This is a genomic window from Gammaproteobacteria bacterium (assembly GCA_016200485.1).
Classification (GTDB): Bacteria; Pseudomonadota; Gammaproteobacteria; order Tenderiales; family Tenderiaceae; genus JACQEP01.
Genome location: JACQEP010000010.1, coordinates 341,982 through 399,652, shown reverse-complemented (window position 1 = coordinate 399,652; position 57,671 = coordinate 341,982). Strand labels below are relative to the sequence as shown.

Genomic DNA, 57,671 nt, shown 5'->3' with positions numbered 1-57,671 from the left:
ATGGCTGGACAGCCTCCATCCTCGGTAACGATCACCTCAAAATGGGATTCCGTCTGGCGGGTTAGCGCCAGGAGGATGCAGTGAAGCGCCTCGACATCTTTATAGACAGCGATAATTACGCTCGCTTTAGGGGGGGTGTGATCTTGCATTTGAGACGGAAGCAGTGTGCAATGTTGATGCTGGTATTATACTTGTGCTGCGTTCGAAGGTCGAATCCAATAATTTTAATAATTGCTCAACAATATGATAGTTAAGGGGTTTTATAGTGTTTAGGGCGTGTGTTGTTTGTCAGAGCTGTGATCATGTACGTAGTTATTGTGACATGAAGGGCTATCATTATCTTAAGTGTGGTTTCTGTGGATTGGTGTATATCGACGAACTGGAGCGCACCGATAAAATCTACAAGGCTTATAGCGGCGGCTTGTTAAAGTCTCTGCGCCGTAAATTGATTTCGCCATTTCGGCGCTTTCATCATGATCGCAGTTTTACTCAGTCGATGGCACGGGCGGAGACGATTTTTGGTTTTGCTGCCCAGCAGGTGAATTCCGTTGGCAAGTATTTGGATATTGGCTGTAACAAATGTTACTTGTTAGCCCATGGCATCAAACAGGGCTGGGATGTATATGGCTGTGAGTTGGTGCCGGAGTTGTCGGCGCCATTTCGTAATTCCTACAAACAGTATCGTGAGCATATTTATTGCGGCCGTTTTGTTGATGTTCGTCCAAAATTTGAAAACAATACCTTCGAACTAATTACAGCAATCGATGTAATCGAACATTTTGAGGATGTGGTTGCTGATATGCGCGGGATTTTTGACATTCTCAAGCCGGGGGGTGCCTTTGTGATCCAAACGCCAGATGCGGCCTGCGAACAGGCCAAGCGTGGTGGTTGCCATTGGGGCGCATTAAAGCCTTTGGAGCATTTGCACCTGTTTAATCAAAAAAGTTTGGAGATGATGGCGCGGCGTGTTGGTTTTCGTGATGTCCAAGCCGTTCAGAAACCTTTTGAAGAGGCGGACGGGAATTTTGTTGCGGTGTTACGCAAGTAGAGGCGATTCACGAATCGCCCTTATATGGGTTTAACGCGGGGCGATTCGTGAATCGCCCCTACCGTAAACGATACTGCCGTTCCGTATACGCCGTCTGCGCAAAGGTCGGATAAGCGAGCGCTTTGTCGACCAGCTCGTTGAACTGTTCAGTCTCAGTCAATTTCCCATCTCGATAGAAGAAACTCTTCGGGGCCAGATCTTTCTGCAAGATCACGACACGGTCACTTTCCATATATGCCTGTAGCGTATTGAACAGCATAATAGCGCGGCCAGGCAGGGCGCGCGCCTCGGCGCGGGTCAGATCGCGGCCGGGCATCGGATTGATGGTGGAAACGCCGAGTAACGACAATATCGTCGGGTCTAGATCAATCTGGCTGGCGATATTGGTGTATTTTTCCGGCTTGATATCGGCCCCGAGAACCAGCGCAGGGATATGGAAACGCTCGATAGGCACCAGTGAGTTACCGTAGACGCGGGAGTTATGGTCGGCGACGATCAAAAATAGTGTGTTATTCCAGTAGGGCGCTTTGCGCGCCTGGGCGATGAACTGACCGAGCGCATAGTCGGCATATTTGACGGCGTTGTTGACGGTGTTTTTCTCTGGTTCGTAAAGCTCGATCCGGCCATCTGGAAACTGGAACGGCGAGTGATTGGATGAGGTGAATACCAAACTGAAGAATGGTTTATCGCCTTGTTGCAAGAACTGTTCGTGAGCTTTGTTGAATAAATCTTCATCAGACACGCCCCACGATCCCCTGAATACAGGGTTCGGATAGTCGTTCTGATCGGTGACATGTTTAAAGCCATTGCTCATGAAGAAACGGCGCATGTTGTCGAAGTTGGCGTCGCCGCCGTAGATGAAGCCGGTGTCGTAACCTTGTTCCTTTAATGCTTGGGCGATGGTAAAGAAATCTTTTTGCGAGTTGTTGAGTTTAACAACGCCGCCCGCCGGGAGGGGAGGAAAGCCGGCGCTGACGGCTTCGATGCCGCGAATGGAACGGGTACCGGTGGCATAGAGGTTTTCAAACCACAGGCCTTCATCGCCAAGCTTGTCGAGATTGGGCGTGAGTGGCAGGCCGCCGAGACGGCCGACGAATTCAGCGCCCAGACTTTCTTCCAGTACAATGACCAAATTCAGTGGCCGGGCGCGTGTTACCGTGGCCTGTTGTTTGTGCAGCATTGGTAGCGCCGGGTTGATGAATGCGCTTTCAGGGAAGCCGGTTTCTGCCTTGACGATTTTGATGGCCTGCTCGGCAGGCATATGGCCAAATTTGAAGCCGCCTTCGGCCTCGAAATTGGCCAAATAAATTGAATACAGCACAGTGTACGCAGAGTTCAGTGGTAGCTCGTTGACCATTGAATCCTGGGTGAGATAGACCGTGGCGGGTCCCGCGGCGCGATGGTCAAGGCTGGAGCGTCCGAGGGCGACGAAACTGAAAAACAGTGCTGGAACCAGCAGCAGCGACGGCAGAATCCGGGTCGGGTGCTCCAGGCGCCATTGTTTGTGCATGAAGCGGAAAAAATAACGGGTGCTAAGCGGTATCAGAATGGCGGCGATCAATAGTTGCAAAGGATATTGCGCCAACAGTGTCGAGGATACTTCTTTGTAGTGATTGAGGTATTCGACAAAAATGTGATTTGGGCGCGAGTCGTATTGATTGATGAACGATGGCGTGGAAAGCTCCATGAAGATGATGAAGGTGAACCATGCGGTGATATAAATTACGAAGAACTTTTTCCAGAAGTTGAACAGGCTGATGCGTGTTGTGAACAGCGGTGTCAGCGAGGCCGGAATGATCAGGATCATGGCCAGCATGATCAGATCAAAACGTAGCCCCTGAATGAAGATAAAGGAAAAATTACCGGTATCGTTCACCCGGCCAAATTGCCATAGCGTGAGACCGAGACGCGACAACGTCAGGACGGCGATGATGGCCAGCATCGGCGCCAGGATCAGGCGCAGGGATTTGAGACTATGAATGAGAGGCATGTTCTGATTTTGCTCTTGATAAATATTTGTTTACGGCCCGATCGATGGCGGCACATACATCTGCCACCTGAATGCGTTCCATAGTGCCCGGATCTCGAACCCGGATACCCCAGGGTAGTTCGGCCACCGGTTTGCCGTATTTTGCCTGAACCGCCTCCGGGTACCTGGAGACCACGAGATCGGGATTCAAGTAGGGACGGGCCCGGTCCGGATTGGTGGTGGCGTACAGACCGATCACCGGGGTGCCAACGGCAGTGGCCAGGTGGGCCGGGCCGGAGTCTGGGGCGATCACCAAATCGGCAGCCGCCAGTACGGCCAATAGCTCTTTGATCCCGGTTTGACCGATTAAGTTCACTACCGGCGCCTTGGTGGTGGCGCAAATCTGGGCACCATAATCGTGTTCAATGGCACTTGGGCCGCCGCACAGGACCACCTGCATGCCATAAACGCTGGCTGCATGGTCGGCGACGGCAGCGTAACCCTTGGCGGTCCAGTTGCGGTAACTCATGCTGGAACAGGGGCTGATGACCAGGGTTGGCCCGTTATCCGGCAGGCAGTGATGGGCAAACTCGCAGGCCACTGCCGGGATCGGGATCTTCCACTCCAAAACATGTTCTTCGATGCCGAGGGCCTCGGTGAAAGCGAAGAAACTGTCGATCACATGTTGCCGCGGCTTGGTCGCGATGCGTCGATTGGTGAATAGCCATTGCAAATCCTTGGCGCGACTGCGGTCGAACCCGAGTCGAATGTCAGCCGAAATCAAGAGACTGGCCAGGCTGGCGCGCAAAGACATTTGCATGTGCAGTAACACGTCAAAGCGGCGGCCACTCATTTGCTGGCGCAGTTGTGTGTAAGCGCAGAGTCCTGCATTCTTGTCAAAGACAATGAATTCAACGTCAGGAATATCAGAAACAAGTTGATGCTCCAGCTTGCCTATCACCCAGGTAATCTTGGTCTGTGGCCAGTGTTTTTGCAGCGTGCGGACGATGGGCAACGTATGGCTGATATCGCCAAGGGCAGAGAGACGCAGCAGGCAAATATTTTTTGGCGCTGCAGCCAACGGTAGTTTCATGATATGACGGGATTAACTCTTGCGCCGATAATCGGCATAGGATTTTTCTTCCACCAATGCCGAACCGACCTTGACGTTGATCGTACGCTTGACCGCCGCGCGCTCGTCATTGGTCACATACACGGCGCGTGCCAGCTCGATAAATTGCTGATCAAAGGTGCCATCACGCTCTTTATCGCGGATGTCATCTTCGATGATCCACAGTTTTTCATTGATGGCCTTAAGCTGAGCGATTTCGGCGGCGATGTTGTGTTTTGAAAATGGCGACTTGGCCCAGGTCTGGCGCAAGGTGTTGAGTTCGGTATGGATGTTTTTGAGTTTGGCGGGATCGCTGATGCGTTCGGCCTTGATTTCGAGGATGGTAATTTTGTCGAGGAATTCCCCAACCGAAATTTCAGTGGTTAGATTCATGGTGTCTTTATTTCGTAGATATATAGGTGATAATAGGGCGCAATGTTACTGGATGGTCGCTGAAAAGGCCACCAGCCGCCCCGAGAGGTGGAGGAGGGGCCCCTGCTCTGCGCCTCGGGTGAGCCACCCTCGGTGGGACGGTGCCGTCAGGGGCTAGGGCGTCGCCGATGACTGGCCGGACTTCAGAGAGGAAACTAATCGTTTGAAAATGCTGGTGATTCGAGTGGGCCGAGTGGGCGATATGCTGATGATCACGCCCGCTGTAAGGGCGCTGTTGGACCAATATCCCGAGGCTGAGCTGCACTTGTTGACCAGCGCCGATGGCCAGCGGGTGTTTAAGGGTTTTTCGCCGCGACTGACGACTTTCCTCCTCCATGATCGCAAGGCGCTGTTGGCCGGGTTACATCTGAAGCGGTTGTTGAAACAGGTGCAGGCGACGGGCTACGACAGTGCCTTTTGTTTTGAGCTTAATCCCAGTTTTGCACCGTTTTATCAGGCCGCTGATGACGGTGGCCATTGCATCGACATGAGCCAGCCCGAGGCTCACTATGCCCGTCGCTGTCTGGATGTCGTTGCCCATGCAGTTAATAAGCCGATGGATGGATATTGGCTGACTCTGCCGGTTACCGAGGAGGCGCGCGCCAAGGCACGAGGAATACTGGCTGACGCTGGGATTGACGACCAAACGTTTGTGATCGGAATGCATCCCACTTATAGCGGCCTGAAAAAGGTGGCATGGCGGCGAAACATGGATACCGGTCGCCGCTGGCCAGCAATCGCCTTTGCCGAGTTGGCCAAGTTGCTTGTTGCCCATGGGGAAGAACATAAGCTGAAATTGCGCATTATTATGGATCTGATGCCAGAAGAAGCAGCTGTTGGTGAAGAAATCGTGCAGTCGAGCGGAGGTAAAATCACCATGCTTACCCCACCGCTGGATTTTCAGCGTTATAAAGCTATCCTGCAGCGTATGAATCTGTTGATCACCACCGATACCGGGCCGATGCATATCGGCGGCGCAGTGGGGACACCACTGGTCGCCTTGTTCGGTGGCACTAATCCGGAAGACAGCGGTGCTTATGTGCCTGCTGAGCGTTATCAAATCGTGCAATCACCGACTAAACTGATTGCCGATATCACCCCAGCGCAGGTTTTTGACGCCTGTCAGAGGTTTCTACCCAATTCATGAATATCGACGCCCAAGAAATTAAGCAAGGTGACAGCTTCATCCTGTTCGATGCGGCGATGATTGCGGCTCCAGCGGCTGACTTCTTTGAGCTGGAATATTGGCGAAATTCGAACGCTATGGTGAGCAGCGCCCAAGGACGCGCTGCGGCATGCATCTTTCGCTACCAAGATCATGAGTATGTATTGCGTCGTTATCGGCGTGGCGGCTGGATGGCTAAACTCAGTGCCGATCGTTATCTTTGGACTGGTTTGGAACAAACCCGCGCCTGGTGCGAATGGCATCTGTTGGCAGAGATGTATCAGCAAGGTTTGCCGGTGCCGCGGCCAGTCGCGACGCGGGTGCGGCGTCATGGTCTGTGCTATAGCGCCGATCTGATTACCTTGCGGCTACCGAACGTTGAGACCTTGGCAGATCGATTGGCGCAAACCGCTTTGCCTGAATCGCAGTGGAAAATTGTTGGGCGCACGATTCGACGCTTTCATGACGCGGGTATCTTTCACGCCGATTTGAACGCGCGGAATATTTTGCTGGCTGAGGCCGGGCAAGTCTTCTTGATAGATTTTGATAAAGGCGAGCGGCGTGTGCCGGATTCAAGCTGGCAACGGGAAAATTTGCAACGCCTGCAACGTTCATTAAACAAGATTAAAGCGATTACAGCCGATTTTAACTTCGATGAAACGGCGATGCAGCGGCTGATGAAAGGATATCTGAAATAGGAGCGCCTCTGGCGCGATCATCGCGGCAAAGCCGCTCCTGTGGTTATGTTTGCAGGTCGTAGGGTGCGCCGCATGCACCATTAACTACGGCTATAGCCGGGTGCTTCACGATTTTGTAAAACTGTATTCACACAAGTGCATCAGTCTTGGCCGCCATAATAAAATCATTTTTATGCAGCCCCTTTATCTTGTGGCTCCACCATGAGACCGTCACCTTGCCCCATTCCGTCAATATCGCAGGGTGATGGTCTTCCTGGTCGGCGAGTTCTCCGAGTTTGTTGGTAAATGCCAGTGCTGTTTTGAAATCTTTAAAGGTGAATGTCCGGCGTAAACGCTTAACGCCGTCAATTTCAACAATTGTCCAATCAGGAATTTGTTGCATATATTCATCGATCTCCTTTGGCGTTGCCAAGGGAGCGCCGATCTGACAGGCCTCACATTTTAGTTTGCGTAGAGTATTCATGGTTGGCTCCTTAAGTTTTGTCTGTCCGCGCCAAACCCGGAGAGCTTAGGGCTCAGTCATCGACCACTTCAGCCACGGAGTCGCGAGGCAATTGTCGCTACATGCTTGCCCTGATATCTCGCGGCCGCTAATTCGTTATCGCTGGGCATGCGTTCGCCTTTACCTCCAGCAATGGTGGACGCGCCATACGGTGAACCGCCGGTAATTTCGTCAGTGCGCATCTGACCCTGAAAGCTGTAGGGCAGGCCAACGACAACCATGCCGAGATGTAAAAGTGTTGTATGAAAGCTCAGAATGGTGGATTCCTGTCCGCCGTGTTGTGTCGCCGAACTGGTAAAAACACTGCCTGCCTTGCCGACAAGGTCGCCGCTTAACCAAAGCTTGCCAGTGGCATCCAGGAGCTGACGCATTTGGCCGCACATGTTGCCAAAGCGAGTCGGAGTGCCGAATACCAACGCATCTGCCGCACCAAGTTCTTCAACTGTGCAGACAGGAATGTGTGCTTGTTGCTCAGCAGACTGTAAGGCGCCCATTTTATCTAGAACGTTATTAGGCAGGGTTTCGGGTACTCTGCGAAGTTCGGCATTTATACCTGAAATTTCTTTGGCACCTTCGGCAACAGCCTCTGCCATTTTTAAAATGTGTCCGTACATAGAATAATAAACGACAAGAATTTTCATGGCCGTCCTCCTTGGTAAGTGACCAATAATGGAGTTTGTTTACAGCGTTTGTGTCGAACGCTGTTTCATCATACGAAAAATGATGGATTACTTGCGTGGTGTGTCGTCCAGTGACTTTTCAATAATAGCAAATCTTCCCGATTATGATATGAGCCGGTGAGGATCATCTACTAATAATGTAGAAACTGCTTTTAATCTCTGCGGGTGTAATTCCCCGCGGCTCGTTGCGTTTATTTGGCTTGCTGCAAATTTACATATAACCCAATTCATTAGGTCAGTTCTTCATGCAAAGCACTTTTGACCTGTTGACGATTGCAAACCATTCTCTGTAAGTGGTTGCATCGGAACTATATAGGACTACAATTGTCCTATATAGCATATTGAGGTGTAGCATGTTGCGAATGAGCAAGCTGACGGACTATGGCATCGTCATTATGAGTTATCTGGCAAAAACCCCGCAGCAAATGCAGTCTGCCACCGAGATTGCAGTCAATGTCGGGGTTGCGCTGCCGACAGTGAGCAAGATCCTGAAAATCCTGACGCGGGAGGGATTTTTAACCTCCCAGCGTGGCTTGAAAGGCGGTTACTCGCTGGCGTTTTCGGCAGACGAGATTTCGATTGCTGATCTGGTTGATGCCCTGGAAGGTCCAATTGCGCTGACTGAATGTAGTTACGCCAAAGGTATGTGCCAACAGGAACGCAGCTGTTCAGTGCGCCAAAACTGGTTGCGGATCAATCAGGTGATACATGACACCCTGGACGGCATCCGTCTGGCACAAATGAACGGCACTATCAGCGCCAGCTCGCTGCGCTAGCGTGCAAGACACTAACCGAGGGAACCTCTGATTAATCTGGAGAACTTATGTCAAAAGAAGCGCTTAATATTAGTCAAATCATCGCCAAGGATTATCAGGCGGGATTTGTCACCGAGATTGAAAGCGATACGCTGCCGCGCGAATTGAATGAAGAGGTTATTCGCACCATTTCTGCCAAGAAGAATGAACCCGAGTTCATGCTGCAGTGGCGCCTTGATGCCTATCGTCACTGGCTGACCATGCGAGAGCCAAGCTGGGCGCATATCAAGCATCCGCTAATCGACTATCAGGCGATCAGCTATTATTCAGCGCCTAAGCAACAGGCTCGCCCCATGAGTCTGGATGAGGTTGACCCTGAATTACTTCGCACCTATGAAAAACTTGGTATCCCGCTAAGGGAGCAAGAGATGCTGGCTGGTGTGATAGCGGTCGATGCCGTTTTCGACAGCGTTTCGGTGGCGACTACCTTTAAGGAGACACTGGCCAAACAAGGTATCATTTTCTGCTCTTTTTCCGAGGCCGTGCAGAAACATCCTGAGCTGGTGCAGCGCTATCTCGGTACGGTTGTTCCGCCAGGTGACAATTTCTTTGCCGCGCTGAATTCAGCGGTTTTCAGCGACGGTTCGTTCTGCTACATCCCCAAAGGTGTGCACTGCCCGATGGAGCTGTCGACCTATTTTCGTATCAACGCCGCCACCACCGGTCAGTTTGAACGCACGCTGATTATCGCCGATGAAGGTAGTTATGTCAGCTATCTGGAAGGCTGCACGGCACCGATGCGCGACGAAAATCAGTTGCACGCCGCGGTAGTGGAGCTGATTGCGCTCGACAATGCACAGATCAAATATGCGACGGTTCAAAACTGGTATCCCGGTGATGAACAAGGAAAAGGCGGCATCTACAACTTTGTTACCAAGCGCGGTGATTGCCGTGGTGTAAACTCAAAGATCTCCTGGACTCAGGTAGAGACAGGCTCGGCCATCACCTGGAAATATCCCAGTTGCATCTTGCGCGGTGATAATTCGGTCGGCGAATTCTATTCCGTCGCGCTGACCAGCAAGTATCAGCAGGCGGATACCGGTACCAAGATGATTCACATCGGCAAAAATACGCGTAGCACTATTCTTGCCAAGGGTATCTCCGCCGGCCATGGCCAAAATGCTTATCGTGGACTGGTGAAAATTCACAAGGATGCCGAGCATGCGCGTAATTACACCCAATGCGATTCGCTGTTGCTGGGTGATCAATGCGGTGCCCACACCTTTCCCTATATTGAGGTCAAAAATGCCACGGCAAAGGTTGAGCATGAGGCTTCCACCTCGAAAATCGGCGAGGATCAGTTGTTCTACTGCAGACAGCGCGGCATGTCGCAGGAAGACGCGGTTTCGATGATCGTTAATGGTTTCTGTAAGCAGGTGTTTCGCGAGTTGCCGATGGAGTTTGCGGTCGAAGCGCAGAAACTGATGAATGTCAGTCTGGAAGGAGCAGTGGGATGAGCGTGATCAGCAAGCACGAAGTGATATTACAGATCGACAACCTGCATGTCAGTGTTGGTGGCAAGCCGATTTTGCGCGGCATCGACCTGACCGTCAGGACAGGTGAAGTGCATGCCATCATGGGGCCGAATGGCTCTGGCAAAAGTACGCTCGCGTACATTCTGGCCGGCCGTGAAGGTTATCAGATCACTGAAGGCACAATCCGCTATCGCGGCGAGGACTTAACTCAGCTGGTGCCGGAACAACGCGCAAGGCAAGGTATCTTTCTCGCTTTTCAGTATCCGGTGGAAATCCCCGGTGTGGCGAACGTCTATTTGCTGAAATCCGCGCTCAACGCGATCCGGCTGGAACGGGGGCTGGAGGCGTTGGATGCCGTGGAGTTTCTCGAGCGGGTACAGGAAAAGATGGCCAAAATCGATATGAAGCCGGATTTTCTACAGCGCAATGTGAACGAAGGTTTTTCGGGCGGCGAAAAAAAACGCAACGAGATATTGCAAATGGCGCTGCTGGAGCCAACGCTGGCGATCCTTGATGAAACCGATTCGGGACTCGATATCGATGCGCTCCGGACCATCGCCAATGGTGTCAATGCCATGCGCAGTCCTGAGCGGGCCATGATAATGGTGACGCACTACCAACGCCTGCTTGATTACATCGAGCCTGATTTTGTCCACGTCATGAGTGGCGGCCGTCTGGTTAAATCGGGTGGTAAGGAGCTGGCGTTGGAACTGGAAAAAAGGGGTTACGAGTGGATTGAGGTGCAAACGCCAAATGCGGTGGCACGGGCAGCGGCGGGAGTCTGAACGTTATGAATACCGCAAGTGCCATAGAGTTTTATCAGCAGGAGTTTAACGACGCCACGGCTAAATTACCGGCCCGTAATTCCACCCGCGTGCAACGCTTGCGCCTCGCCGCGCTGGCTCGCTTTACAACGTTGGGTTTTCCAGGCGTTCGTGACGAGGCATGGAAATATACCCGCCTTACTTCATTTGAAAAGCAGCAATTTAAAATCGTCGCTAAAAATGAAATCAAGCTTGGCGACGCTGTGTTGCAGGCATTGGCGAAAAGTCATGATTTGCCAGGGTACACACTGGTATTTATCGACGGCTATTATGCACCGCACGTTTCCGCAGGCGATCAGTTACCGGATGGGATTTCTATGATCTCGCTGGGCCGGGCATTGGAACAGGAAGATGACGTCGTCATGCAGGCTCTGGAGCAGGTGAACGAGAACCTAAGCAACGGTTTCACCGCCCTGAACATGGCCTATCTGTCCGATGGTGTCAGCCTGCGGATTGCCAAAAATACTGTGATACCGGCACCGGTCAATTTGGTATTCATTAACCAGGGACGCGAAAACAGTGGTACCTATCTGCGCCACTTGATAACTCTGGAGCCTGGCAGTCAGGCGAGTATTACTGAGACCTATATTGGCCTTGGTGACAACAGCTACTTCACTAACAGCCAAACTGAAGTCATGGTGGGCGAAAATGCTCGGCTCGATTATTACACGCTGCAGCAACAGGGAAATAAAGCGGTTCACGTTGCTGGATTGAACGTCGTACAGCAGGCCGATAGCCGCTTCGCCTATCACTGCTTTTTGCTGGGTGGCCAGCTGGCGCGACAAGATTTTAAAACTGTCCTGGCGGCCGAAGGCGCGGAATGTTTGGTCAACGCCTTGCTGCTGGGTCAGGGACGGCAACACATCGATCTCCATACTCATGTCGAGCACGCCGTGTCCCACTGCGCCAGCCGCGAGTACGTGCGTGCCATTCTCGACGAGCGGGCGCGCGGTGTGCTGGATGGTAAGGTGATCGTTCAGCCGCAGGCGCAAAAGACGGATGCGCGCCTGGTGAGCAACAATCTGTTGCTTTCGCACCATGCGGAAATGGACGTCAAGCCGCAGCTCGAAATTTATGCCGATGATGTCAAATGTGGCCACGCTGCTACGGTCGGACAATTGGATGATAACGCCCTGTTTTATTTGCGTTCACGTGGCCTGGACGAAACAACTGCCCGTACCTTGATGACCTATGCCTTTGCCGCCGATATTATCGGTCGCGTGCCTAAGGGGGTACTGCGTGACAGTTTTCAGCAGCGCGTCTTGACCCACATGCCACAGGCGCTGCATGTCAGGGGGCTGCTATGAATACGACCGCATGTGATGTCCGGCCAGCCGCCTCAGCCGAGACCGGCTTTGATGTCGAAAAAATCCGCCACGATTTTCCGATTCTGCAGCAAGAGGTGTATGGCAAGCCGCTGGTCTATCTCGACAATGGTGCCAGCAGCCAGAAGCCGCAATGTGTCATCGATGCGATCACTCAGTGTTACGCGCACGATTACGCCAATGTTCATCGCGCAGTGCACGCACTGGGCGAACGTGCAACGCAGGCCTATGAAGGCGCGCGCGGTAAGCTCAAGTCATTCATCAATGCCCGCGATGAAAAGGAGATCATTTTTGTCCGTGGCACCACCGAGGCGATCAACCTGGTGGCGCAGAGCTATGTCCGGCCGCGCCTGAAATCAGGTGATGAGATTTTGATCACTGGCATGGAGCACCATTCCAATATCGTACCGTGGCAAATCGTCTGTGAACAAACCGGCGCGATTTTACGCGTGGTACCGATCACCGATGATGGCGAGCTGGAGATGGAGCAAGCGCTGCGCCTGATGACACCACGCACCCGGCTGGTAGCGTTGACGCATATCTCCAATGTGCTGGGGACGATTAACCCGCTGCAGCGGATAATCCAAGCCGCCCACAGCATGGATATTCCCGTGCTAGTGGATGGTGCCCAGGCCGTGCCGCACATGGCCGTGGACGTGCAGGCGCTTGATTGTGATTTTTACGCCTTCTCTGGTCACAAGATGTATGGTCCCAGCGGAATCGGCGTGTTGTACGGCAAGCAAGAATTGCTGGAAGAGATGCCGCCCTATCATGGCGGCGGCGACATGATCCGCAGCGTCAGTTTCGAGAAGACCGAATACAATGTGCTGCCATACAAATTCGAGGCCGGCACGCCCCATATTGCCGGTGTCATCGGTCTGGGCGAGGCGGTTGATTACTTAACGGGTATTGGTCTGGCGGCGGTAGCGCAGCACGAGAAAACGTTGCTTGATTATGCCAGCGCTGTGCTGAGCGAGATACGCGGTTTGCGGATCATCGGTCAGGCGCGAGAGAAAGCGAGCATTGTCTCATTTACCATCGAAGGTATTCATCCGCACGACATCGGCACCATCGTCGATCGTGAAGGAATCGCCATCCGCGCCGGTCATCATTGCGCGATGCCGCTGATGCAACGTTATGGATTGCCGGCGACGGCACGCGCTTCGTTTGGAATTTATAACACGCTTGAGGAAATAGACAGCCTGGTCAATGCGTTGCATAAAGCGCAGGAGTTATTCGGCGTATGAATGATGTCCGCGATCTTTATGAAGCGTTGATTTTGGATCATAACCGTCAGCCGCGTAATTTCGGGAAACCGGTGGGATGCAATTACCAGTCGCACGGGATTAATCCCTTGTGCGGCGATGATATTACAGTCTATCTTACAGTGGAGAACGGCATGATCAAAGATGTCGGCTTTAGCGGCCAGGGATGCGCTATCTCGACCGCCTCTGCCTCGTTGATGACGGAGGCACTCAAGGGCAAAACCGTCGCAGAAGCTGAGGAACTGTTCAGTCACATGCACCATCTGTTGACGCGGGAAAATGGTGTGGCGTCGGATTTGAGCGGTCTCGGCAAACTGAAAGTATTGGCCGGCGTACACGAATTCCCCGCGCGCGTTAAATGCGCTACTTTGGCTTGGCATACCATGCATGCGGCGCTGCATGGTGAAAAGTCCACTTCCACTGAATAGATAAGGCAGGTACACCGTGTTTGATAAATGGTGGGGACAATCGGAAAATCAAGGAGCTTCAGGTGCCGATGTGGTACCTGAAGCGCAGCGCCCAGCAGAAGATGAAGCGCTGAAACAGCGCGTGATTGAAATGCTGCGCACGATTTATGACCCGGAAATCCCAGTGAATATTTATGATCTCGGCTTGATATACGAGATTCATGCGTCGAATTACGGCTGCGTCAATATCAAAATGACACTCACCACCACCGGTTGTCCGGTGGCGCAGAGTTTTCCAGGTGTGGTGCAGGCACATATCATGACAGTGGCAGGGGTCACGGAAACCAATGTCGAGATTGTGTGGGAGCCGCCCTGGAGCCGTGAGCGGATGTCGGATGCTGCCAGGTTGCAGCTTGGAATCTATTGATGCAGCACAAACTAATGAGGTAGTCCATGTCGGATTGGGTAGCGGTGGCTCGCGTTACTGATTTTCCAGCCGGGGAACGGCGCGTTGTTGATGTCGAAGGCGCCATCATTGCCGTCTTTAATCTCCAAGGAAAATATTACGCTATTGAAGATGTCTGTACTCATGATGGCGGCGAGTTAGCCAGTGGCGAGCTTGTCGGTGACGATGTCATCTGTCCCCGCCATGGTGCCCGCTTTTGCATCAAAACGGGGGAAGTCAAAGCACCGCCCGCGACTCAGCCTGTCGATATCTTCCCGGTACAGGTGTTGAATGGTGTGGTTCAGGTCAAGGATGATCGTTGGGACCAGTAGGGGCGATTCATGAATCGCCCCTACAAATATTTTTCGAGGGCATGAAGATAACGCTCGGTTACGTCATAGTTTTTACTTAATGCATGTTGTGCCGCTTGTCCCATGGTCACGAGTTTGTCGGGGCTGACGAGCAGTTCGCGGATCTTTTCGATGAGTTCATCGTAATTATTGACCTGAACAGCGGCTTGATTGTGCAGTAATAACTCGCTTTCGTCACGGAAGTTGTCCATGTGCGGGCCAAAGATCGCAACCTTGCCGAGTTGTGCCACCTCTAGAATATTCTGGCCACCACGTGGAATTAACGAGCCGCCGACAAAAACCAGAGAAGCCCCGGCGATAAAAGACGGAAGCTCGCCAAAGGTATCGGCGAAGTAAATCTGTGTGTCGCGGGTCACCGGTTGCTCAAGACTGCGTAAGGCGCAGTTCATCCCCAAGTCCCTGAATTGTTTGACCAGTGTTTCACCACGATGTGGGTGGCGTGGCACGATCACCAATAAATAATCACGATCCAGGCCAGCCTTGAACCAGGCGCGACTGATTTGTAATTCTTCATCGGCGTGAGTGGAGGCGGCGAGCACCCAGGGACGGGACAGAGAAATCGTCGGCATTGATGTATTATTCGCGGGTTGAGAGAATTTGAGATTGCCAAGGGTTTCAATGTGTTCAGATGGCACTCCCAGCGCTTGAAAATGTTGTCCATCGGCAGCGGAGCGAGCCAAAACCTGAGTGACATTGCGCAAAGCCTGCTGGTAAATGGCACGTATCCAGGCCGGCTTGTTTAACGTGCGGCGCGATAGCCGCCCATTGATGATAATCAACGGTATATTGCGTTGAAGACATTCGGCGTAGAGCCGCGGCCAGATTTCGGTTTCCAAAACGATTAATGCACGGGGCTGGATGTGATCCAAACAATGTTGTACCGCAGATTGAAAATCCAGTGGCAAGAAAAAATGTCCGATGCCAGCGGGCAAGCGACGGGCACAAGTTTCGGCGCCACTGGCGGTGATCGTGGATACGATCAACGGTAACTGCGGATGATGATGACGCAAGGCATCAATCAACGGTCGCGCCGCATTAACCTCGCCGACGGAGGCCATGTGCAGCCAGAGCGGATGATCGTTGCGTAATGGTAACTGCTTGCCTAAACGCTGTTTGGAAAGGCGCATGTTGTCGCTGCGCAATCCTTGCCAAATGCTGTGCGCTGCCAGCAGCGGAGATAATGCGGTAAAAATAAACCGGTAACGCCAGTCAGGTTTAGCGCTGGTAGGCATTGACTTCTCCAGCAGGACGGTTCTTGAAGCGGCGGTGTGTCCAGAGATACTGGGCGGGCGCTTTGCGTACTTCCTTTTCGATCAAGGCATTGGTACGAGTCGTGTCAGTAAGATCATCACCGGAAGGGAAGTGCTCCAATGGTGGTTGAATCGTCAGTTGATAGCCGGAGCCATCGTCCAAGCGGTGAACAAAAAAAGGGACTATCGCGCAGCCGGTCATTCTGGCGATGCGTGTCGTGGCCGTCAGGGTGGCGGCAGGGATGTTGAAAAAAGGTGCAAACACTGCGTTGATAGTACCGAAGTCCTGGTCCAGTGCATACCAGCAGGTGTGACCTTGCTTCAGGGTGCGGATAAGATCACGGATGTCATTACGATCGATAGCGCGTTCAAATTGACGTTCGCGGCTGCCACGCATCACGGCTTCGAATAACGGGTTACGATGTGGTTTGTACATCACATAAAATGGGACATGCAGCGCCAATAGTCGGCCACCGATTTCCAGGCAAGTGAAATGGGCGCTGAATAACAGCACACCTTTGCCTTGAGCTTGGGCAGCGTGCAGATGCTCCAGTCCCTGTATATGACAGAGTGGCTCGAGTTTTTGTTGCGGCCCCCACCAGCACCAGGCAATTTCGAATAGCGAGATACCCGTTGAGCGAAAATTCTGTCGCAGCAATGCTTGCCGTTCCGATAGGCTTAGTTCCGGAAAACAGAGCAGCAGATTGGTGGCAGCGATGTGGCGCCGCCGGGGCAATAGCCAATACATGAGGTCGCCGGTGACTGAGCCAAGTAACAGCAGGCCGCGATAGGGCAGGAAACAGCTCAGCCGCAACAGACCAAGGCCGAGCCACAACAGCCAATAGCGAGGGCCGAGAAACGAGAGGGGATTGAAAGAGGTGCCAGATTGGTCGCTCAAAGTCCGATGACGCTCTATAAAAATAAAGCGGTCAGTTTACCGCGATATGATCCACAGTAGTTAATGTACCAGCCAGTTGTTGATCTGTTCCAGGTCGGTGCCAGCCAAAATTCCCGAGGCTTGTTTCAGTCGTAACGTGGAGAGGATGTAGTCATAGCGGGCGCGGGAGTGGTTGCGCTTGGCGAGGAAGAGGTTGCGGCGCGAAGTGAGTACATCGACCGTCGTGCGGGTGCCGACCTGGTAACCGGCTTCGGTGGCATCAAGTGCGCTTTGTGACGAAACAACGGCTTGTTGCAAGGCTTTGACGCGGCCAATTTCAGTCAACACGCCGAGATAGGCGTCACTGGTTTCGCGCACCACGGCGCGGCGTTGTTGTTCCAGTCCTTCCTTGGATTGAGTGAGCTGGGCCTGACCTTCACTAATCCCGGCAGAGATGCCGCCGCCATGGAATAGCGGCATTGTAAGCTGTACGCCGACAGAATTTTCAGTACTTTCGCGGCCACCGAACGTGCCGCCACCCAGATCGGTGTAACTGTGGCTGGCGACGAAATCCAATTCCGGGTGTCGGCCCGCACGGCGTTGGTCCAGGCCATGACGCGCGGCAGCGACAGCGGCTTCGGCGGCCAGCAATTTTGCATTTTGCTGCAAGGCGTTCTCGATCCAACGATCGACAGAGTTCGGATCGGGCTCGATGAGTGAGATATTTTCGCTCAATGAATTGAGGTTGGCCGGGAGCTTGCCGGTGATCTCCAGTAATGCCTGCATGCTGGTTTTAAGTTGGCTGTCGGCGGCGATTTCAGTGGCTAGCGCAGTGTCATACGCGGCCTGTGATTCGTGAACGTCGGTGATTGCGATCAAGCCTACCTGAAAGCGCTGTTTGGTTTGTTCCAGTTGCCGCGCAATGGACTCTTTCTCGGCCTGGCTGAAGCTGAGATTGTCCTGGGCGGCGAGTGCATTAAAATAGCTTTCGGCGACACGTAGCACCAGGTTTTGAGATGCGGCATCATAGTTGGCCTGCGCTTGCGCGTAGAGTGCATCCGCCTGACGATATTGGGTGATGAAATCGCGGCGATAAAGCGCCTGGCGTAAATTTACCGAATAGCCCTTGGTGTTATAACTTACTTCACCATTGGGGATGGAGCCGGTAGAGTTTTCGGTTTTTTGATTGGTATGTGTTGAATTCGCGCTCACATCAATATTGGGCAGATATAGCGCTGCATTTTTTCGGCGGCCGGCGTCGCTACCTTCTCGTGCTGCAGTGGCGGCGCGCAATTGTGGATCGCTCTCTTGTGCCTGGTGGTATATCTGTACCAAGTCCTCGGCCAATATCGACGGACTGCTGGCCAGGAGCGAGAGGGCTCCAATGAAAGGTAATATTGGACGGCGCATAGGGTGTGGTCGTTGTTTAGTAGCGAGGCATGTCGGCGGCGATGTCGCAGGCCCAGGCATCGATGCCGCCCACGAGATTGATCAGATTCTCATAACCATTGCTGCGCAGATACATGCCGGCCCGCTGGCTACGATTACCATGGTGACAGATCAAAATGATCTCTTTGTCCTGTGGCAGTTGGGGTAGCGCGCGCGGTAACTGTGCCAATGGAATGTTGACCGAGTTGGGGATGACGCAGATCTGCACCTCAAAAGGTTCGCGTACGTCGAGCAAGAAAGGCTGTTTTTCAGCGTGCTGCAAGTGGTGATGAACCTGTTTGGCGTTAAGTTGGCGCATGGTGTTGGTCTCAATATTAGTTACGGCTAATATATTGCCGGGGATTCAGAAAGTAAACCTGGAAGGTTGCGGGGCATTGGTCAGCGGTTTGATCGAGGTTTCAAACAGCGATTCCCGGCTCCATTCATTGTCCCCGGTGCGGGTAATCAAGATCGCTTCCATTACTGGCGCATCGCCCACCACGGCGACCAAGCGGCCACCCCGTTGTAGGGATTGTTGAAAACTCAGCGGTAGTATCGGCAACGAACCCGTAATGAGGATGACATCATAGGGTTGGTGCAATGGCCACCCATGGGTGGCATCACCGGTTTTCAGGGTGACGTTGTTGATGCCCTGGGCGTGCAGTAACATAGCCGCGTTCTGGATAAAATCAGGATGAATATCAACGCTATAGACTTGGCGCCCAGCGCGGGCCAGAAGCGCGGTGACATAACCGCTGCCGGTACCAATTTCCAGGATAGTGTCGCTCGAATCAATGTTCAGGGCCTGCAGCATCCGGCCCACAATTTTCGGGGCAAGCATGGCTTCGCCATGGCCCAGCGGAATCTCGGTGTCGGCAAAGGCCAGGCCCTGAAAACGTTGGGGGACAAAGGCCTCGCGCGGTGTGGTGTGGATCAAATCGAGCACCCGTTGGTCGAGCACGTCCCAAGGGCGGATCTGTTGCTCAATCATATTAAAACGGGCCAGAGTGATATTGTTCATGCTTGGTTCCCTAAATTCGGAATTATTTATTGCTATGAATAGATGAAGATAAAGCACATTGCCCAGCTGAAGCAAGTCGGTTCGGTGCCGGCTGGCTGCTATTTGGTTGATAAATAGGAATTTTTGTAAGGATGACGCGGGGTTACGGCTTGTTAAAAATGGCGCATTGGGCTATCTTTCCAACCTGTAGCTAGGGGTGCTCGTGACAAACGAGCTGAGATCAAACCCTTTCACCTGATCCGGGTTGTGCCGGCGTAGGGAAGCGCATTCACCCATCTCCACCGCCGATGGGCGGTTTGGTTCTTCCTTCCTCGCCCAACGCATACCTTAATCAGGTGCAAGTTTAATTGCTTATCCAAGGTGAGCCTATGAGTGCCGTGCCAGAAGAGTTTTTGCGCAAGACTTCCCGTGTGTCGGAAGAAGTGTGCCGTCCATTTCCGAAGTCGGAGAAGATTTATCAGCAAGGCTCACGGGTGGATATTCGCGTGCCGATGCGCAAAGTGACGCAGTCGCCAACGCAAAGCGATTCGGGCATTGAAGAAAATCCGCCGGTTTATATTTATGATACCTCGGGGCCTTACACCGATCCGGCGGTGAAGATTGATTTGTTCAAAGGATTGCCGGATGTGCGCAGCTGCTGGATTGCGGAGCGTGGCGATACGGAACAGTTGAATGATTACGCCTCTGAGTACACGCGGCAACGGATGCGCGATCCGGCGCTGGCTGCGTTGCGATTCGAACACCTCCGCACACCGCGTCGCGCCAAGGCCGGTGCCAATGTGACGCAGATGCATTATGCCCGTCGCGGCATCGTCACCCCGGAAATGGAATACATTGCGATTCGCGAAAACCTGCGCCTGCAGGCGTTGCGGGCGGATGTGCGTTATCAAAAGTTGCTGCGCCAACATCCGGGGCATTCCTGGGGGGCGAATATTCCTGATGAGATCACGCCTGAATTTGTGCGCCAGGAAGTCGCAGCCGGGCGTGCCATTATTCCGGCCAATATCAATCATCCTGAATTGGAGCCAATGATTATCGGCCGTAATTTCCGGGTCAAGATCAATACCAATATCGGTAATTCCGCTCTGTCATCGTCGATTGAAGAAGAAGTCGAGAAGATGGTGTGGTCCGCACGTTGGGGCGGCGATACCTTTATGGACCTCTCCACCGGCAAGAACATTCATGAGACGCGCGAATGGATTTTGCGCAACGCGCCGATGCCGATCGGCACGGTGCCGATTTATCAGGCCCTGGAAAAAGTGAACGGCAAGGCCGAAGACCTGACCTGGGAAATGTTTCGCGATACCCTTATTGAGCAGGCCGAACAAGGCGTGGATTATTTTACGATTCATGCGGGCGTGTTGTTGCGCTACGTGCCGCTGACCGCGAATCGCGTGACCGGTATCGTTTCGCGTGGTGGCTCGATCATGGCCAAGTGGTGTCTGGCGCATCACCAGGAAAATTTCCTTTATACCCATTTCGAAGAAATCTGCGACATCATGAAGGCTTATGATGTTTCGTTTTCGTTGGGCGATGGTCTGCGGCCGGGATGTCTGGCCGATGCCAATGACGCGGCGCAATTTGGTGAGCTGGAAACGTTGGGTGAATTGACCAAGATTGCCTGGCAACATGATGTGCAGGTGATGATTGAAGGTCCCGGTCATGTGCCACTGCATCTGGTGAAAGAAAATGTCGACAAGGAATTGCGCGATTGTTTCGAGGCACCGTTCTATACCTTGGGGCCGCTGGTGACCGATATCGCGCCGGGCTACGATCACATCACCTCGGCGATCGGCGCCGCCAATATCGGTTGGTATGGCACCGCGATGCTGTGTTACGTCACACCCAAGGAACATCTGGGTTTGCCTAATAAGCAGGATGTACGCGATGGCATCATCGCTTACAAAATCGCTGCGCATGCCGCCGATCTGGCCAAGGGTTTTCCGGGCGCGCAATTGCGTGATAATGCGTTATCAAAGGCGCGCTTCGAATTTCGCTGGGAAGATCAGTTCAATCTCGGCTTCGATCCGGAAAAAGCGCGTGAATTCCACGATGCGACACTGCCCAAGGATGCGCATAAGGTGGCGCACTTCTGTTCCATGTGCGGGCCTAATTTCTGCTCCATGAAAATTACCCAGGACGTGCGTGACTTCGCGGCCAAACAGGGCATCTCCGAAACCGAGGCCCTGAAAAAAGGGATGCAGGAAAAGGCGGTGGAGTTCGTGCGGCAGGGTGCGCAGATTTATAAAAAGGCGTAAGGGTTGCATGACTCCATCACCGTGATTGCAATGCTGAATTTCAAGGCGTGAAAGCCATGATGACCTTGCCGGTGGATGACCCGCTGCCGCTGAAAATTCTCCGTAGTGTCTTCGGTTATGAGCGTTTCCGTTCGCCGCAGGATGAGGTGATCGCCACGCTGATGGCGGGGAGCGATGCGTTGGTGCTCATGCCCACCGGCGGCGGAAAATCTTTGTGTTATCAGATTCCCGCCATTGCCCGGCCAGGGACGGGGATAGTTGTTTCGCCGCTCATTGCGTTGATGCAGGATCAGGTGGCGGCGATGACGCAGGCCGGTGTGCGGGCGGCTTATCTCAATTCCACGCTTGATGCCACGCAGGCGCGCGCGATTGAGCAGCAGTTGCTGCGCGGTGAGCTTGATCTGCTTTATGTTTCCCCCGAACGTTTGATGTTGGAGCGCACGCTCAATTTAGTTGCGCGGGCCAAAATAGCATTGTTTGCCATTGATGAGGCGCACTGCGTCTCGCAGTGGGGGCACGATTTTCGGCCTGAATACATTCAGCTTTCGGTGTTGCATCAACGGTTTCCCGCAGTGCCGCGCATCGCGCTTACCGCTACCGCCGATGAACCGACGCGACGTGAGATCATTGCGCGCCTTGGGCTGGAAGAAGCGCGTGTCTTCATCAGCAGTTTCGATCGGCCCAATATCCGTTATCGCATTGCCGAGAGTAACGGCAGTAATGCCCGTGAACAGTTGCTGCGCCTGATACATGACGAGCACAAAGGTGATGCGGGTATTGTGTATTGTTTGTCACGCAAGCGTGTCGATGAAGTGGCTGAGTGGCTCGCCGCCAAGGGGCTCACGGCGTTGCCGTATCATGCCGGGTTGAATGCCACGGTACGTTCCACCCATCAGGCGCGCTTTCTCAAGGAAGAAGGCGTGATCATTGTCGCCACCATTGCCTTTGGCATGGGCATCGATAAACCCAACGTCCGTTTCGTGGCACATCTTAATCTGCCCAAGAGTGTCGAGGCCTATTATCAGGAGACTGGCCGCGCCGGTCGCGATGGACTGCCTGCGACCGCTTGGATGAGCTATGGCCTGAAGGATGTCATTACCTTGCGTCAGATGCTGGAGTCCTCCGAAGCTGACGATGCACACAAGCGTGTCGAGCGCCACAAACTCGATGCCATGCTCGGTTTGTGTGAGCTCACCACCTGCCGTCGTCAGACATTGTTGAAGTATTTTAGCGAGACATTGTCCGTGCCCTGCGGCAACTGTGATAACTGTCTTGTCGCCCCCGAGACCTGGGATGCCAGTGTCCAGGCCCAAAAAGCCCTGTCTTGTGTGCATCGCACCGGGCAGCGGTTTGGTGTGAACTATTTGATTGATGTCTTGCTCGGTAAGGATAATGAGCGTATCCGCAATTTCGGACACGATGTGCAGAGCACATTTGGTATTGGCAAGGAACTGGATGCCGATGCCTGGCGCGGTCTATTCCGCCAGCTCATCGCCCGCGGACTGCTTGCCGTTGATCTTGAAGGGCACGGCGCCTTGCGGCTCACCGATGGCTGTCGCGCTGTGTTGCGTGGTGAGGAACGCCTGATGCTGCGGCGTCATGTGAAGCAGGAAAAGACCAAGGCGGTTGCCCGCAATCGCATTGTCTTCAAACATGAGGCGGATAGCCGATTGTGGGAAGACTTGCGCTTGTTGCGGCGGGAACTGGCCGATGAGCAAGGCGTGCCGCCCTACGTAGTCTTCCATGACGCCACGTTGATGGAAATGGTCGAATCCCGGCCGCAGACCCTGCGCCAACTGGCGCGTATTTCCGGTGTCGGTGAGCGTAAACTTGAGGCTTATGGCGAGGCGTTTATCGAGCTGATTCGGGAACACGCGTCTGCGTCATGAGCAGTAAATCATTGCCATGCCTATGTTATTATGGCGACATTTATTAATTCGGCGATTAGTGACATCTGATGATTAACTTCCCTCCCCCTTGCAGGGGGAGGGTTAGGGTGGGGGTAGAACGTTGGAAGTTGCAGACAGTTCACCCCCATCCCAGCCTTCCCCTTAAAAGGGGGAAGGCTGGGATGGTACGATGTATTTAGTCGCCCGGTTAATAGCAGGCATTTTTATCCTGGTAGGTGTGTGGTGTGACGAATCTTCTGGCGAACAAGACAATTCTGGTGACCGGCGGGGCCGGGTTTATCGGCTCGGCAGTGGTGCGACAGCTCATCGCTTGCGGCGGCGTGCGGGTAGTGAACCTCGACAAGCTGACCTATGCCGGCAATCTCGCGACGGTGTGCGAGGTGGCCGATAGCCCGCGTTACCATTTCGAGAAGGTCGATGTCTGCGATGCTGTCGCGCTGAAACGCGTGTTTGATCAATACCGGCCCGATGCCGTGATGCACCTCGCGGCCGAGACGCATGTCGATCGTTCCATCGATGGCCCGAAGGCGTTTATTGAAACCAATGTGATGGGTACCTATATGCTGTTAGAAGCAGCGCGTAGTTATTGGCGCGATTTATCCGTCGAGCAAGCGAAGGCGTTTCGTTTTCTTCATATCTCGACCGATGAAGTCTATGGTTCGCTGGGGGCGGAAGGTTATTTCACCGAGACTTCGCCCTATCAACCAAATTCGCCTTATTCGGCGAGCAAGGCTGGTTCCGATCACCTGGTGCGCGCCTGGTGTCACACTTATGGTTTCCCAGTGCTGACCACCAATTGTTCCAATAACTACGGTCCGTATCAATATCCGGAAAAACTGATTCCGTTGATGATCTTCAATGCGCTTGATGGCAAGCCATTGCCGGTGTACGGCACGGGCAGCAATATCCGTGATTGGCTTTATGTGGAAGATCATGCGCGTGCATTGTGTCTGGTGTTGGCGCAAGGCCGAGTGGGCGAGGTCTATAACATCGGCGGCCATAACGAAAAAACCAATCTCGAAGTCGTGAACACCATTTGTGCCTTGCTTGATGAATTACGGCCGGAGACCCAAGGACAATCTTATCGACGCCTGATTACGTTTGTGCAGGATCGGCCGGGTCATGATCAGCGTTATGCTATTGATGCCTCGAAGATCGAGGCAGAGTTGGGCTGGCGGCCGCAAGAAACCTTTGAATCCGGATTGCGCAACACCGTGCGCTGGTATCTGGATAACGCACAGTGGTGGTTGAGTAGTATCGATCAGAACTATCAGCGTCAACGCCTCGGTTTGCAGGAGACAAAACAATGAAGGCTCAAGCTACGCGCAAGGGCATTATTCTCGCCGGGGGATCTGGTACGCGGCTATATCCGTTGACGCAGGTGGTTTCCAAGCAGCTGCTGCCGGTGTATGACAAGCCGATGATTTATTATCCGCTGTCAGTGCTGATGCTGGCCGGGATTCGGGAGATTCTGATTATTTCCACACCGCAGGAATTGCCGCGGTTCCAGCATTTGCTGGGGGATGGTAGTCAATGGGGATTGGATTTTAGCTATGCCGGGCAACCAGAACCCAATGGCCTGGCCGAAGCCTTTATCATTGGCCGCGACTTTTTGAATGGCCAGCCTTCGGCCTTGGTGCTGGGTGATAACATCCTTTACGGTCATGACTTGTCGCATGCGCTACAGCATATCGAGCCTGTTGGCGCGACGGTTTTTGCCTATCCGGTGAGTGATCCGGAGCGCTATGGCGTGGTGGAGTTTGATAAAAGCGGTCGGGCCTTGTCAATCGAGGAAAAGCCGAAAAACCCCAAGTCACATTACGCCGTCACCGGACTTTATTTTTACGATCGGCAAGTCGTCGATATCGCAAGTAATCTGAAACCATCGCCCCGTGGCGAGTTGGAAATTACCGATGTCAATAATCATTATTTGTGTGCTGATCAATTGCAAGTACGGTGCCTGAGTCGCGGTATGGCCTGGCTGGATGCAGGTACGCACGGTTCCTTGCTTGAGGCGGGACATTTTATTGAAACGTTGGAAAAGCGCCAGGGATTGAAGATTGCTTGTCCGGAAGAGATTGCCTACCGCATGGGGTATATCAGCGCTGAACAGCTGGAAGCGCTGGCGCGGCCATTATTGAAAAGTGGTTATGGTGAATATTTGTTACGTATGTTGAATGAGCCGATGTTTTTATGAAAGCAATTGCAACCAAAATTCCTGATGTGTTGATTCTTGAGCCGAAGGTATTCGGTGACGAACGCGGGTTTTTCTACGAGAGTTACAATCGTGCCGTTTTCCGGGAACTCACGGGCATCGATACCGACTTTGTCCAGGATAACCATTCACGTTCCGCCACCAATGTCCTGCGTGGGCTGCATTATCAGATTCAACAGCCGCAGGGCAAGCTGGTGCGAGCGGTGATGGGTGAGATCTACGATGTCGTGGTCGATATCCGCCGTGGTTCACCTACTTTTGGGCGGTGGGATGGAATTTATCTTTCGTCAGCCAACAAGCGCCAGTTGTGGGTACCTGCGGGTTTTGCCCATGGTTTTCTGGTAGTGAGTGATTATGCGGAAGTGCTCTATAAAACCACGGACTATTGGGCGCCGCAGTATGAGCGGAGTATCGCCTGGAATGATCCACGGCTTGCCATTGATTGGCCCTTGATTGACGAGCCGATTCTGTCGGCCAAGGATCAAGCGGGTGTGCCTTTGGCGCAGGCGGAGTTGTACGGCTGATGCGTATTTTGTTGACCGGTGCCCAAGGTCAGGTGGGTTACGAATTACGCCGTACCTTGGCAACGCTCGGTGAAGTAATCGCGTGCGACCGGCGTGAGCTTGACTTGAGCCAGCAAATGCAGATCCGCGACAAGGTTCGTGCGGTGAAACCGCATCTGCTAGTGAATGCGGCAGCCTATACGGCGGTAGATAAGGCAGAGACCGAACCGGAGCTGGCCGAGGCGATTAATGCGACTGCGCCAGCGGTGATGGCCGAAGAGTGCGGTAAGCTCAATGCTGCTTTGGTTCATTATTCCACCGATTATGTTTTTGATGGCACGGCAACGCAGCCTTATCGAGAAGATGATGTGCATAATCCGCAGAGCGTTTATGGCGCCAGCAAATTGCGCGGCGAACAGGCGGTGCGCGCTAGCGGCGCCAGTCATCTGATTTTGCGCACCAGTTGGGTCTACGGCATGCGCGGCAAGAATTTCCTGCTCACTATCCAGCGCCTGGCGCGTGAGCGTGAGGAGCTGGCGATTGTGAATGACCAGGTGGGTGCTCCGACCTGGTCGCGTAATATCGCTGAAGCTACAGCACAGATCGTTGCGTGGTGTAATGGTTCTGGTCAAACATTGAATGAGATCTTGCAAACCGTCGGCGGAACTTATCACCTGACCAATCAGGGCCAAACCACCTGGTATGACTTTGCCAATACATTGCTACGGATGAGCGAAGGCCGCGAGCCGCGCAAGTTACAGCGGGTGCGGGCGATTACTACGGCGGAATATGGTTTGCCCGCGGCGCGGCCGTTGTATTCCGTGCTGGACGGTTCCAAATTGAATGCGGTTTTTGGGATTGGACTTCCGGCGTGGGAACAGGCGCTGGCGTTGGCGCTGGAATTGTAGAGTTGGTAATTCGAAAATCCAACGCGGAGACCCAGAGACGCAGAGACGCGGAGAAAAGCGCATGAGAAATCGTAACCCCGGTTTCCTGTAAACATTTTGCTTTCTTTGCGTCCTTGGCGGACTTGGCGGTTAAAAGCTTTTGTATTTCTCCGCGCCTCTGCGTCTCCGCGTTGGATCTTAATTATTTTGAGTTGAGGCAGCTGTATGAGTAAAACACTAATCGAACGTGCAGCCCCCGGCGTGCGTGCCCTGCATCCTTATCAGCCTGGCAAACCGATTTCAGAATTAGAGCGTGAGCTGGGATTGAAGGGAATCATTAAGCTCGCCTCCAATGAAAATCCACTCGGCGCCAGCCCCGCGGCGTTGCGTGCCATTGCCGCTGCCAGTCACGATGTCTGGTTATACCCCGATGGTGGCGGTTTTGCCTTGAAGCGGGCGTTGACCGAGTTGCATCAGGTCGAGATGTCGCAAATTACCTTGGGTAACGGCTCCAGCGATCTGCTGGAATTTGCCGTGCGCGTGTTTGTGCAGGCGGGCGATGAAGTATTGTATTCGCAACATTCGTTCGCGATTTATCCGATCGTCACCCAGGCCGCCGGTGGCATTGGTGTTGAAGCACCGGCCAAGGATTGGGGCTACGATCTTGACGCCTTGCAGCGTTGCATCACTGCTAAAACCCGCGTCATTTTCATCGCCAATCCCAATAATCCAACCGGTACCTGGGTAGATGGCAAAGCATTAGATGCCTTTGTCCATGACGTGCCGAAGGATATTTTGATCGTGCTGGATGAGGCCTATTATGACTACGCCCGGCATTTGATTGGCAATGAGCGATATCCTGATACTGTGCCGTGGATCAAACGTTATCCCAATGTTGTCGTGACGCGCACCTTTTCCAAGTCCTATGGTCTGGCTGGATTGCGTGTCGGCTATGCGATTTCCAGTCCTGAAGTTGCCGATCTGCTCAATCGGGTAAGGCCGCCATTCAATGTCAATTTGCTCGCGCTGGCGGCGGCCGAGGCGGCATTAAGTGATGAAGTGCATTTGCGCAAGACAGTTGAATTGAATGCCGTTGGGTTGCAACAGCTGACGCAGGCTTTTGATGAAATGGGCTTGAGTTATATTCCTTCTGTAGGCAATTTTATTTGTGTGGATGTCGGCCGCGAGGCGGCGCCGTTATATCAGGCCTTATTGAAGCAGGGCGTGATTGTGCGGCCGGTCGCGAATTACGCGATGCCGAAACATTTGCGGGTGAGTGTTGGCTTACCGGAACAGAATGCGAAGTTTATTGCGGCGTTGAAGAAGTCTTTGTAATCAGTTCGTTTAATGCGGGCGTGAAAACCCGTATTAAAATCCCGGCATTAAATCAAAGTCACGCCAGCTCCGGCATCATTGCATCCGGCTGAGGCTGTTCTGGCTCATCGAAAGTATCTGGAGTTAACGGTAGTAGGCCATGCGCAATTCGTGCCCTGTCACATTGCGGGCTGGGTTCGCCGTTGAGCCATGCAGGTTGCAATTCGCGGCAGGGTGAGGGGCGCTGCTCATAAATCGAGCAGTCTACGAAGTCACCGACTTTTCCTTCCAGGGCAACACAGCGTGGCTGAGGTTGATTGGTGCCATTCATGGCGGCCAATGATCTACAGACCGAATGTGTGAGTTCGCTTGGTACTGTACCGCCGAGAGACGGTTCGGCTTCAGACCAATAAAAGGATACCCGGTAGTGAGCGCAGCAGGCACCGCACGTCAGACAGGGGGTGGGCATAAATAAGGAGATTCACCTAAGCGGCAAGTCGCCAGCGAACCGATTATAGCCGACCCTTTCTCAAAAATGGGAGGGGGCTACTTCAGTCCGAGCGGATCATTCGGATCGACACCTTCCATAAACGGCAGGCGGCGGTCGCTGTTGGTGATTTGGTAGACCTTGCCGATCCAGTTATTGATCACCGCCTCGGCGCTGTCATGCCAGGTGTTGTCGAGTTCGGGAATAATCAAGGACTCGGGCAGTTCCGGTGGTGTTTTGCCTTTGGCCAGGGCGCGCAGCACATGTTCCCGGTGCTCTTCGAGGATGGCGGCGGTTTTGAGCGGAAAGTAATTCTCGGGTATTGGCGGATAGTCGAGGCATTCACCGCGACTAAAACGCGTGACCTCGCGTTTGTATTCTTTGAGCAGGCTGATGATGTCGTATTCCGGATGACCCTGGAAAAAAACCAGCCGGAACAGATCTTCACTCACCGCTAGGTGGACACTGGCATCTTCGCTTTCCGCGAGTACATGCACGCCCGCCGCCTCAAACTGGGAACGATCCACTTGATTGAAGCGCGAATGAGGGACATCGAAACGGGTGTTGGCACCGATCACCAGTGGATGCATGCGGTCGATGACCTTGTGTGAATACACACCCCAGCGCTTGAAACCGAGCGAGCGGCGCTTCTGGCCATAACGGAATTGCATCACTGCATGCGTGGCGAGACAGGAGCACAATGTCGATGTGACGTTTTCGTAGGCCCAATCGATGACTTCAATCAAAGGATCCCAGAAGGGTTCCAGCGCTAGATCAGGTTGGCTGACATTGGCGCCGGTAATGATCAATGCATCGAGGCCTTTCGCCTTGATCTGGTCGAAGGTTTCGTAATACTGCCGGACATGGGCTTGTCCTTCGGGGCCACGCTGTAGCGCATCCAAGGTGAACGGATGCATGTAAAACTGCGCGATTTGATTTGCCTCACCGACAAGACGAAAGAACTGGCGCTCAGTGGCGGCCAATGCTGAGTCCGGCATCATGTTGAGGAGGCCGATATGCAGCTCGCGGATGTCCTGATGAATCGCATCATCGCCAGGGATGATGGTTTCACCTTCTTCTTCCAGGCGTTTAAAGGCGGGTAGATTGGAATTGGCGACCAAAGGCATCGCAAGCTTCTCCGGATATGTTAAGGCTGACGAGTGATGGCGTGTTCCACCAGCGCGATGAAATCCGCCTCATTGTTGACGCGGGCGAGTTCATCGGTGCTGATGGTGTAGCCATAACGGCTGGCGATCGCTTCATAACGCGGGATGCGCGAATAAAACAGGCGTGGGAACATCCAGCGCACAAAATCATTCGGGTCGATTTGAGCGACATAAGCCAGGCCGCGGTCGACCAGATAATGCTGCAACTGCTCATCCAAAAACGCCTCGCGATAATACAGCGGCTTGGGATCGGATTCGGCGCGCGTGATCAACGCCTGTTCATCGGTCTGCGTCGCTTTGATGTACAGGATTAAGGTATGTTGCGCCAGAATTTCCAGTGTCTCGGGATCGTCGAGTTCGCAAACGCTGCCACCGGCATCGTTGATAAAATGTTCGTAGCCATATATTTCTTGTGCCTTGCGGATGAACTCCGGGACATCGCGCATGGCGGCAACTTCCGCCTTGTGATGCAGTGCCTGGCGACGCTTGAATTCGGTCAGTGCCAGTCCGCCCTGTTCCGGATTGCCCAGCTTGCCGAGAAAACTCGATACCGGTTTAAGATTATCGACCGAGATGTTGTTCTCGATGTAAATTGAATCTGTGCGCAACAAATCACGCAGGAAGGGAATCTGCATCGCCTGTTGTTTGATATTGTCGAGGATCGGCTCGTCGAGATAACGGGTGCCGATGCGATAGTCGCCCGAATAATGGAACCAGTGGCGTTGACGCAGCATGGCCGAAAGCCGGGTCTTGCCGACGCCGGACATGCCGAGCAGGGTAATGGATTTGTGTTCCCAGGCCCGAAATTGTTCTACTGATAACTTCACAGGGTTGCTCCGTGATCATTGATTCTTGCACTATTGTAAGCCAGAGAGGTGTTTATGTCCTTCAATACATTGATTCAGGCCGCCGAACTGGCGGGGCACTTGGGACGACCCGATTGGGTGGTGCTCGATTGTCGATTTTCATTGGCCGACACGACAGCGGGGGAGCGGCAATATGCGGCGGCGCATATTCCGGGGGCGCGTTATGCCCATCTCGACCGCGATTTGGCCGGGCCGATCACGCCAGAGACCGGGCGCCATCCGTTGCCGGAGCCGCACCCATTGACGCATCGTTTTGCGGCATGGGGGATTGGTCCGCGGACACAGGTGGTGACCTATGACGATGCTGGCGGCGTGTTCGCGGCGCGCGCATGGTGGCTGCTGCGGTGGTTGGGGCACATGCAGGTGGCAGTGCTCGACGGCGGTTGGCAGGCATGGCAGGCGCAAGGTCTGTCGGTGACGGCCGAGTTGCCAGCGCCAGCGATGACGGAACAGTTTGTGGCGCAGCCGCGACGCGAATTGTGGCTCAGTACTGGCCAGGTGAAAGACGGCTTGGCGATGGAGGAGATCAGCTTGCTGGACGCCCGTGCGCCGGAACGGTTTCGTGGTGAGGTTGAGCCGATTGATCTCGTGGCTGGGCATATTCCTGGCGCTGAAAATCGACCCTTTAATTTGAATCTGGGTGCCGATGGTTGTTTTCTATCACCGATGCAATTACGTGAGGCATTCGATCCCCTTGCGCGCGACACACCGCATCTGGTGCACATGTGTGGTTCCGGCGTCACGGCTTGCCATAATCTGCTGGCGATGGAGATTGCGGGATATAGCGGATCAAAATTATATCCGGGTTCGTGGAGTGAGTGGATTAGAGATCCGATGCGGCCGGTAGCGCGCGGAGAATAGAGCGAAGGGCTAAAGCGATATCCCACGCTTCAACTGCCGAATCAAAAACCGTGCCGGATGCAGTGCATGAACGATATCCTGCGGCAAAGGCGATGGCTCGTTGTTAAGCATCGCCGCAATCAACTCTGCCGATAATAAGCATGACGTCAAACCGCGTGAGCCGTGACCGCTGCTGACGAATAATCCCGGCTGATAACGGGCGCTCGTATAGTGCGCTGCAGGCTTGCCATGACGCAGATCGGCATAAGACTGCTGATAAAAATCGATATCGGGTATCGGCCCAACAACCGGTAAATGATCCTGGCTGGTGGTGCGAAAGGCAACACGATCCTGCGTAATCGTGCCAGGTGAAAAATCAGGTAAACGCTGCGCTAAAGTGTCTAGTAGCTGCTGTCGTTCATCAGGACGAGGCTCGCTGTCGAGATCCTGCCAATCATAACTGGCGCCAATGGTATGTTGATCCTGATACGCCGGGATGACATAGCCTTCATAGGAAACTGGCATTTTCAGTTTGCGACTGTTCTCGGTAGCGTGTACATAGGCCAATTGGCCACGACAGGCCTGTAATTGTAATGGTGCGTGGCTCATGTCTTGAGCCTTTACGCCATTGGCGAGGATCACAACCGGCGCCTTGGCAATGATGCCAGCGGAACTTCTGACTTCCCACAGCGCGTTATTTTGGCTCAGACGCAATGCGGTCCGGTCATAGTAAGTCAAAACACGTGCGTGAGCCCGTTCAAGCAGGATTTCACATAATTGTGGCGGACTAAGCCAGCCGCCGTGTCGAAACAGTACTGCCGCATCATTGAGTGTGGCGCCACTGGCCAGCGTTGCTTCCGCAGCGGTGCAAAAATCAAGAATTTCTGGCGGCAAGTTCAAGACGCGCAAGCGTTCCCGTTGCGTCGCTGGCAACAATTGCAACGCCCCTGTTGCATGCCAGGCAAGTCGAGGCCGATCTTGTTGTAATGTCTGCAGATAATCAACGCTGTGCAAAAAGGCGTTGAGATAAAATTGAGCTCCGTTGTCCATGTCGGCACTGAGGCGCGGTGACACCACGCCGGCAAGATTGCCCGAAGCCTCTTGCGCCGGTTGTTGGTTGCGCTCGATTAAAGTGATTTGCCAACCACGCTCCGCAAGCGCAGCGGCGACACTGGCGCCCGCCAGACCAGCCCCGATGATGATGGCGGTTTTGGCGCCAGTATAATTACCTGTTTCATACCAAGGGGTCGTGCTGTTACGGGCGGGTGTCGTACCTAAAGTTCCATGCAGCATCTCACGCTTAACACCGAAACCGGCACGTTTTTCTACGATGAACCCCGTCGTCTCCAGGCTGCGGCGCACATATCCAGCCGCTGTAAAGGTACTGAAAGTACCATTGTTGGCAGTAAGTGCTGCAATGCGTCGTAATAAAGACTCATCCCACATTTGCGGGTTCTTGCTAGGCGCGAACCCGTCTAGGAACCAGGCATCAACCGCTGCCTCAAGCTGTGCCAACAATTCATTGGCATCGCCGAATAACAATAACAACCGGATGCGGCCGCCAAACAGACTGCGTGAGTGATAGCCAAAACAAAGTGGCGGGTAATGGCTCATCAGTTCATCGGCAATGGCCCGAAACTGTGGCCAATGCTGACAGGCCAGCTTCAGGTCTTCCTGATTCAGAGGGTATTTTTCTGTCGAGATGTAATGGAGGCAGGCCGACGGTGACGAGTGCTCCAGCCACTCAGCGGCAGTCACCAGGAAATTCAGGGCCGTGCCAAAACCGGTCTCGCCGATAACGAATTGCTCGCGGCCGCGCCAGCGCTCGGGTAACGCGTTCCCCTCCAGGAAAACATAGCGGGTTTCGGCCAGGGCATCGCTGCGGGAAAAATAGATATCATCAAAACGATCGCTGATTGCAGAATCGTCTTGCCAGTGCAGTTTGGCCTGTTCTATGGGGGTGTAGCGAGGCATAGGCGGTGACAGTATACCCCGAATAGCGTACGAAAAAAGATATTACCGGAATCTTATCGTCTTGATGGATAAATAAAAGTTATCGATGATAGTCATATGAAGTCGCTTGAAGAATTGCAGTTTCACAATACCTATGCGCGCCTGCCGGATGAGTTTTTCAATCGTGTCACTCCCATCCCGCTGCATAACGCGCATTTGATTAGCTTCAATCCGGCGCTGGCCGAATTAATCGAATTGGCGCCGGATCAGGCGTCACGGCCTGAATTCCTGGAATATTTGCTGGGCACTAAACGACATCCTGGCATGGAACCACTGGCGATGTGTTATTCGGGGCATCAGTTTGGTGTCTATGTGCCACGACTAGGCGATGGTCGTGCAATTTTGCTGGGGCAACTAAAAAACTCCAAGGGGCAATCCTGGGATTTACACTTGAAAGGCAGCGGCCCAACGCTTTATTCACGCGGGGCCGATGGACGGGCGGTATTGCGTTCCAGTATTCGTGAATATTTGTGCAGTGAGGCGATGCATAGTCTGGGAATTCCCACCACGCGCGCCTTATGTCTGATTGGCAGTGACGAGCCGGTATATCGTGAAACGGTTGAAGCTGGCGCCATGGTGTTGCGCATGGCGCCGAGTCACATCCGTTTCGGCCATTTCGAGTATTTTTATTACACCAACCAGCATCACCATCTCAAGACGTTGGCCGATTATGCGATTACGACCCACTGGCCGGAGTTGACCGGGCGTGAGGATCGTTATCTGGCATTGCTCGATGACGTGATCAGCCGCACCGCCCGATTAATTGCGCAGTGGCAGGGCGTGGGCTTTGCCCATGGTGTGATGAATAGCGATAACATGTCATTGCTGGGGCTGACGCTGGATTATGGCCCGTTTGGGTTTATTGATACCTTTGACGCCGGGTTCATTTGTAATCACTCCGATCATCACGGTCGTTATGCCTTTGATCGGCAACCGGAGATAGGGCTGTTTAATCTGACGTGTCTGGCGCAGGCATTGTTGCCATTGTTGGCTGTTGAACCTGAGCAGGCGGCAGAGCAAGCACGTGCCTTGTTGGGTGAATATCAGCAGAGATTTCTGGATGCTTATCATGTGATTGCCCGGCGTAAACTCGGTTTGCGGGAGCAGCAACCGGGTGATGAATTGTTGTGGCATGATTTATTGAATTTGTTGCAGCAACAGGCAGACTACACAATTTTCCTGCGCATGCTTTGTGATTTTGATTCGACGACGGGTGCGGCGAATACGCCGTTGCGTGATCGGGTGCTTGATCGCGCCGCATTTGATGCTTGGGCGGAACGCTACCGGCAGCGGTTGCAGGCGGAGCAAAGCAACGATCAGGAACGGTGCCAGCGAATGAAGCAGGCTAATCCAAAATATATTTTGCGCAATTATCTGGCCGAGCAGGCGATACGCGCCGCTGCCGATAAGCATGATTACAGTGAAATAGAAACTTTGCTCGATTTGTTGCGCGCCCCGTATGCCGAACAGCCCGAACGGGAAAAGTATGCCGCCGCGCCGCCGGAATGGGCGCAACGCATTGAAGTTAGTTGTTCGTCTTGAAAGATCTAAAAATCCAACGCAAAGGCGCAAAGACGCAAAGGTAATAGGGGATGAATACAATTATGAGATCTTATTAACCCGGCAATAAAATATATCTAAAGATCAAGTCCCCTCCCCCTGCAAGGGGGAGGGTTAGGGTGGGGGTAGAACGCTGAGTATTTCCAACCATTTCACCCCCATCCCAGCCTTCCCCCTAAAAGGGGGAAGGAGTTTTAACCCGATGTTGTTAGTCGCCGGGTCTATAACAGCCGGCTAACCATTTTATTTCGGTTTTCTCCGCGTCTTTGCGTCTCCGCGTTGGGTTTTTATATTTTATGTTTTTGTGGTGCATAAGCTCAAAGACTTGGCCAGCATCCGTAAAATAGAGGCATCCGGCGCCAGCGCGGCCACTTTGTCCAACGGCACCCAGGCCAGATCATTGGACTCGCTGCTGATGACCAAGGGTAGTTTCCGGTCTGCTTCCAGCAAAAAACGAACATCATAATGGAAATGATCCGGTTCCGATTTGCGCGCCGGAATCAAATGTACATCGACATCGAAAATGGCATCGCTGACTGGACAAATAGATTCCAGTCCCGATTCTTCCCGGCCTTCGCGCAGTGAAACAGCAAGCGTGTCCGGATCCCCGTCGGAGTGGCCACCGAGTTGTAGCCAGCGATCAAGTTTGCGATGATGAGTAAGTAGTGCGTGACTACGCTCGCGATCGATGATCCAGGCCGAGCCCGTAATATGCCCCACATTCAGATGGCGCTCAAAACAATCCGGCTGTGCATTCACGAATTGCATGATCCGGTCGAGCATTTGTTCTTCTGTCGTATCGAAGGGGCGATGTGCGGAAAGCTTGTTTTTAAGGATAATGCGGTGCATGGCTAAACCAAACGTCTAAAACCCGAATCATAACATGCGTTCAATAATTAGCGCATGTCACTTATCATGCAGCAAATGTTCGAACCCCTTGAGGATTTCATCGGCCAGCAGTCTTGGAATGAACTTGGTCAATGTGGCATTCGCGCCAGCTTGTTTGGCTTGCTCCGCATTTACTCGGCCATCGAGAGAGGTATGCAACAACACAAACATGTCGTGTAGTTTTGAATCGACACGCACTTCGCGCGTGAGTTGATAACCATCCATTTCCGGCATCTCAATGTCGGAAATCAGCATAGGAAGAGTGTTCAGAATATTGTTGTCATTCTCACAATGCTTGTGGATCAGATCCAGCGCCTCACGCCCGTCTTTCGCCATGACGAATGGCAGCTTCATTTGTTCCAGTGCTTTAGCGGTTTGCGCACGCGCCACCGATGAATCATCGACCACCAAAATGTGGCGATTACTCATGTAGCCAAGAATTTCATCATTGACCGGATCAAGGTTGCCATCAGGATGCGCATCGGGGTCGATTTCACCTAGCACTCGCTCGACATCGATGATCTGCACCAGGCCATTCGGGGTATTGATTACGCCGGTGATATAGCTGTGTGATGCCCCGTGAGGCGGTGGCAGGACATCCTTCCATTCCTGTTCCAGGATGCGATCAACACCGGAGATGATGAAGCCTTGGTGCTTGCGATTAAATTCAGTGATGATGACCTTGCTTTCGCTATTTTTGCCATAGGGGAGTGGAGAACGCCCGATCGCCTGACTCAGGTCAACCACCGGCACGGCCTGGCCGCGCAGTTCAGCGATCCCTTTTACGTGGGGGTGAGATTGTGGGAGCTGGGTCAGCGTGGGGAAAGGGATTATTTCATTGATTTTTAAAACATTTATTCCAAACACCTGGCGGCTGTCCAAGCGAAACAGCAACAGCTCAAGGCGGTTGTGGGTGTGATTTGTCGTATGATTCTGAGTGGATGCCAGGGGTTTCATTGCAATGCCAGTAGATTGATTGCCGTACCTGTAATTATCGGCCGCTGCCGCGAAATAATAAGGTGCCAGGAAGTGGGGTGGGGTAAAATATATCTTTGCTGTATTCAATGGGTTAATCGGTTAATCAAAGAGTTACAAGGAGAATTTGGATGGTTGTGTTTTCTACCTCGCTGGGGGATATCAAGATTGAACTGTTTGCGGAGCAGGCGCCGATTTCGGTGGCCAATTTTCTGCGTTATGTCGACGACGGTTATTTTGAAGGCACCATTTTTCACCGGGTGATTCCGGGGTTTATGATCCAGGGGGGTGGTTTTTCGGCGGAAATGGAGCAAAAAGCCCCTCACAAACCGATCAAGAACGAAGCCGATAATGGGTTGAAAAATGAACGGGGTACCCTTGCCATGGCCCGGACTCAGGTCGTGGATAGCGCGACCTCGCAATTTTTTATCAATTTGACCAACAATAGTTTTCTGAACCATGGCGACCGCGATTTTGGTTATGCCGTCTTTGGCCGCGTAGTGGAAGGCATGGACGTGGTGGATCAGATTGCCAAGGTGCGTACCGGCGATCGCGGTCATCACCAGAATGTGCCGTTAGAGCCGGTAGTGGTGACCGCTGCGCGCCGGGTTGAAGAGTGATTGCCGCATCATCAGCTGATATAGTGCTAGGGCCCGTTAACGCTTATGACAATGCAGCGTTGCTGTCCCAAAACGGGCCAGGCAAGGCGCGAGGAGAGAAGTTTGGTGACTCCAGATGAACGAGAGCCTGTCCCGCGAGCGCAGCGAGTGTTGTGGGCACGAGCCGCGGCATGGCCCGTTTTGGGGCGCAACCCGGAGGGGCGGAGCCATTTTTGCCGATCGGCGTTGCATCTCACTCGTTCCGCGCCGTGTCCGGCAATGGCCTCCCTCCGTCGATGCGTTGTCATAAGCGTTAACAGGCCCTTATGAGCGATGCCCCAAATCCCCTGTCCTGCGGCGTTGTGGTCGTGCGTCGTGGCGAATCCGGAATTCGTTATCTCTTGTTGCGCGCCTACCAATATTGGGATTTTCCCAAAGGGTTAATGGAAGCAGGAGAAGAACCCTTGGCGGCAGCCGTCCGCGAAGTGGAAGAAGAAACCACCTTGATCGAATTGCAGTTCACCTGGGGCTATGAGTTTCGTGAAACGCCACCTTATGGCCAGTTGCGTAAGGTGGCGCGTTACTACATCGCGGAATCGCTGGCGGGAGACGTCATGTTGCCGGTGACCGAAGAATTGGGACACCCTGAGCACGAAGAATACTGCTGGATGACGTTTGACGAGGCGCAGGCATTGGTTTCAGCCCGGGTGCAGCCGGTGTTGAGCTGGGCGCGCGGGATTGTTGAAAGTGATGTATAACTGGATTTAGAAGTTGCTTATATATGGACAAGAAAACCGGTTTACAAAGCCCGTTTTTGTGTTGATACTCCAATAATGTGAATGTAAGATTTTCACATGTTCAGACGAGTTGAGTCGCGTATAACCGGAGCAGATACAACAAACGTCATGCGGATTGCAATCATCGAAGATGACAATGATTTGGCCCAGCTGGTTGAGATATGGTTGAACGAGGCCGGGCATGACTGTCATCTGATCGATTCGGGAAATGCCGCCATCCGGCAGCTGCAGCGGGACAGCTTCGATCTTATATTGTTGGATTGGATGTTGCCCGACATCAATGGCGACGAAGTGCTGAAATGGATTCGCAGTAATCTTGGTTGGTCGATCCCCGTCATTTTTGTCACCGCCCGCAATACCGAAGAAGACATTGCCTTTGCCTTGAATCAGGGGGCGGATGATTACATTACCAAACCGATACGCCCCAAGGAATTGATTGCCAGAATCCAGGTGCTGGGGCGGCGGGTAACGGGCGCAGAACCTGTGCAACGGGTGCTCGAATTTGCGCCGTATCGTTTTGATCTTGATCGGCGCGAGTTGGCGGTGGAGGGAGAGGACGTTTCTCTTACCCAAAAAGAATTCGAGTTATCGCTACTTTTCTTCAAAAACTCGGGCCGCTTATTATCTCGCGCCCATTTGCTTGAAAACGTGTGGGGCCGTAGCAGCGATATCAATACCCGGACCTTGGATACGCATGTCAGTCGCTTGCGCAAAAAACTGAATCTGAATTCAGAAAAGGGTTGGCGCTTAACATCCATCTATCACTACGGTTATCGTCTGGAACCGGCGGGTGATGGTGGCGAAGAATCAGCCAACCAAAATTAAGAAATCACATCAGAAAATCACAAAACAGGGGATGGTTCATCATCACCTCTTCCTATCTTCCCTGCCTCCGGCATAGCCATATAGGCGAATAGCCGCTGCCAGTAGGCTCTTGATACCACGGTATTTATTAAGGGCATTGCTTTTTTATGGCGAAGGCGATAGTATTTCCCAAACAAAAATAAATAATTATATAAAACAATGGGTTGTAAAAAATCCATATAGTTTTCTAAGTCTTTGTTTTGCTAAAGTAAAACAAAGGCAGAATAAGTCCTGTGAGTGTGGGAAAGGGGTGGCAAGATGAGGTTCTATCGTGAGCGTTTTATTGGTTTGTGGTGGGCAACGCGAAATAGCGACATCGTAATTCGGGCCTTGGGTCGTCAGAATCACCCGGTGCGGGGAGGCGGTCTATGAAAGTCCTGATCATTGAAGACGAACCCAAGACCGTAACCTTCCTCAAAAAGGGCTTTACCGAGGAAGGCTACATCGCTGAGGTCGCCCAGGATGGCGTGGATGGGCTGCATATGGCTACGACCGGTAGTTATGACGTCGTTGTGCTCGACATCCAACTGCCCAGGCAGGACGGTTGGGCGGTGCTCCAGGAAATCCGGAAGCGCGACCAGCATCAACCTGTCATTATACTGACCGCCTTGGATTCGGTCGCCCACCGGGTCAAGGGGCTGGAGTTAGGCGCTGATGATTATCTGGTCAAACCCTTCGCATTTTCTGAATTAAATGCACGCGCGCGGAATGTGCTGCGTCGCGGACAGATACGCCCGGCGGAAATTCTACAGTTTGCAGACCTGAAAATGGATTTGTTGCGGCACAAGGTATTCCGGGCTGAAAGTGAGATTGACCTCGCGCCTCAGGAATACCGGCTGTTGGAATTTTTCCTGCGCCACGCCAGCCAGGTCTTGACCCGGACTCGGATCGCTGAACAGGTGTGGGACATTAATTTCGATGGCGATAGCAATGTTGTGGATGCCGCTGTGCGTCGAGTGCGGAGAAAAGTGGACGATCCTTTTGATCTGAAACTGATACACACCATTCGCGGGGTGGGATATGTCCTCGAAGTTCGAAACTGATGTTGCAACATATTACTCCGACTTTGGATTCAAAAAGGGATCCATCGCCACGCGGCTCGCGTTTTGGTTCACGCTGCTGAGTGTGATCCTGATAGTGTCCGTCAGTGCTGTTCTGTATGTGGCATTGGAAGAACGTTTGCGCGAGAAAGACGACCATCTGATCAAAAGTATGTTCAATGAATTCCGCAATAATTTGAACGAATATCCATACAATAGCCAGGTAGTCCAGAATGAACTTAAACATGAAGTGGAATCGTTCGCTGGATTGCATATCGCGCTAATGGATCTGGATGGAAAGGTGGTTGTGGAAGCACCCGCCGGTAGTTTCAATAATCGTTTGATCTATGGACTGCATGACTCAGTTCAAAAAGATTTGGGGAAAGATTGGACTGCGAATGAGGGTGATAAATATCGAATCATGCAGCAGCGGATATTCACGCCAAATGGAGATTTTATCTTAAGTGTGGGGATAAACCGGTCAGAAGAAGAATCGCTGATTGCGAGTACTTTTTGGCGAACGCTGGTGTTGGCAACCCTCTGTGCCTTGCTTGTTTCCATTATCCTTGGGCGCCGGATTGCAAAGCGTTCGACACAACCTTTGGCGAAATTGGCCACGGTCGTTTCCGAGATCAGTGCCAAGGATCTCCACCGCCGGGTCAGCAATGAAACATGGCCTGAGGAATTAAAACCACTGGCCGAGAATTTTGATCAGCTCCTGTCACGGTTAGAAAGTTCATTTGGTCGTATCGAACAATTCTCCGCCGACATCGCGCATGAATTTCGTACCCCGCTGCATATTCTTTGTGGCGAGGCGGAAATGGCGCTGACCACGGCGCAGACCCAGGAAGAGTATCGGGCTTGTATTGAATCCGCGACCGAGGAATACCATCGTCTTAGTCAGATGGTGGAGTCACTGTTGTTTATGGCGCGCGCGGAACAACCGGATGCCATGTTGAATAGAAAACCTTTGGATATCGCGCACGAGATTGAGGCAGTATGTGATTTTTATCAGGCCATGGCTGATGAGAAAAAGATCACACTCGAGTTCGGTGGCGAGGGCAGTGTGTTTGCGGAATCCAATCTCTTGCGGCGGGCGCTGAGTAATCTTATTACCAACGCTTTGCGCTATACGCCCAGCGGCGGGCGAGTGGTCGTCGAGGGGAAAGAGCGTATGGATCACGAGGTTGATGTAACGGTGATGGATACCGGCATGGGCATCGCGGCTGACCAGTTGCCCCAGGTGTTTGATCGATTTTACCGTGGCGACAAGGCGCGCTCGCGGAAAGGCACGGGCCTGGGGCTGGCCATTGTCAAATCCATCATGACGCTTCATGGCGGAACGGTGTCGATTCACAGCGAGCCCGGTCGTGGGACGAGCGTGACCCTGAAGTTTCCGGCACTGGCGGTGTTGATGTATTCCGGGCCGCGTCGCCGAAAAGATGACCATAAAATACAGTTTGAGCAGGTGGCGTAAATTCGGGCTGGTGGAAGCCGATGACGAGTTGTTTCTGGTATAACGTTTTGTTTTTAAAGTCAATTGATTGTTGACTAATGTCCCTATAAAATGTAAGATTCCGACTTTCGTTGGAAGTGATGCGCATGGACGGCGCCCGATTCCGGAGTCGTCTGATGGGTGTCAAATCTCAATTTTCGTTTTTGCGGTGTTGTCTCGGGCTAAGCGTGTTTGGGGCACAGCCCTCCCTCGCTGCCTTTACACATAATTTCGTCGGCGAGCAGTTCGGCCTGCAATTTTAGCCGGTGGCGGGGGCCAATCAGTATTTCAATTGTCGCCCAGGCGCCTCCAATCTCGATCCCAATGATCCGAATAATCCCTGTACTGAACAGAAAGTGTGGAGTTATGAAGATGCTGAAGCGGGGGGGCGCGATTTAAAGCCACACCCCGGTTTCTGCGACCGGGTCGGCAACCCGCGCACGCCTCAATGCGGTACTGCCGCCACGGATGCCACGCCTTATCTGGTGGAGGTTGTCGACACCGGCTCCAACAAGTATTGGCACATGGTCATGGGTGCCCCGGCCAGTGGTTGGGCGCAGGAGGTGTATTACAAGAATGATGGTTCCGGCAGTTCTCAGGGCGGTATCCAGTCGCCCAGCGGCGGTGCCGGTGGCGGTAACATTAAGGGTAATAATGCCATGCGACCACTGCACAAAGATCCCTACATCTCGGGCAATGGTAGCGGCCGGCCGACCACGATCGCCATCCGTATGTACATGAATACCGGCGGTGTCGAACTGGATTTTTTTAAGAGCGAGTTTGACCGCAAACCCAAGATCACCCAAACCGAATATTTCCCGGGGGAAATAAAAAGCGAATTCATGATCGACATGCGCAACAACACCTATTTCACCGCTTATGCACCACAGGCGTTTGAGATTCGGCAGTTGCAGTATCAATTGGCCAATGATCCCAATTTTCCGAAGCAGTCCATGGATTTTACCAATGTGAAAATGGTGACCGATCCTGCGGCGGGGAATGCCAAGGCCTATGAGTTCAAACCGCTGTTAAACGCCAATCCCGGGGCCGATGTGCACCCCACCGGCGGCATGTACACCTGGAACGGCCAGATCGAAGACCCGTCCAAGGTCAAATACACCTACGCCGACGGTAATTGGGATGTGTTCAAGGCCGGCTGGCTGCATTGGTGGAACGGATCTTCCACCTGGAAACAGGGCGATTTATATCCCTGTGATCCGGCGATCAATGCCGATTTTTGCCAGCAGTAACTTTGAGGATTTACGGGCAGAACGGATTCGCCAGACAGGGACTCTGGGTTGGGTCGAGATAGTTGCTATATACGACGGCGGTTGGATCCATGTGACCGTTGTTCTCAATATAGCTATAGGTGCCCGGCTGGTAGATCGGCATCAGGGTGAAACCAGACGAATTGGGAATATTCGGACTCGTACCTTGATAATAGCGCGAGTAGTAGGTTTGCTGCGCGCCACCGGTGTATGCAACCCAGCCCCCGCCAGCGGTAAAGGTATAGCGGCCAGAGGTGACGTTCTGTTCCTGCAATGCGCCGCCGACCACAGGTCGGCCGGCAGAGGCATCGAAGTGGGAGCCGTAGGTATCGCTGCCGGTGAAGTCCTGTTTCATCACAAACTCAGAAGCGGCATTGTAGGTATAGTTGGCATTACCTGTCCCATTGCCGGGGGTGGTGTAATTAGGGGTCACGGCTGTGGTGCCTATAGTGAGTGCTCGGGTATCGGTATAGGTGAGCCCGCGCATATCGGTCTGGAAGGTGGCCGTCATGCTGGCAGCCGTATCTACCACTTTTTGATAGATCAACGGCTTTCTGTCGAATTGGTCCTTGAGGAATTCCTGATAGGTGCCGTGGCTCGGGCTATAGTCGACCTGGCGCATGATGACGCGAGTGGGATTGCCGGTGCCATTACCGGTCCAGGTATTGTCGCGGCCATTGTATTTGCCCAATGCGTCGGCACCGGTGCCAGCATAGATTTCGGTCTCCAGCCGGTCGGCAGGATTGACCTGGCCATAGTTGCCGCCATTGACGGCATTCTTCTGGTTATTGTAAGCCCCGGTAAAGCCGCCGCTGTCGCTGATGCGGGTCGTACCGGCGGCCAGGTTCCACTGGTAATTGCCTGCTGTGCCGCTGGGATCGGTCATGTAGGTTTGGCTGGTGCCCATGCGGATCCAGACATCCTGTTTCCAGTCGTCGTTAACATTGCCCAGCAGAACGTGCCAATAGAGAAACCCATCGGATGCGCTCACCGCTTCTTCACGGAAAGGTTGTTGTTCAATGATGCCGAATTTGGTCCCCGCTGCACTGCGGAACCAAAAACAGCCGGTATCGGTGTAGCCGGTGATACTACAGGAATTGCCTTGATCGTTGTCGCCGGTGCCGAGATAGCCACCGTTAGGGCTGCCGGAGCTGCCGACATTCGTGGTGTTGGTGGTATTGGGCTTGAAATTCAGCGAAAAATCCGCCTCGCTGGTGGTGGGGAGAGCCCCTGCCAAAAGCCAGGCGCAAATCATCAACCGGGAGAGGTGCTGTCTCCTGAAATTTTCCCTTTTGGCTGGCGGTCCTTCATGGGTTGGGTGGTGTGGCTTCATTTTTTCGGCTCATTGCCGCTACTACCGATGTCAATACAGATGTCGGCGAATAAGCTGGGCACCTATCTAATATATCGGCATTAAAAATGAATATTTGAGGAATATTTGAGGCGATGGGGGCAAAAAATATCAGATAAATCATTGGGTAATTGAATCAGGTAAGGTAAGATGAGCCATATCCAATTGATTTATAATGTTTTATAAAATAACCATATATGATATGGTTATCTCAAATAACCCAAGTTAAAACTAATATTATATTGAGTTTTTTGTCTGTAATATGACCATATAGTCATTCTTTGGTCATGTGGTGGTCTGTTTTATACCTATACCCTGCAAGGGTCCGGGAACTGTCTGTGCATGGCTCGGGCCTATAAAAAAACAAAATGGGGTCAATGACCCTATGACTTTGGGGTAAGAGAAATGAAGCAGTTTCCTCAACGCATCCGCGTGGCCGGAGCGGTTGGCGTTGCGCTGATTTCTGTCATTGGTGGCGGGGCGGTATGGGCGGCAGCGCCAGTGGCCTTCAATAACTGGGCGCTGAGTGGCGGCTCGATTAGCTCCACCTGTCCTTCCGGGTTTACTTGTAAAGATCCGATTACTGGAGCCGGGTTTTTTCAGCGCGAAATCTTCAACCCCACGACTGACAAACGTTATTTGCAAACCATCATTACCTCGAATGATGCCACTGCCGCGGCTACGTTAGGCACGGATCTGCAGAAGGGGTTTTCCGACGAAAATTTTGTCCTCAAACACGGGCTGGCGAATCCGTCCGCCTCGATCAAGGGGCTTGCCGATCATCAGGTGAACAAGGCGCGCAGCACCGATCCTGCCGTGGTGCGTGATTTTGATTCCACGACCACGATCAACAGTGGCTGGGCATCGGGCCCAGGCTTGACCCTGTTCTCCACGCAGCAGAACTTTGCCGAAACCCAGGTTGCACCGCGCGATTTTACGGCAGGGTTTAAACTGGATATTTTCGGCAACTCGATCGGTGGTCGTGATCGCAGCGATCTTGACATCCAGCAATGGGTCAAAGATCCAGGCATGGCCCCCGGCAATGAATTCGATACCGTTTTCCACTACATGGACAAGAAAGACAGTCTCGATAATGTTCAAGGTAACCGCCTGGCGCTGAGCCAGAACATTGGGCTGGGGTATCCTAAATTGTTGACACTTGAAGATGAGGGCAATAACAAGATTACGATCGCCACCGGCGGCTTGTTTCACAGCGAAGAGCGGCAAGTGTTTTTTGTTCGTCAATCCGGCGGCACGATGAAGGCGAGCAGTGATCCGCTATGGATTTACCACTGGCAGTCGACCGGTGAGGATGGCCGCCAAATGAAACCTCTGCGTGGCCAGTGGTTTGGTTGCCGCAGCACTAGTCATAGTGATCAATGTCAGGATTATTCCAAGCACGAAACCTTGTCAGCGCCCTCATTACCGTTTGATCCGTTGCCATTTACGGCAGCGGTGGGACATCACAGTCGCGAGGCGGATAAGGGCTTGTATACGTACAACGGTACTGTTGCCAACGGTAGCATGAAAGATCAGCTGGTGGTGCCAGGACCTTTGGTCGGCGGCAATGCGGCGCCGTTACCAACGCCGCGCAAAATGCCAGCACCTACCCCATCGGTCAATGGCCAGAGTCAGCTGCTGAATTGGGCGGTGAATAACGGTGAGATTGGTATCGTCTGTCCAACCGGATTTAGCTGTTCGACGCTGGCGCGTGATGCAGGCTTTGTACAAGTAAAATTGGTGAAGACCGCGACTGGCGAGACTTATTACGAGACGATTGGTACTGCAGCCAATGCGACGGGTAATGTCAGCAGTCTTGCTTTCTATAATGAGGCAGCGATCAAGCAGTTACCGCAAGCTCAACAAACCACATTCTCCGGCATTGCGGCCCGTACCAAGGTGGCCAATAGCAGTCAGGTCATGGATATGGAAACCCAGTTGCGCACCGGTTGGGCCGCGAATGATGCGACGCCGGATATTGAGGTGCATCAGGTCATGTCCTGGACCAAGTTTGATTTCCTGGCCAATAACAACAATGTTGGTGCGCGCACCGGCTCCAAGCTGGACATGATCCAGCACGCAAAAAACTCTAAGGAAAAACTCGACGAACAGATTTTCATCCATAGCGAATACGCAGGCGACATGTTGACCACAGCTGGAAAAGCGACACTGCCTGGCAACAAGGTAGTGAGCTGGCTGCCTGGGGATGATGTGCGGGTGACCTTTATGACCGTCGGCAACGATCCAACAAGCTATGCGGACCCGAGTAATCCAAAGGATTCAACAACTGGTCCGACGGGTAATGACCGGCGCGATTGGAATCAGGGGTGGGGTGGCTGGCGTATTTCATATCTGTTCTACGATAACTATTCGGACAATAAACAACCTGAAGGGCTGGTCACGCCCAAGGATAAACCAGGCTGGATTTTCTGGACCGAAAACCCCTTCGGCAGTCTGAAGGCCAGGGTTGATTCTACTCAGGGCGGATTCGCCGGGGCCTCGGCCACGGCCAGTCTTGGTGTGAATTCGATAGACGAAAATAAAGGCGGTTCCTGGACGCCGGGTGGATCGGGACTGGTCTCGGGTAGTTTGGTTAAATAAAAGTAAGTATTCGCACAGAGTGCGATGTGTACCACCATGCCGGGGGTCGGGAGGGGTTCACCCGTCGGATTATCCCAGTGTGGTAAAAGTGCCGAGTTCGTTTCGGCGATTATCAACAACGGAAGAGGTAGGAAAAATGAAGAAACTGATGATTCTTGGGGCCGGTGTTGCCCTGTCGTTTGCTGTTGCCCAGATCGCAACGGCCGCTTCGACGGTGGATCCGGTGACCGGTGTTAAAACCAATTTCCCGGTGGCGAATGCCTTTGCTTACGGTCAGAATACTGCCCCGACCGTTCCAAATGTTCCCAATGGCAATGCCTACGGTCAGGACAAGGCGAGCAAGCCCGTGCTGAGCTTGCCTGATAACGCCGTTGGATTGGGTTCGGGTCTGGATCAGGCTAATCAAGTTCGTCTCGGGACTCAGCCCTAAGCAATATTTGATTTAGCGTTTTAAAAACAAGGCTCTCGGCGATGACGTCGCCGGGGGCCTTTACGTTGTAGGGATAAATTTTCAGGGGGTGATGATTTTAGTCTAAACCCACCGTAAGATGACCAGTTGGTCATCCCCCCGTCATTAGTTGGTCTTAATATTCAATCTATCATCCCACCATCCTAATTTCCGAACAGAGGAAATAGGTTGCTCCGAAGCGACTAACCACGAAGGCTGTCGGAACTATTAAATTTAAGACGCGAGCAACATTAAAGAGAAAAGAGATCGCGCAAAAAATAATTTTAAGGGTAGAGCTAATAACAAGCTGACGCTCGGGTGGGTGTCGAAGGGGAGGGGGAGTGCGTATTAGATTAATCAATAGTGCTGGTTGGGCGGCATTGTGTGTGCCTGTGGTTTCCTCTGCGGTAATGCCGACCAGTTTTGGTGGTTGGGCAGCGACGAGTGGCGTGGTGTCTGCAACCTGTCCGTCAGGTTTGACCTGTACTGACGTGGCGCAGTCATCTGGATTTCTCCAGCGTTCTCTTAAAGATACTGCAGGAAAAACCTATTTCCAGACCATCATTATCGAGACTGGAGCCAGCGGGCTTCCTGGCGCGCTGAATTTTTCCACTGAGAATTTCGTACGCCGTAATCCGGACAACACGTCTGGCCCGCTAGGGGGCATCGCTAATCATCAAGTCATTAAAGATGATTCTGTCAATAAATGGGATAAAACCAATTCGGCATTGTCGATGGATTCCACGATCAAGACCAAGTGGAGCACTGATACAACCTCACCGAGCATCGTGACGAATCAATCTATTAGTGAGTCGGGCACTGCTTTTGATACCAAGTTTCTGTCGACGTATAAATTTGAGGAAAATATCAGCGAGCTGGGCGTCCGTTCCGGCTATGCCTACGATATTGGCCAGTTATTCAGTCAGCAATGGGGTAAGGATCAAAGTGTCGGCAAGTGCGACAAATGTTCTTCCACGACCACTCCCTATGAGGTTCAAGGCTTCACCCGCCGCTTGCGCAGCGGTGATATGTCCAAGAGTGCGGGTACTGGTACTCTGCCTTCCGGCCGCAGCGTGACCTGGAATGCCGGTGAAACGGTGGCTGTGACCTGGGCCGGTCAGGTAATGAATCACTGGGAAGAGCTGGAAAGCAATGAAGGGACGCCGGGTTGGGAAGATCTGGAGATGAGCTTTCAGGCTTATGAAAATTTGAGTAGTGGGCAGGCACCATCACGGTATATGGCCTATGGCAGCTCCGCGCCTTTGGACTGGAATACCGCGACGTTCGGCGCCGCGCCCGTCATGCCGGCATTGCCCAAGGGGACAACCGGGGCAGGGTCGTCCAAGGATAGTAAGGGCACAACAACTCCTGCTCCATCGACCTTGGCCGATGTTCAGTTCCAGGCGGCCCCCGTTACTTTGTCGTCTTCTACGGTAACAGACACGCCAGTTCAATTTAGTAATTGGAGTGTTAGCAATGGTGTGATCTCTGCGGCTTGTCCTCCCGGAGCAGGTGTCTGTATTAGTTCTCAGAGTAGCGAAGGGATGTTACAACGCATGCTGAGGGGTAGCGATGGCAAAGACTATATCCAATTGATCATTACCGATAGTAATGCCACGGGCACACCGGCCAATCTTGCCTTTGCAAGTGAGTCACTGGTGCAAATGGGTAACGCAACCAAGAATGGCATTATTAGCCAGATGCTGTTGCGAGATGTGGGCAATAGTATGTTTGGCTTTGCCGATCGCGCAGTGGTGCGTACCGGTTGGGGTGATAGTGCTACCCAGCCGAATATCGATCTGGAGCAGCATTTCGCCACCAAGATAGCGAGCGAGTACTTCGAGTTCAAGAATGATTTTGCCTATAAGGCGAATCTGGATGCAAACAACGACCGTACCGGTTTCTGGATGGATATTGATCAGACGCAGGTGGGAACTTATAACCTCGGTAGACGTGGTGCGTCGAGCACTGGTTTCTCGTCACGTACCGATCAAGGGATGTTCGTGCGGCGTGAGATTGCGGGCGACATGCTGACTTCCGGTGGCACATCAACATCTTCTAAAGATGGTGGTGGAAGTCTAGGATGGGTTGCGGGAGACGATATTAAAGTTACCTGGTTTGGCCAGGTCTTTAATGGTCCTGGAGAGTCGCAACCTCGTTTTTACTATCAAGCCTATGATCGTGTGAACGACACTTCGGCACCCAACCGTTCTGCTAATCGTGATGGCGGGCCAGGTCCAAATTCATGGAATACCATATTTGGCACTAAGCCTGTATGGCCATTTGCAACAACGACCAAAAAATAAAAAATACTAAAATCATTATAAAATAACGGATCCTCACGGGGATCTGATACGGGTATGAAGGAGAAATGAGTATGTTCGTATTGGGTGATAAAGGTGGTTTGCGTTCCGTTCGCAGTTTTCAGTTACTGCCATTGGCGGTAATAATTACGAGCAGTGTGTTGCTGGCTGCCTGCGGCGGCGGTGAAGACGCAGCAACGCCGAGCAACACCACGGTTACGTCGCCAAGTGGTTCTAATGCTAACAGTTCTAACACTGCGAATAGCATCGATCCGAATGCCAACCCCGGTCCTGAAAATAACGGCTTCAGTAATGTGTCGCGCGATAGAGCGGAAGCGGCAACCACTTGTTCGGGCGGGTTGAGTTCCGATACCTACATTAGTGCCGATGCGGGTGGGGTATTGGATGCCAACGAAAAATCTTGGAATCAGACCGGTTATTACATCGCGACCAGTGGCGGACGTGGCGGTGCCAATGGTGGTCACGGAGGGAATGGCGGTTGCGTCGATATCTTCCAGCCCGGTGGTATGGGTGGGCTGAAAGTTGTGGCGCCGGATCTAAATGGTAATTTTACTAAAGCCGTGACGACGTTTACGGCGACCAATACCACTAATGCTAATCTCGGATCAAATCCACTAATCATCAGTCAAAATAGTACGATTCCGGTGGTCAACTCGGCACCAGCTAATGGTGTTGCCTATATGGTGCTCGGTAATAACTACGTTTATATTTCTGATGGCAATGCCACTATTGCAGACGAACCACCGGTGACCGGCATCCAGGTCAAGCCTGGCACTACCCTGACGTTGGGGTTGAATCGTGGCGGTATCGATGCGGGTGTGTACGCCAACATAATTCTGATCAACGATTTTCAAAATCAAGGCACTGTAACTACGTTTGATGCAAGTAACCGGCGTGGTGGGTTGCAGATTATCGCAGCTGATTATTTCGGTGATGTTGGCAGTGTGATCGATCTTGCCGGAAACAACAGTAAGAGCGAGGCAGGCAGTGCCGATATTGTTACCGATTTCTCGATTCTGAGCGCTAGCACCATCAAGACGTCTAGTCTTGCTGGCAAGAATGGCGGCAATGTCCGATTAGAGGCGCAGAGCCGTATCGAAAATCGCGGCGATATCATTGCCTCCGGCGGTGATAGCAATAGCGGCACGGGTGGCGTAGGCGGTGCAGTGAAACTGCTGGCCACGGTCGGTGACCTATTGAATTCCGGCAACATCACCACCAATGGCGGCAAAGGTACTCAGGCCGGTGGTGATGGTGGCGACGTCACCATTAAAACGGTTCAGGTGGGCACGCTTAAGAATAGCGGTAAGATCATCACCTCTGGCGGTAATACCGATGGCGGCCAAGGTGGTGATGCTGGCGATATTACGCTGAAAGATTACGGTGGCGGTGTTCGCGACGGCAATATGGTGATGCAAGTGGCATTGGCCAACAGTGGTGATCTGATTGCGGTCGGGGGGTCTACTGGCGGCTTGAGTTCCAGCGCTGGTTACGGCGGTGACGTTACGATCAGTGCCTATTATGGCCATATTACCCGTGCTTGGCAGACTGTGGGGCATATTGAGCTCTCCGGGAATATTAATGCCTCCGGCGGTCATGCTGCAGCAGCAGGGCGTGGTAATGGCGGTGATGGCGGCTTCGTCAAGATTGCGCTTGATGCGCGCTTACACTCTCTTGACCAGCATTTGTCCTTGCTGGGGTATCGCGAAATTAATGTGAGTGGTGGTGATGGTAATCACGGCGGTAATGCAGGTGATGTCGGCATGATGACGCAGTTCGGCAACACGGCAGCCCAGTTCCTGACGCCAGGCGGTGACGTGCGCAATGATGCAAAAATCATTGCCAAGGGTGGCAGCGTGCTTGCTAATGCAGCCAATATTCCTGCCAAAGGCGGTGTTGGTGGTGATGTAACGCTGGAAACTGAATATTACTGCGGCATGTTTGACGTCGTGTTCTATCCGATTCTTGGTCCAAGTATTCCGACGATGGAATATACCGTGAACAAGGGTGCAATCGATACCAGCGGTGGTGTTAGCAACGGACTTGCGATCACTGATACCGTTGCCGCTAATGCAGGATCGGTGTTGCTCTGGGGTTATAATCAGGTAAGCAACAATAATGCAATCGTTGCCAACGGCGCCGATGACAATGGCGCAAATAGCGGTCGTGGTGGTAATGCCGGTAATGTCTCACTACTGACTGAGTTGGGTGATGCCTATAATACTGTTAATATCAGTGCTAATGGTGGTAACGGCCGTAACCGTGGCGGTGATGCGGCGGCGCTGGTAACTATCGTGAGTCCAAAGTTGGTGGATAACGGAGCAGCTGTCATTAACGCTAAGGGTGGTAATGCCAATCCCGCAGTCGCGGGTTCAGCCGGTGGTCGCGGTGGTTTGATCGATCTTTATAGCTTGGCAGGTTCTGCCAAAGTTACCGCCAGCAGCCAAACCACATTTGGCTATACCGGTGGTACTGGCCAAAGTGTCGGCGCAAGCGGGGGTGTCGCGGTGGGTGGTGTTTGCAGTGCAGGTGTTTGTAAGTAACATCGGCATAAGCTAAGGCAGAGACATAGCGGCGCGAAGGAACTGAGCAATATTATATTGCTTCTGATCCTTCGCGCTGTCACGTTAAATAAGCCATGAAAATCAGCTCAATATCCAGATTGTATGCCGTGGGGGTCCTGCTTTGGAGCGGCGTACTCAGTGCTGCCGTTTCAGTGCAAAATCCACAAATTCGCTATGATCTCAAGCAGGACAGGCTGAGCATTCAGGCGCAGGATGTTGCACTGAAGACAATCATGACACGAATTGCGTTCGTTTCCGGAATTGAAGTCATGATAGATCCAGCGGTCGATCGAACTGTAAGCGCCAATTTCAAAGATGAATCCCTGGAAGAAGGTATCCGGCGTATTACCCGTGGTTTAAACACGATTTATCAATATTCAAGCAAGAAACCAAATTCCAAGTCGCTGCTGATTGGTGCTCGTTTGTTGCCATCAGGTAAAAGCGATACCTCGGCACTGGTGCCAGTGATGTCGCTGGAACAGGAAGCAGTAATCCGCACCATGAATCAGGCCGGCGTTGCGCAACAGGGAACTCGCCTGCATGAGCGCTGGAATCTGCGACTCCAAAATCTTCCCTCGGCTCAACGCCAATATGTGCTCGATAGTGCCCAAGCGCAACGCAAAAAACTCGAAGAACGTCGACGTGGTCATGCACAGGATCGCAAAGAAGATGAGCTGGAATTTCAGCAGACACTTAAAGAAATAGAAAAAGAAGATCTAGAACTGCGCGAATCAGACCCGGAACGCTACCGGCTTCGACAACAACGACGACAGGAAGTCGAGAATGCTCTGCGGCAACCGCCGCTCAAGCGCTAACGAGGTAATGTCTATGTTTTGTCAGTGGGATAGTTTTAAAGGCAACCGCCAGTGTGAGATTTCTGCTTCGGCAAAAATAAAATCAGTGATATCAGTGGCAATGCTGTGCCTGCAATTTTCCTGTGGTGTAGAGGCGGCGGCGTTATTTCATGTGCCAGTGCTGGCAAATCCTAAAACGCCAGAGCAGCAGTTAATCGATGCTGTCAATGCGGCGAATGCGGCGGGCGAGCCCGCGGTGATCGAGATTGAAGCAGGTATCTATACCTTTATTCAGGCTACAGATCATGTCGAGGGTGATAACGCACTGCCTGCCATTACCGGAGATGTCACGCTGCGCGGATTGGGAGATGGTCCGGCGCAGACAATAATTCAACGGGATGATGCTACAGCCGGTGTGCCTAAATTCAGAATTATGCATGTGGCGCCTGTTGGAAAACTGACGTTAGAGCGCTTAACACTCCGCGGGGGTTCAACAACGTGCGATGATCGCTGTATCAATAACGATCACCCGATGGATACGGGTGGCGGTGTTTATGTGCTTGGCATCCGACAAGTCGAGAATGGCCCGGAGATTCGAGGCCAATTATTCGTGCGTAATAGCATATTGCGCGATAATAAATCTGAAAACTGTGGCGGCGCGATTCGCAATGACGGCGGATACGTCGAAGTTGAAGATAGCCTTATCACTAATAACCGGACGCGTTATGCCATCGATGGCGCAGGAATTTATAACGATGCGCATTATAAACAACACCGTGCCACGGCAATAATGCCCGCTATTCTAGGACGATTAATCGTCCGCCGTTCAACGTTCTCTGCCAATATCACCGGCGGACAGGGAGCGGGTGTCTTTAATGAAAAAGGGAATGCGGATATTGATGACAGTAGCTTTGTTGGCAATTTTTCCCGTCTCGGCGGCGGGGGGATAGGCAACGGCATTGGAAACTTGAATGTCAGTAATACAACGATCTATGGTAACTATACTATGGGGCAAGGCGGGGGCATTATTGCGTCAAACTCGAGTGAGGAATACAGTAATCCTGCACTATCCCAGATGAAGCTAAATAATGTCACTGTCAGCGGAAATGTTTCCGAAGGCGTGCTTGTCGATCCCAATAGTGGCATGGGGCTGGGTGGTGGTGGATTGGCGATGCTATGGGGATTTGTTGAGCTAAAAAATTCCGTGATCTCAGGTAATAGCGATCCGAAGGGGCGCGAGTGTTTCACCGCGTTGTCCAATTATAATACCGATATCGGGATAACATCCTTGGGTAACAACTTGCTGGGGGAGTTTTCTGTATGTCAGCCACACATGTTGACGGTTAATTCAGATCTGCTGGCGGTAAAGCCTGGGTTGGCGAGTTGCCGTTCGTTTGCGGCCAATGGTAGTGCGCATCTGCCGATAGAAACGGTTAATAGTGCTGTTTATGGGGCGGGTAATATCGCCACCTGTATAATCAAAGATCAATTGGGAAAATCGCGGAGCCAGCGATGTTCAATCGGTGCTGTTGAATATTACGATGTGACTGTGACGTCTGGTCAGGTGTGCCCGGTTGCAATTTCGGATGATGAGAAAAAAATTACTAACTACACTGCCGGTAATGGAGGAGCCTTTGAGAGCATTTTCGGTACTCCTAATCCAGGTTCCAGTGTTACCCCGGACCCTACTTCGTCACAAGGAAATGTTGTGCCATCTGACAAGAGCGGGCAAGTAGATAATACGAATAAGGTGAGCTCCACTAATGCGCCAGAATCTGCCGCAGGCGGCGGCGGTGCCGAATTTTGGTTATCTGCTGGCCTATTGCTCTGGAATATGGCGCGGCGGCGCCACCACTAAATAATGTCCAATTATTTCGTTCGCGGCGCGTGGTTGCTAGGTTTGATGGCAATGTTCGTGACCTCTTTGGCGCGTGCCACTGCAGTAACGGAGAGTAGCGATTGCAGCGCTTGTCATTTGCAAATCTATCAAGAATGGCAAACGTCCTGGATGGCACGCGCCAATAGCAATCCTAATTTCCAGGCCCATTTTAAGCGTTGGCAAAGTCAGGCGGCGAAATATGCAACGGCGACCAATAACCCCCCGTTAGATCCCCGCGCTTGTCAGCGATGTCATGCGCCTGAAATTAATGTTGGCGCTGGCCCGCAGCGCCAAGATGGCGTGACTTGTCTCACCTGTCATGCGGTACGCAAAGTGCGCGAAGGGCAATATGGTCATGAACTGAGTTACGATTCGCGAAATATCATCTATGGTCCTGGCCGCGAGAATTCGTTCGCACCACATCTCACTAAACAGGGGGATCACTTTCTTGATTCCAGTTTGTGTGCAGGTTGTCATCGCGATATCGCGCCTAATGGCGTTGCGTTGGAGCGTACTTATGAAGAGTGGCGCGGTAGTCAATACGCCGAACAGAGTGTGCAATGCGCTGATTGCCATATGCCAAAGATCGACGGTGCGCCAAGTAGCAGTTCGGCTCAGTCTCAACACGCATCTCATCGTTTTCCCGGCGGACACGCGGATTCTCCATTGCTCAAAGGAGCGGCCAAATTAGAGCTTAAACAAGTCGCCGGCAAGATTGTGGTGACGGTTATCAATCAAGCGGTGGGGCATCATTTTCCAACGGGCGGTGCTCATCCCAATAAGCTGATGCTGAAGGCTGAGTTTCTAGACGCTGCCGGGGCGGTGCTGGCCGCAGAGGAGCGGGTATATCGTTATGACTATCTTGCCTCGGAGGGCGGGATGCGGGCTCTGGACAAGATAATTGATACCACCTTGCGACCAGGTGAGCGGCGCGAAGAATTGCTCGCGCCAGTGATGGCCAGGGCCGTGAGAGTGCGTGTCTGGCTGGAGTACCAGATCGTTCCCGAGAAACTGTTGCGCCAGTTGTCACCCAAGGACTACGCCCCGGTTCGAATTGATGAGGCGGTTCTGGACCTAACACCTTGAAGTGAATAGTGATTGGTCGGGAATCCCTGTAAGCGTACAAAGCGGCATAAGATGACCATTTGGTCATATTTTAGTCATCTTTTGGCCCCATCAGTTTCTATATACTGAGAAAATCCGACAACCAGATGATTCATTTTTGCGGCGGACATGCAAATAAAAAAATAATTATAAAAATAATGTAAGCGTGGAAAAACGCGCACCTCGCAGAAGGTGGCGAAGAGATGAGGAAATCATATGCGTATTAACGCGATAGCTAGAACCGGATGTGCGGCGTTGGTCGCGCTCGGATGTATGGTCGTGTCTCATGCCGAGGAATTGACTGGCGACGAGATTGTCAAACACTGTTATTACAAATACGCGGGTGAGGATCAGCGTTCGCGGCTGAAAGTAACCTTGACCGATGAGCAAGGTAAGCGTGTCAATCATGAATTTTTCCGCTTTTGGAAAAGTTACGACGGCGATGTCGGTGATGTCACCGATAAAACCGTTCTTTTCTCTGAGTTTCCACCCCATAATCGCGGCATTAATTTCATGCGCTGGGCCTACACACAAAGCAGCGGGAAGGCAGCGGATCAGTGGGTTTATCTTCCGGAAACGCACATGGTGCGTCGCGTGTCGCAGCGTGATCCCAAAAACATGGATTGGGGTGTCAACGATGAAGATTTGCGGGTGCGTGGTCTGGCTGAAGACATCCACACATACCTTGGTGTGAAAAATCATGAGGGGCGAGACTTTTATTTAGTAGAAAGTACGCCGCGAGAGAACGATCCGACCTATAGCAAGCGCGTGAGTTGGTTTAGCAAGACTGGCGACTGGGATACCTGCCTTGAAAGGCGTGTTGATTATTATGACAAGACCAACCAGGTTAGCAAGGAACAGTTCATTAAGTGGGAAAAGGTCGATGATGCCTGGGTTTGGCGTACCGTCGTTGTAAAGAAATCGAATAGCCAGGTGTCGGCGGTATACGACATGACAGACGTTCAGGTTAATGTCGGCGTGCGGGATAATATTTTCAGTAAGCGAGTATTAGAGAAGGGGATGCCGAATTTTGTGCAGGCTTCATCAGGCGAATAAGCAACCATTAATAAATTATAAAGATAAAAATGGCCCGTTAGAGGCTTAATTACGAAATAGATCAAGATGAGGGGGTATGTATGGGGGGGTGTTTTGGCCGCAAGGCCAAATTATGGCTGGTTTTGCCAGTCATAACAGTTGTGGGGGTGTTTGCGCTGGAAATGCCGGTGCAGGCCAAGGAGTACTCAATAAATACTATAAGTGACCCAAGAGCGCAGGTAATCGAGGCGCCAATAATTCCGAGCGTTAACTTCGGGACCAGAGATGGCTCAGATAGCGAAAATAAAAGTGGCGATGGAATTTTGTTGATTCCAAGGGATGATGCGGCCGTGAATCAGTTTGGCATTTTTCACGTCAATGCACTGACCAAGCGAATTGAGATGATTCTGGCGTTTTAGCCGTGGGCATGTGTTTATAAAAGCAGGCCAATAACTCAAAATGATAGGCAGGAGGGGTGTAATGGGTGGATTAAATTATCTTGCTCGTGGGGGCAGGTC

55 protein-coding genes and 1 riboswitch (2 of these 56 cut by a window edge) are annotated in these 57,671 nt (G+C 52.6%); of the genes, 36 read left to right on the top strand and 19 right to left on the bottom strand.

The genetic code is table 11. The features are described 5' to 3' along the window. Positions 1-149, bottom strand: partial view of a glycosyltransferase gene (locus HY272_07265; GenBank protein MBI3772482.1) — the 5' portion only. The gene continues 685 nt to the left of window position 1, outside the view; only the first 149 of its 834 coding nucleotides appear in the window; the start codon lies at positions 147-149; its stop codon lies beyond the left edge, outside the window. 173 nt (positions 150-322) lie between these two features. On the opposite strand from HY272_07265, the gene HY272_07260 reads away from it, so the two are divergent. Next, complete coding sequence (locus tag HY272_07260; GenBank protein ID MBI3772481.1) at positions 323-1,048, top strand: class I SAM-dependent methyltransferase; 726 nt, start codon at positions 323-325, stop codon at positions 1,046-1,048. 58 nt (positions 1,049-1,106) lie between these two features. Here HY272_07260 and HY272_07255 read toward each other — a convergent pair whose 3' ends face one another. From HY272_07255 to HY272_07245, 3 genes are read right to left on the bottom strand one after another with little or no spacing between them, the layout of a single operon-like run. Continuing rightward, positions 1,107-3,038, bottom strand: coding sequence for a sulfatase-like hydrolase/transferase (locus HY272_07255; protein MBI3772480.1), 1,932 nt, complete (start codon positions 3,036-3,038; stop codon positions 1,107-1,109). Further along, entirely contained in the window at positions 3,022-4,110 is a 1,089-nt protein-coding gene (locus HY272_07250) for a glycosyltransferase family 9 protein (protein MBI3772479.1), read from the bottom strand. The genes HY272_07255 and HY272_07250 overlap by 17 nt, the downstream gene beginning before the upstream one ends. Positions 4,111-4,122: 12 nt before the next feature. Then, entirely contained in the window at positions 4,123-4,521 is a 399-nt protein-coding gene (locus tag HY272_07245) for a hypothetical protein (protein ID MBI3772478.1), read from the bottom strand. Between the two features lie 208 nt (positions 4,522-4,729). Here HY272_07245 and HY272_07240 point away from each other — a divergent pair, with 208 nt between their 5' ends. Next, positions 4,730-5,707 carry a glycosyltransferase family 9 protein gene (locus HY272_07240; protein ID MBI3772477.1) on the top strand — a complete coding sequence of 326 codons (978 nt, stop codon included), beginning with the start codon at positions 4,730-4,732 and terminating at the stop codon, positions 5,705-5,707. Further along, positions 5,704-6,423, top strand: a complete 720-nt coding sequence (locus tag HY272_07235; protein ID MBI3772476.1) for a 3-deoxy-D-manno-octulosonic acid kinase — start codon at positions 5,704-5,706, stop codon at positions 6,421-6,423. The genes HY272_07240 and HY272_07235 overlap by 4 nt, the downstream gene beginning before the upstream one ends. A 127-nt stretch (positions 6,424-6,550) precedes the next feature. Here the strand turns inward: HY272_07235 and HY272_07230 are convergent, their stop codons facing one another. Both HY272_07230 and wrbA read right to left on the bottom strand, forming a co-directional pair. Then, positions 6,551-6,886, bottom strand: a complete 336-nt coding sequence (locus tag HY272_07230; protein MBI3772475.1) for a 4a-hydroxytetrahydrobiopterin dehydratase — start codon at positions 6,884-6,886, stop codon at positions 6,551-6,553. Positions 6,887-6,954: 68 nt separating this feature from the next. Beyond that, positions 6,955-7,566, bottom strand: a complete 612-nt coding sequence (gene wrbA / locus HY272_07225) for an NAD(P)H:quinone oxidoreductase (protein MBI3772474.1) — start codon at positions 7,564-7,566, stop codon at positions 6,955-6,957. Positions 7,567-7,958: 392 nt separating this feature from the next. Between wrbA and HY272_07220 the strand changes: the two genes are divergently transcribed. From HY272_07220 to HY272_07185, 8 genes are read left to right on the top strand one after another with little or no spacing between them, the layout of a single operon-like run. Further along, complete coding sequence (locus HY272_07220; protein ID MBI3772473.1) at positions 7,959-8,381, top strand: SUF system Fe-S cluster assembly regulator; 423 nt, start codon at positions 7,959-7,961, stop codon at positions 8,379-8,381. Positions 8,382-8,428: 47 nt separating this feature from the next. Then, complete coding sequence (gene sufB / locus HY272_07215) at positions 8,429-9,877, top strand: Fe-S cluster assembly protein SufB (GenBank protein ID MBI3772472.1); 1,449 nt, start codon at positions 8,429-8,431, stop codon at positions 9,875-9,877. Between the two features lie 23 nt (positions 9,878-9,900). Continuing rightward, on the top strand, positions 9,901-10,680 hold the full coding sequence (sufC, locus tag HY272_07210) for a Fe-S cluster assembly ATPase SufC (protein ID MBI3772471.1): 780 nt from the start codon (positions 9,901-9,903) through the stop codon (positions 10,678-10,680). Positions 10,681-10,685: 5 nt separating this feature from the next. Continuing rightward, complete coding sequence (gene sufD / locus HY272_07205) at positions 10,686-12,026, top strand: Fe-S cluster assembly protein SufD (protein ID MBI3772470.1); 1,341 nt, start codon at positions 10,686-10,688, stop codon at positions 12,024-12,026. Beyond that, on the top strand, positions 12,023-13,291 hold the full coding sequence (locus HY272_07200) for a cysteine desulfurase (protein MBI3772469.1): 1,269 nt from the start codon (positions 12,023-12,025) through the stop codon (positions 13,289-13,291). The genes sufD and HY272_07200 overlap by 4 nt, the downstream gene beginning before the upstream one ends. Beyond that, entirely contained in the window at positions 13,288-13,737 is a 450-nt protein-coding gene (locus tag HY272_07195; protein ID MBI3772468.1) for an SUF system NifU family Fe-S cluster assembly protein, read from the top strand. The genes HY272_07200 and HY272_07195 overlap by 4 nt, the downstream gene beginning before the upstream one ends. A gap of 16 nt (positions 13,738-13,753) precedes the next feature. Next, positions 13,754-14,143 carry a DUF59 domain-containing protein gene (locus HY272_07190; GenBank protein MBI3772467.1) on the top strand — a complete coding sequence of 130 codons (390 nt, stop codon included), beginning with the start codon at positions 13,754-13,756 and terminating at the stop codon, positions 14,141-14,143. A 26-nt stretch (positions 14,144-14,169) separates the two neighbouring features. After that, positions 14,170-14,493 (top strand): non-heme iron oxygenase ferredoxin subunit, encoded by a 324-nt coding sequence (locus tag HY272_07185; GenBank protein MBI3772466.1) that lies wholly within the window; start codon positions 14,170-14,172, stop codon positions 14,491-14,493. Between the two features lie 20 nt (positions 14,494-14,513). Here the strand turns inward: HY272_07185 and HY272_07180 are convergent, their stop codons facing one another. Genes HY272_07180 through HY272_07160 form a run of 5 tightly spaced genes read right to left on the bottom strand, consistent with a single transcriptional unit; the run spans position 14,514 to position 19,108 of the window. Continuing rightward, positions 14,514-15,764: a 3-deoxy-D-manno-octulosonic acid transferase gene (locus HY272_07180; protein ID MBI3772465.1), complete on the bottom strand. Its 1,251-nt coding sequence runs from the start codon at positions 15,762-15,764 to the stop codon at positions 14,514-14,516. Further along, positions 15,748-16,680, bottom strand: coding sequence for an LpxL/LpxP family Kdo(2)-lipid IV(A) lauroyl/palmitoleoyl acyltransferase (gene lpxL / locus HY272_07175; protein MBI3772464.1), 933 nt, complete (start codon positions 16,678-16,680; stop codon positions 15,748-15,750). The genes HY272_07180 and lpxL overlap by 17 nt, the downstream gene beginning before the upstream one ends. Before the next feature lie 60 nt (positions 16,681-16,740). Continuing rightward, positions 16,741-18,069, bottom strand: a complete 1,329-nt coding sequence (locus HY272_07170) for a TolC family outer membrane protein (protein ID MBI3772463.1) — start codon at positions 18,067-18,069, stop codon at positions 16,741-16,743. 16 nt (positions 18,070-18,085) lie between these two features. Then, positions 18,086-18,406, bottom strand: a complete 321-nt coding sequence (locus HY272_07165; GenBank protein ID MBI3772462.1) for a hypothetical protein — start codon at positions 18,404-18,406, stop codon at positions 18,086-18,088. A gap of 45 nt (positions 18,407-18,451) precedes the next feature. Continuing rightward, entirely contained in the window at positions 18,452-19,108 is a 657-nt protein-coding gene (locus HY272_07160) for a protein-L-isoaspartate O-methyltransferase (GenBank protein ID MBI3772461.1), read from the bottom strand. A 182-nt stretch (positions 19,109-19,290) separates the two neighbouring features. After that, positions 19,291-19,386, top strand: a riboswitch (TPP riboswitch). 90 nt (positions 19,387-19,476) lie between these two features. Here HY272_07160 and thiC point away from each other — a divergent pair. The 7 genes from thiC (at position 19,477) to HY272_07125 (ending at position 28,216) form a co-directional block, all read left to right on the top strand. Beyond that, a complete protein-coding gene (thiC, locus tag HY272_07155) occupies positions 19,477-21,366 on the top strand; it encodes a phosphomethylpyrimidine synthase ThiC (GenBank protein ID MBI3772460.1) in 1,890 nt (629 codons plus the stop codon). A 59-nt stretch (positions 21,367-21,425) separates the two neighbouring features. Further along, positions 21,426-23,255: a DNA helicase RecQ gene (gene recQ / locus HY272_07150; protein MBI3772459.1), complete on the top strand. Its 1,830-nt coding sequence runs from the start codon at positions 21,426-21,428 to the stop codon at positions 23,253-23,255. Positions 23,256-23,512: 257 nt separating this feature from the next. Beyond that, on the top strand, positions 23,513-24,586 hold the full coding sequence (gene rfbB / locus HY272_07145) for a dTDP-glucose 4,6-dehydratase (protein MBI3772458.1): 1,074 nt from the start codon (positions 23,513-23,515) through the stop codon (positions 24,584-24,586). Beyond that, complete coding sequence (gene rfbA, locus HY272_07140; GenBank protein ID MBI3772457.1) at positions 24,583-25,473, top strand: glucose-1-phosphate thymidylyltransferase RfbA; 891 nt, start codon at positions 24,583-24,585, stop codon at positions 25,471-25,473. Before rfbB ends, rfbA begins: the two co-directional genes overlap by 4 nt. Continuing rightward, positions 25,470-26,015, top strand: coding sequence for a dTDP-4-dehydrorhamnose 3,5-epimerase (rfbC, locus tag HY272_07135; protein ID MBI3772456.1), 546 nt, complete (start codon positions 25,470-25,472; stop codon positions 26,013-26,015). Before rfbA ends, rfbC begins: the two co-directional genes overlap by 4 nt. After that, entirely contained in the window at positions 26,015-26,902 is an 888-nt protein-coding gene (gene rfbD, locus HY272_07130) for a dTDP-4-dehydrorhamnose reductase (protein ID MBI3772455.1), read from the top strand. Before rfbC ends, rfbD begins: the two co-directional genes overlap by 1 nt. Positions 26,903-27,106: 204 nt before the next feature. After that, complete coding sequence (locus HY272_07125; protein ID MBI3772454.1) at positions 27,107-28,216, top strand: histidinol-phosphate transaminase; 1,110 nt, start codon at positions 27,107-27,109, stop codon at positions 28,214-28,216. A 58-nt stretch (positions 28,217-28,274) separates the two neighbouring features. Here the strand turns inward: HY272_07125 and HY272_07120 are convergent, their stop codons facing one another. The 3 genes from HY272_07120 to HY272_07110 all read right to left on the bottom strand — a co-directional run bounded on the left by HY272_07120 (position 28,275) and on the right by HY272_07110 (position 30,675). Further along, a complete protein-coding gene (locus HY272_07120; GenBank protein MBI3772453.1) occupies positions 28,275-28,664 on the bottom strand; it encodes a YkgJ family cysteine cluster protein in 390 nt (129 codons plus the stop codon). Between the two features lie 77 nt (positions 28,665-28,741). Next, positions 28,742-29,809, bottom strand: a complete 1,068-nt coding sequence (locus HY272_07115) for a homoserine O-succinyltransferase (protein MBI3772452.1) — start codon at positions 29,807-29,809, stop codon at positions 28,742-28,744. A gap of 20 nt (positions 29,810-29,829) precedes the next feature. Then, positions 29,830-30,675 carry an ATPase gene (locus HY272_07110; GenBank protein ID MBI3772451.1) on the bottom strand — a complete coding sequence of 282 codons (846 nt, stop codon included), beginning with the start codon at positions 30,673-30,675 and terminating at the stop codon, positions 29,830-29,832. Between the two features lie 54 nt (positions 30,676-30,729). Here HY272_07110 and HY272_07105 point away from each other — a divergent pair, with 54 nt between their 5' ends. After that, positions 30,730-31,575, top strand: coding sequence for a sulfurtransferase (locus HY272_07105; GenBank protein MBI3772450.1), 846 nt, complete (start codon positions 30,730-30,732; stop codon positions 31,573-31,575). Positions 31,576-31,584: 9 nt separating this feature from the next. Here the strand turns inward: HY272_07105 and mnmC are convergent, their stop codons facing one another. Further along, on the bottom strand, positions 31,585-33,528 hold the full coding sequence (gene mnmC, locus HY272_07100) for a bifunctional tRNA (5-methylaminomethyl-2-thiouridine)(34)-methyltransferase MnmD/FAD-dependent 5-carboxymethylaminomethyl-2-thiouridine(34) oxidoreductase MnmC (protein MBI3772449.1): 1,944 nt from the start codon (positions 33,526-33,528) through the stop codon (positions 31,585-31,587). Positions 33,529-33,624: 96 nt separating this feature from the next. On the opposite strand from mnmC, the gene HY272_07095 reads away from it, so the two are divergent. Then, positions 33,625-35,109, top strand: coding sequence for a YdiU family protein (locus HY272_07095; protein MBI3772448.1), 1,485 nt, complete (start codon positions 33,625-33,627; stop codon positions 35,107-35,109). Positions 35,110-35,421: 312 nt separating this feature from the next. On the opposite strand, the gene HY272_07090 is transcribed toward HY272_07095, so the two are convergent. Further along, positions 35,422-35,976 (bottom strand): NUDIX hydrolase, encoded by a 555-nt coding sequence (locus HY272_07090; GenBank protein MBI3772447.1) that lies wholly within the window; start codon positions 35,974-35,976, stop codon positions 35,422-35,424. Positions 35,977-36,033: 57 nt separating this feature from the next. Further along, a complete protein-coding gene (locus HY272_07085; GenBank protein ID MBI3772446.1) occupies positions 36,034-36,972 on the bottom strand; it encodes a chemotaxis protein CheV in 939 nt (312 codons plus the stop codon). 149 nt (positions 36,973-37,121) lie between these two features. On the opposite strand from HY272_07085, the gene HY272_07080 reads away from it, so the two are divergent. The 3 genes from HY272_07080 (at position 37,122) to HY272_07070 (ending at position 39,211) form a co-directional block, all read left to right on the top strand. Beyond that, positions 37,122-37,610 (top strand): peptidylprolyl isomerase, encoded by a 489-nt coding sequence (locus HY272_07080; protein ID MBI3772445.1) that lies wholly within the window; start codon positions 37,122-37,124, stop codon positions 37,608-37,610. Positions 37,611-37,915: 305 nt separating this feature from the next. Continuing rightward, positions 37,916-38,347, top strand: a complete 432-nt coding sequence (locus HY272_07075; GenBank protein MBI3772444.1) for an NUDIX domain-containing protein — start codon at positions 37,916-37,918, stop codon at positions 38,345-38,347. Positions 38,348-38,494: 147 nt separating this feature from the next. After that, positions 38,495-39,211, top strand: coding sequence for a response regulator transcription factor (locus HY272_07070; protein ID MBI3772443.1), 717 nt, complete (start codon positions 38,495-38,497; stop codon positions 39,209-39,211). Between the two features lie 17 nt (positions 39,212-39,228). Here the strand turns inward: HY272_07070 and HY272_07065 are convergent, their stop codons facing one another. After that, positions 39,229-39,429, bottom strand: a complete 201-nt coding sequence (locus HY272_07065; GenBank protein ID MBI3772442.1) for a hypothetical protein — start codon at positions 39,427-39,429, stop codon at positions 39,229-39,231. Between the two features lie 189 nt (positions 39,430-39,618). Here HY272_07065 and HY272_07060 point away from each other — a divergent pair, with 189 nt between their 5' ends. The 3 genes from HY272_07060 (at position 39,619) to HY272_07050 (ending at position 43,035) form a co-directional block, all read left to right on the top strand. Continuing rightward, positions 39,619-40,293, top strand: a complete 675-nt coding sequence (locus tag HY272_07060) for a heavy metal response regulator transcription factor (protein ID MBI3772441.1) — start codon at positions 39,619-39,621, stop codon at positions 40,291-40,293. Beyond that, positions 40,271-41,767 (top strand): heavy metal sensor histidine kinase, encoded by a 1,497-nt coding sequence (locus tag HY272_07055; protein MBI3772440.1) that lies wholly within the window; start codon positions 40,271-40,273, stop codon positions 41,765-41,767. The genes HY272_07060 and HY272_07055 overlap by 23 nt, the downstream gene beginning before the upstream one ends. A gap of 284 nt (positions 41,768-42,051) precedes the next feature. Beyond that, positions 42,052-43,035 carry a hypothetical protein gene (locus HY272_07050; protein ID MBI3772439.1) on the top strand — a complete coding sequence of 328 codons (984 nt, stop codon included), beginning with the start codon at positions 42,052-42,054 and terminating at the stop codon, positions 43,033-43,035. A 10-nt stretch (positions 43,036-43,045) separates the two neighbouring features. Here HY272_07050 and HY272_07045 read toward each other — a convergent pair whose 3' ends face one another. Beyond that, the gene (locus HY272_07045) at positions 43,046-44,290 is read right to left on the bottom strand and encodes a hypothetical protein (GenBank protein ID MBI3772438.1); all 1,245 of its coding nucleotides are present in this window, start codon (positions 44,288-44,290) and stop codon (positions 43,046-43,048) included. Positions 44,291-44,809: 519 nt separating this feature from the next. On the opposite strand from HY272_07045, the gene HY272_07040 reads away from it, so the two are divergent. The 10 genes from HY272_07040 to HY272_06995 all read left to right on the top strand — a co-directional run. Next, entirely contained in the window at positions 44,810-47,005 is a 2,196-nt protein-coding gene (locus HY272_07040) for a hypothetical protein (GenBank protein MBI3772437.1), read from the top strand. A gap of 136 nt (positions 47,006-47,141) precedes the next feature. Beyond that, the gene (locus HY272_07035; protein ID MBI3772436.1) at positions 47,142-47,435 is read left to right on the top strand and encodes a hypothetical protein; all 294 of its coding nucleotides are present in this window, start codon (positions 47,142-47,144) and stop codon (positions 47,433-47,435) included. Between the two features lie 359 nt (positions 47,436-47,794). After that, a complete protein-coding gene (locus HY272_07030; protein MBI3772435.1) occupies positions 47,795-49,759 on the top strand; it encodes a hypothetical protein in 1,965 nt (654 codons plus the stop codon). A 71-nt stretch (positions 49,760-49,830) separates the two neighbouring features. Beyond that, a complete protein-coding gene (locus HY272_07025) occupies positions 49,831-52,320 on the top strand; it encodes a hypothetical protein (GenBank protein MBI3772434.1) in 2,490 nt (829 codons plus the stop codon). A gap of 95 nt (positions 52,321-52,415) precedes the next feature. After that, entirely contained in the window at positions 52,416-53,156 is a 741-nt protein-coding gene (locus HY272_07020; GenBank protein MBI3772433.1) for a hypothetical protein, read from the top strand. Positions 53,157-53,169: 13 nt separating this feature from the next. After that, on the top strand, positions 53,170-54,993 hold the full coding sequence (locus tag HY272_07015; GenBank protein ID MBI3772432.1) for a hypothetical protein: 1,824 nt from the start codon (positions 53,170-53,172) through the stop codon (positions 54,991-54,993). A gap of 51 nt (positions 54,994-55,044) precedes the next feature. Next, positions 55,045-56,100: a hypothetical protein gene (locus tag HY272_07010; protein MBI3772431.1), complete on the top strand. Its 1,056-nt coding sequence runs from the start codon at positions 55,045-55,047 to the stop codon at positions 56,098-56,100. A gap of 234 nt (positions 56,101-56,334) precedes the next feature. Further along, complete coding sequence (locus HY272_07005) at positions 56,335-57,174, top strand: outer membrane lipoprotein-sorting protein (protein MBI3772430.1); 840 nt, start codon at positions 56,335-56,337, stop codon at positions 57,172-57,174. An 80-nt stretch (positions 57,175-57,254) separates the two neighbouring features. Continuing rightward, the gene (locus tag HY272_07000; GenBank protein ID MBI3772429.1) at positions 57,255-57,572 is read left to right on the top strand and encodes a hypothetical protein; all 318 of its coding nucleotides are present in this window, start codon (positions 57,255-57,257) and stop codon (positions 57,570-57,572) included. A 61-nt stretch (positions 57,573-57,633) separates the two neighbouring features. Further along, positions 57,634-57,671 carry the 5' portion of a hypothetical protein gene (locus tag HY272_06995; protein ID MBI3772428.1) on the top strand. It continues 1,648 nt past the right edge of the window, so the window shows 38 of its 1,686 coding nt (coding positions 1-38); its start codon is at positions 57,634-57,636; the stop codon falls past the right edge of the window.

Bases quoted from the DNA above. Each gene is read 5' to 3' on its own strand.
- HY272_07260 (MBI3772481.1), top strand. From the start codon at position 323: ATGAAGGGCTATCATTATCTTAAGTGTGGTTTCTGTGGATTGGTGTAT.
- HY272_07255 (MBI3772480.1), bottom strand. From the start codon at position 3,038: ATGCCTCTCATTCATAGTCTCAAATCCCTGCGCCTGATCCTGGCGCCG.
- HY272_07250 (MBI3772479.1), bottom strand. From the start codon at position 4,110: ATGAAACTACCGTTGGCTGCAGCGCCAAAAAATATTTGCCTGCTGCGT.
- HY272_07245 (MBI3772478.1), bottom strand. From the start codon at position 4,521: ATGAATCTAACCACTGAAATTTCGGTTGGGGAATTCCTCGACAAAATT.
- HY272_07240 (MBI3772477.1), top strand. From the start codon at position 4,730: ATGCTGGTGATTCGAGTGGGCCGAGTGGGCGATATGCTGATGATCACG.
- HY272_07235 (MBI3772476.1), top strand. From the start codon at position 5,704: ATGAATATCGACGCCCAAGAAATTAAGCAAGGTGACAGCTTCATCCTG.
- HY272_07230 (MBI3772475.1), bottom strand. From the start codon at position 6,886: ATGAATACTCTACGCAAACTAAAATGTGAGGCCTGTCAGATCGGCGCT.
- wrbA (MBI3772474.1), bottom strand. From the start codon at position 7,566: ATGAAAATTCTTGTCGTTTATTATTCTATGTACGGACACATTTTAAAA.
- HY272_07220 (MBI3772473.1), top strand. From the start codon at position 7,959: ATGTTGCGAATGAGCAAGCTGACGGACTATGGCATCGTCATTATGAGT.
- sufB (MBI3772472.1), top strand. From the start codon at position 8,429: ATGTCAAAAGAAGCGCTTAATATTAGTCAAATCATCGCCAAGGATTAT.
- sufD (MBI3772470.1), top strand. From the start codon at position 10,686: ATGAATACCGCAAGTGCCATAGAGTTTTATCAGCAGGAGTTTAACGAC.
- HY272_07200 (MBI3772469.1), top strand. From the start codon at position 12,023: ATGAATACGACCGCATGTGATGTCCGGCCAGCCGCCTCAGCCGAGACC.
- HY272_07195 (MBI3772468.1), top strand. From the start codon at position 13,288: ATGAATGATGTCCGCGATCTTTATGAAGCGTTGATTTTGGATCATAAC.
- HY272_07185 (MBI3772466.1), top strand. From the start codon at position 14,170: ATGTCGGATTGGGTAGCGGTGGCTCGCGTTACTGATTTTCCAGCCGGG.
- HY272_07180 (MBI3772465.1), bottom strand. From the start codon at position 15,764: ATGCCTACCAGCGCTAAACCTGACTGGCGTTACCGGTTTATTTTTACC.
- HY272_07170 (MBI3772463.1), bottom strand. From the start codon at position 18,069: ATGCGCCGTCCAATATTACCTTTCATTGGAGCCCTCTCGCTCCTGGCC.
- HY272_07165 (MBI3772462.1), bottom strand. From the start codon at position 18,406: ATGCGCCAACTTAACGCCAAACAGGTTCATCACCACTTGCAGCACGCT.
- HY272_07160 (MBI3772461.1), bottom strand. From the start codon at position 19,108: ATGAACAATATCACTCTGGCCCGTTTTAATATGATTGAGCAACAGATC.
- thiC (MBI3772460.1), top strand. From the start codon at position 19,477: ATGAGTGCCGTGCCAGAAGAGTTTTTGCGCAAGACTTCCCGTGTGTCG.
- recQ (MBI3772459.1), top strand. From the start codon at position 21,426: ATGACCTTGCCGGTGGATGACCCGCTGCCGCTGAAAATTCTCCGTAGT.
- rfbA (MBI3772457.1), top strand. From the start codon at position 24,583: ATGAAGGCTCAAGCTACGCGCAAGGGCATTATTCTCGCCGGGGGATCT.
- rfbC (MBI3772456.1), top strand. From the start codon at position 25,470: ATGAAAGCAATTGCAACCAAAATTCCTGATGTGTTGATTCTTGAGCCG.
- rfbD (MBI3772455.1), top strand. From the start codon at position 26,015: ATGCGTATTTTGTTGACCGGTGCCCAAGGTCAGGTGGGTTACGAATTA.
- HY272_07125 (MBI3772454.1), top strand. From the start codon at position 27,107: ATGAGTAAAACACTAATCGAACGTGCAGCCCCCGGCGTGCGTGCCCTG.
- HY272_07120 (MBI3772453.1), bottom strand. From the start codon at position 28,664: ATGCCCACCCCCTGTCTGACGTGCGGTGCCTGCTGCGCTCACTACCGG.
- HY272_07115 (MBI3772452.1), bottom strand. From the start codon at position 29,809: ATGCCTTTGGTCGCCAATTCCAATCTACCCGCCTTTAAACGCCTGGAA.
- HY272_07105 (MBI3772450.1), top strand. From the start codon at position 30,730: ATGTCCTTCAATACATTGATTCAGGCCGCCGAACTGGCGGGGCACTTG.
- mnmC (MBI3772449.1), bottom strand. From the start codon at position 33,528: ATGCCTCGCTACACCCCCATAGAACAGGCCAAACTGCACTGGCAAGAC.
- HY272_07095 (MBI3772448.1), top strand. From the start codon at position 33,625: ATGAAGTCGCTTGAAGAATTGCAGTTTCACAATACCTATGCGCGCCTG.
- HY272_07090 (MBI3772447.1), bottom strand. From the start codon at position 35,976: ATGCACCGCATTATCCTTAAAAACAAGCTTTCCGCACATCGCCCCTTC.
- HY272_07085 (MBI3772446.1), bottom strand. From the start codon at position 36,972: ATGAAACCCCTGGCATCCACTCAGAATCATACGACAAATCACACCCAC.
- HY272_07080 (MBI3772445.1), top strand. From the start codon at position 37,122: ATGGTTGTGTTTTCTACCTCGCTGGGGGATATCAAGATTGAACTGTTT.
- HY272_07075 (MBI3772444.1), top strand. From the start codon at position 37,916: ATGAGCGATGCCCCAAATCCCCTGTCCTGCGGCGTTGTGGTCGTGCGT.
- HY272_07070 (MBI3772443.1), top strand. From the start codon at position 38,495: ATGCGGATTGCAATCATCGAAGATGACAATGATTTGGCCCAGCTGGTT.
- HY272_07065 (MBI3772442.1), bottom strand. From the start codon at position 39,429: ATGGATTTTTTACAACCCATTGTTTTATATAATTATTTATTTTTGTTT.
- HY272_07060 (MBI3772441.1), top strand. From the start codon at position 39,619: ATGAAAGTCCTGATCATTGAAGACGAACCCAAGACCGTAACCTTCCTC.
- HY272_07055 (MBI3772440.1), top strand. From the start codon at position 40,271: ATGTCCTCGAAGTTCGAAACTGATGTTGCAACATATTACTCCGACTTT.
- HY272_07040 (MBI3772437.1), top strand. From the start codon at position 44,810: ATGAAGCAGTTTCCTCAACGCATCCGCGTGGCCGGAGCGGTTGGCGTT.
- HY272_07035 (MBI3772436.1), top strand. From the start codon at position 47,142: ATGAAGAAACTGATGATTCTTGGGGCCGGTGTTGCCCTGTCGTTTGCT.
- HY272_07025 (MBI3772434.1), top strand. From the start codon at position 49,831: ATGTTCGTATTGGGTGATAAAGGTGGTTTGCGTTCCGTTCGCAGTTTT.
- HY272_07020 (MBI3772433.1), top strand. From the start codon at position 52,416: ATGAAAATCAGCTCAATATCCAGATTGTATGCCGTGGGGGTCCTGCTT.
- HY272_07015 (MBI3772432.1), top strand. From the start codon at position 53,170: ATGTTTTGTCAGTGGGATAGTTTTAAAGGCAACCGCCAGTGTGAGATT.
- HY272_07010 (MBI3772431.1), top strand. From the start codon at position 55,045: ATGTTCGTGACCTCTTTGGCGCGTGCCACTGCAGTAACGGAGAGTAGC.
- HY272_07005 (MBI3772430.1), top strand. From the start codon at position 56,335: ATGCGTATTAACGCGATAGCTAGAACCGGATGTGCGGCGTTGGTCGCG.
- HY272_07000 (MBI3772429.1), top strand. From the start codon at position 57,255: ATGGGGGGGTGTTTTGGCCGCAAGGCCAAATTATGGCTGGTTTTGCCA.